Origin of the sequence: Microbacterium sp. NPDC077391 (assembly GCF_040686955.1) — a bacterium.
In the GTDB taxonomy this organism is placed as follows: Bacteria; Actinomycetota; Actinomycetes; order Actinomycetales; family Microbacteriaceae; genus Microbacterium; species Microbacterium commune.
In genome coordinates, this window is record NZ_JBFBMI010000004.1 from 1 (window position 1) to 53883 (window position 53883).

At 62.4% G+C, this 53883-nt stretch carries 64 protein-coding genes and 1 tRNA gene; 10 read left to right on the forward strand and 55 right to left on the reverse strand.

Features of this window, described 5'->3' with window-relative positions; genetic code table 11:
* Positions 1-91 precede the first annotated feature (91 nt).
* From AB0O65_RS10795 to AB0O65_RS10815, 5 genes are all read right to left on the reverse strand, one after another.
* Positions 92-1222 (reverse strand): hypothetical protein, encoded by a 1131-nt coding sequence (locus AB0O65_RS10795; protein ID WP_363384981.1) that lies wholly within the window; start codon positions 1220-1222, stop codon positions 92-94.
* A gap of 184 nt (positions 1223-1406) precedes the next feature.
* Complete coding sequence (locus AB0O65_RS10800) at positions 1407-1595, reverse strand: hypothetical protein (protein ID WP_363384984.1); 189 nt, start codon at positions 1593-1595, stop codon at positions 1407-1409.
* 690 nt (positions 1596-2285) lie between these two features.
* Positions 2286-3026 (reverse strand): hypothetical protein, encoded by a 741-nt coding sequence (locus tag AB0O65_RS10805; protein WP_363384986.1) that lies wholly within the window; start codon positions 3024-3026, stop codon positions 2286-2288.
* A gap of 99 nt (positions 3027-3125) precedes the next feature.
* Entirely contained in the window at positions 3126-3989 is an 864-nt protein-coding gene (locus AB0O65_RS10810; RefSeq protein ID WP_363384989.1) for a hypothetical protein, read from the reverse strand.
* A gap of 121 nt (positions 3990-4110) precedes the next feature.
* Entirely contained in the window at positions 4111-5721 is a 1611-nt protein-coding gene (locus tag AB0O65_RS10815) for a hypothetical protein (protein ID WP_363384992.1), read from the reverse strand.
* A 104-nt stretch (positions 5722-5825) separates the two neighbouring features.
* Here AB0O65_RS10815 and AB0O65_RS10820 point away from each other — a divergent pair, with 104 nt between their 5' ends.
* Positions 5826-6980, forward strand: coding sequence for an ArdC-like ssDNA-binding domain-containing protein (locus AB0O65_RS10820; RefSeq protein WP_363384994.1), 1155 nt, complete (start codon positions 5826-5828; stop codon positions 6978-6980).
* Here AB0O65_RS10820 and AB0O65_RS10825 read toward each other — a convergent pair.
* Positions 6974-7147 (reverse strand): hypothetical protein, encoded by a 174-nt coding sequence (locus AB0O65_RS10825; RefSeq protein WP_363384997.1) that lies wholly within the window; start codon positions 7145-7147, stop codon positions 6974-6976. The two genes, AB0O65_RS10820 and AB0O65_RS10825, sit on opposite strands and share 7 nt — an antisense overlap.
* 129 nt (positions 7148-7276) lie before the next feature.
* Between AB0O65_RS10825 and AB0O65_RS10830 the strand changes: the two genes are divergently transcribed.
* Positions 7277-7786, forward strand: coding sequence for a hypothetical protein (locus AB0O65_RS10830; RefSeq protein WP_363385000.1), 510 nt, complete (start codon positions 7277-7279; stop codon positions 7784-7786).
* 206 nt (positions 7787-7992) lie between these two features.
* On the opposite strand, the gene AB0O65_RS10835 is transcribed toward AB0O65_RS10830, so the two are convergent.
* A complete protein-coding gene (locus AB0O65_RS10835; RefSeq protein ID WP_363385003.1) occupies positions 7993-8280 on the reverse strand; it encodes a hypothetical protein in 288 nt (95 codons plus the stop codon).
* 104 nt (positions 8281-8384) lie between these two features.
* Here AB0O65_RS10835 and AB0O65_RS10840 point away from each other — a divergent pair, with 104 nt between their 5' ends.
* Entirely contained in the window at positions 8385-8750 is a 366-nt protein-coding gene (locus AB0O65_RS10840; protein WP_363385006.1) for a DUF3846 domain-containing protein, read from the forward strand.
* Between the two features lie 61 nt (positions 8751-8811).
* On the opposite strand, the gene AB0O65_RS10845 is transcribed toward AB0O65_RS10840, so the two are convergent.
* The 13 genes from AB0O65_RS10845 to AB0O65_RS10905 all read right to left on the reverse strand — a co-directional run bounded on the left by AB0O65_RS10845 (position 8812) and on the right by AB0O65_RS10905 (position 17928).
* Positions 8812-10044: a hypothetical protein gene (locus tag AB0O65_RS10845; protein WP_363385009.1), complete on the reverse strand. Its 1233-nt coding sequence runs from the start codon at positions 10042-10044 to the stop codon at positions 8812-8814.
* A 177-nt stretch (positions 10045-10221) separates the two neighbouring features.
* Complete coding sequence (locus AB0O65_RS10850; protein WP_363385012.1) at positions 10222-11043, reverse strand: M50 family metallopeptidase; 822 nt, start codon at positions 11041-11043, stop codon at positions 10222-10224.
* 51 nt (positions 11044-11094) lie between these two features.
* Complete coding sequence (locus tag AB0O65_RS10855; RefSeq protein WP_363385015.1) at positions 11095-11403, reverse strand: hypothetical protein; 309 nt, start codon at positions 11401-11403, stop codon at positions 11095-11097.
* Between the two features lie 416 nt (positions 11404-11819).
* The gene (locus tag AB0O65_RS10860) at positions 11820-12590 is read right to left on the reverse strand and encodes a hypothetical protein (RefSeq protein WP_363385017.1); all 771 of its coding nucleotides are present in this window, start codon (positions 12588-12590) and stop codon (positions 11820-11822) included.
* A 329-nt stretch (positions 12591-12919) separates the two neighbouring features.
* Entirely contained in the window at positions 12920-13129 is a 210-nt protein-coding gene (locus AB0O65_RS10865) for a hypothetical protein (RefSeq protein ID WP_363385020.1), read from the reverse strand.
* A 150-nt stretch (positions 13130-13279) separates the two neighbouring features.
* Positions 13280-13936 carry a hypothetical protein gene (locus AB0O65_RS10870; protein WP_363385023.1) on the reverse strand — a complete coding sequence of 219 codons (657 nt, stop codon included), beginning with the start codon at positions 13934-13936 and terminating at the stop codon, positions 13280-13282.
* A complete protein-coding gene (locus AB0O65_RS10875; RefSeq protein ID WP_363385026.1) occupies positions 13923-15032 on the reverse strand; it encodes a hypothetical protein in 1110 nt (369 codons plus the stop codon). The genes AB0O65_RS10870 and AB0O65_RS10875 overlap by 14 nt, the downstream gene beginning before the upstream one ends.
* Positions 15033-15092: 60 nt before the next feature.
* Entirely contained in the window at positions 15093-15335 is a 243-nt protein-coding gene (locus tag AB0O65_RS10880; protein WP_363385029.1) for a hypothetical protein, read from the reverse strand.
* Positions 15332-15943 (reverse strand): hypothetical protein, encoded by a 612-nt coding sequence (locus AB0O65_RS10885; protein ID WP_363385032.1) that lies wholly within the window; start codon positions 15941-15943, stop codon positions 15332-15334. The genes AB0O65_RS10880 and AB0O65_RS10885 overlap by 4 nt, the downstream gene beginning before the upstream one ends.
* Positions 15944-15959: 16 nt before the next feature.
* Positions 15960-16268 (reverse strand): hypothetical protein, encoded by a 309-nt coding sequence (locus tag AB0O65_RS10890; RefSeq protein ID WP_363385035.1) that lies wholly within the window; start codon positions 16266-16268, stop codon positions 15960-15962.
* Between the two features lie 196 nt (positions 16269-16464).
* A complete protein-coding gene (locus tag AB0O65_RS10895) occupies positions 16465-16785 on the reverse strand; it encodes a hypothetical protein (protein WP_363385038.1) in 321 nt (106 codons plus the stop codon).
* 201 nt (positions 16786-16986) lie between these two features.
* Positions 16987-17436 (reverse strand): TrmH family RNA methyltransferase, encoded by a 450-nt coding sequence (locus tag AB0O65_RS10900; RefSeq protein ID WP_363385041.1) that lies wholly within the window; start codon positions 17434-17436, stop codon positions 16987-16989.
* Positions 17437-17637: 201 nt separating this feature from the next.
* Complete coding sequence (locus tag AB0O65_RS10905) at positions 17638-17928, reverse strand: hypothetical protein (protein WP_363385044.1); 291 nt, start codon at positions 17926-17928, stop codon at positions 17638-17640.
* A 98-nt stretch (positions 17929-18026) separates the two neighbouring features.
* On the opposite strand from AB0O65_RS10905, the gene AB0O65_RS10910 reads away from it, so the two are divergent.
* Positions 18027-18284 (forward strand): hypothetical protein, encoded by a 258-nt coding sequence (locus AB0O65_RS10910; RefSeq protein WP_363385047.1) that lies wholly within the window; start codon positions 18027-18029, stop codon positions 18282-18284.
* 67 nt (positions 18285-18351) lie between these two features.
* Here AB0O65_RS10910 and AB0O65_RS10915 read toward each other — a convergent pair whose 3' ends face one another.
* The 15 genes from AB0O65_RS10915 to AB0O65_RS10985 form a co-directional block, all read right to left on the reverse strand.
* Entirely contained in the window at positions 18352-18933 is a 582-nt protein-coding gene (locus AB0O65_RS10915) for a hypothetical protein (RefSeq protein WP_363385050.1), read from the reverse strand.
* 237 nt (positions 18934-19170) lie between these two features.
* A complete protein-coding gene (locus tag AB0O65_RS10920) occupies positions 19171-19770 on the reverse strand; it encodes a hypothetical protein (protein WP_363385053.1) in 600 nt (199 codons plus the stop codon).
* A gap of 137 nt (positions 19771-19907) precedes the next feature.
* On the reverse strand, positions 19908-20606 hold the full coding sequence (locus AB0O65_RS10925) for a hypothetical protein (protein ID WP_363385056.1): 699 nt from the start codon (positions 20604-20606) through the stop codon (positions 19908-19910).
* 190 nt (positions 20607-20796) lie between these two features.
* Positions 20797-21546, reverse strand: coding sequence for a hypothetical protein (locus AB0O65_RS10930; RefSeq protein WP_363385059.1), 750 nt, complete (start codon positions 21544-21546; stop codon positions 20797-20799).
* A 156-nt stretch (positions 21547-21702) separates the two neighbouring features.
* Positions 21703-22938 (reverse strand): hypothetical protein, encoded by a 1236-nt coding sequence (locus AB0O65_RS10935; protein WP_363385062.1) that lies wholly within the window; start codon positions 22936-22938, stop codon positions 21703-21705.
* Between the two features lie 391 nt (positions 22939-23329).
* On the reverse strand, positions 23330-23932 hold the full coding sequence (locus tag AB0O65_RS10940) for a hypothetical protein (RefSeq protein WP_363385065.1): 603 nt from the start codon (positions 23930-23932) through the stop codon (positions 23330-23332).
* 24 nt (positions 23933-23956) lie between these two features.
* Positions 23957-24029, reverse strand: a tRNA-Leu gene (locus AB0O65_RS10945).
* 24 nt (positions 24030-24053) lie between these two features.
* Complete coding sequence (locus AB0O65_RS10950; RefSeq protein WP_363385068.1) at positions 24054-24392, reverse strand: hypothetical protein; 339 nt, start codon at positions 24390-24392, stop codon at positions 24054-24056.
* Between the two features lie 262 nt (positions 24393-24654).
* The gene (locus AB0O65_RS10955) at positions 24655-25353 is read right to left on the reverse strand and encodes a hypothetical protein (RefSeq protein ID WP_363385071.1); all 699 of its coding nucleotides are present in this window, start codon (positions 25351-25353) and stop codon (positions 24655-24657) included.
* 168 nt (positions 25354-25521) lie between these two features.
* A complete protein-coding gene (locus tag AB0O65_RS10960; protein ID WP_363385074.1) occupies positions 25522-25875 on the reverse strand; it encodes a hypothetical protein in 354 nt (117 codons plus the stop codon).
* A 116-nt stretch (positions 25876-25991) separates the two neighbouring features.
* Complete coding sequence (locus tag AB0O65_RS10965) at positions 25992-26243, reverse strand: hypothetical protein (protein ID WP_363385077.1); 252 nt, start codon at positions 26241-26243, stop codon at positions 25992-25994.
* Between the two features lie 916 nt (positions 26244-27159).
* Positions 27160-28029, reverse strand: a complete 870-nt coding sequence (locus AB0O65_RS10970) for a Dam family site-specific DNA-(adenine-N6)-methyltransferase (RefSeq protein WP_363385080.1) — start codon at positions 28027-28029, stop codon at positions 27160-27162.
* Positions 28030-28034: 5 nt separating this feature from the next.
* The gene (locus AB0O65_RS10975; RefSeq protein ID WP_363385083.1) at positions 28035-28646 is read right to left on the reverse strand and encodes a hypothetical protein; all 612 of its coding nucleotides are present in this window, start codon (positions 28644-28646) and stop codon (positions 28035-28037) included.
* Positions 28639-29319 carry a hypothetical protein gene (locus AB0O65_RS10980; RefSeq protein WP_363385086.1) on the reverse strand — a complete coding sequence of 227 codons (681 nt, stop codon included), beginning with the start codon at positions 29317-29319 and terminating at the stop codon, positions 28639-28641. The genes AB0O65_RS10975 and AB0O65_RS10980 overlap by 8 nt, the downstream gene beginning before the upstream one ends.
* Positions 29320-29361: 42 nt before the next feature.
* Complete coding sequence (locus AB0O65_RS10985; RefSeq protein ID WP_363385089.1) at positions 29362-29991, reverse strand: hypothetical protein; 630 nt, start codon at positions 29989-29991, stop codon at positions 29362-29364.
* Positions 29992-30096: 105 nt separating this feature from the next.
* Between AB0O65_RS10985 and AB0O65_RS10990 the strand changes: the two genes are divergently transcribed.
* The 4 genes from AB0O65_RS10990 to AB0O65_RS11005 are packed head-to-tail and all read left to right on the forward strand — an operon-like array spanning position 30097 to position 33220.
* Positions 30097-30648: a Pycsar system effector family protein gene (locus tag AB0O65_RS10990; protein ID WP_363385092.1), complete on the forward strand. Its 552-nt coding sequence runs from the start codon at positions 30097-30099 to the stop codon at positions 30646-30648.
* 6 nt (positions 30649-30654) lie between these two features.
* Positions 30655-31383, forward strand: a complete 729-nt coding sequence (locus tag AB0O65_RS10995; RefSeq protein ID WP_363385095.1) for an adenylate/guanylate cyclase domain-containing protein — start codon at positions 30655-30657, stop codon at positions 31381-31383.
* 54 nt (positions 31384-31437) lie between these two features.
* The gene (locus AB0O65_RS11000) at positions 31438-32160 is read left to right on the forward strand and encodes an adenylate/guanylate cyclase domain-containing protein (RefSeq protein ID WP_363385097.1); all 723 of its coding nucleotides are present in this window, start codon (positions 31438-31440) and stop codon (positions 32158-32160) included.
* 52 nt (positions 32161-32212) lie between these two features.
* The gene (locus AB0O65_RS11005) at positions 32213-33220 is read left to right on the forward strand and encodes a hypothetical protein (protein ID WP_363385100.1); all 1008 of its coding nucleotides are present in this window, start codon (positions 32213-32215) and stop codon (positions 33218-33220) included.
* A gap of 224 nt (positions 33221-33444) precedes the next feature.
* On the opposite strand, the gene AB0O65_RS11010 is transcribed toward AB0O65_RS11005, so the two are convergent.
* From AB0O65_RS11010 to AB0O65_RS11050, 9 genes are all read right to left on the reverse strand, one after another.
* Entirely contained in the window at positions 33445-33885 is a 441-nt protein-coding gene (locus AB0O65_RS11010; protein ID WP_143187139.1) for a hypothetical protein, read from the reverse strand.
* 95 nt (positions 33886-33980) lie between these two features.
* Complete coding sequence (locus tag AB0O65_RS11015) at positions 33981-34658, reverse strand: GntR family transcriptional regulator (RefSeq protein WP_071641674.1); 678 nt, start codon at positions 34656-34658, stop codon at positions 33981-33983.
* A gap of 117 nt (positions 34659-34775) precedes the next feature.
* Complete coding sequence (locus AB0O65_RS11020; RefSeq protein WP_071641672.1) at positions 34776-35681, reverse strand: dihydrodipicolinate synthase family protein; 906 nt, start codon at positions 35679-35681, stop codon at positions 34776-34778.
* 54 nt (positions 35682-35735) lie between these two features.
* Entirely contained in the window at positions 35736-37223 is a 1488-nt protein-coding gene (locus AB0O65_RS11025) for an aminopeptidase P family protein (RefSeq protein WP_313480024.1), read from the reverse strand.
* Between the two features lie 56 nt (positions 37224-37279).
* Positions 37280-38581 carry an alpha/beta fold hydrolase gene (locus AB0O65_RS11030; RefSeq protein WP_363385105.1) on the reverse strand — a complete coding sequence of 434 codons (1302 nt, stop codon included), beginning with the start codon at positions 38579-38581 and terminating at the stop codon, positions 37280-37282.
* A gap of 111 nt (positions 38582-38692) precedes the next feature.
* Complete coding sequence (locus AB0O65_RS11035; RefSeq protein WP_071641670.1) at positions 38693-39658, reverse strand: ABC transporter permease; 966 nt, start codon at positions 39656-39658, stop codon at positions 38693-38695.
* Entirely contained in the window at positions 39655-40614 is a 960-nt protein-coding gene (locus AB0O65_RS11040) for an ABC transporter permease (protein WP_363385108.1), read from the reverse strand. The genes AB0O65_RS11035 and AB0O65_RS11040 overlap by 4 nt, the downstream gene beginning before the upstream one ends.
* Complete coding sequence (locus tag AB0O65_RS11045) at positions 40611-42281, reverse strand: ABC transporter ATP-binding protein (RefSeq protein ID WP_191712724.1); 1671 nt, start codon at positions 42279-42281, stop codon at positions 40611-40613. The genes AB0O65_RS11040 and AB0O65_RS11045 overlap by 4 nt, the downstream gene beginning before the upstream one ends.
* 73 nt (positions 42282-42354) lie before the next feature.
* Positions 42355-44124 carry an ABC transporter substrate-binding protein gene (locus tag AB0O65_RS11050; RefSeq protein WP_363385112.1) on the reverse strand — a complete coding sequence of 590 codons (1770 nt, stop codon included), beginning with the start codon at positions 44122-44124 and terminating at the stop codon, positions 42355-42357.
* 513 nt (positions 44125-44637) lie between these two features.
* Between AB0O65_RS11050 and AB0O65_RS11055 the strand changes: the two genes are divergently transcribed.
* Both AB0O65_RS11055 and AB0O65_RS11060 read left to right on the forward strand, forming a co-directional pair.
* The gene (locus AB0O65_RS11055) at positions 44638-45183 is read left to right on the forward strand and encodes a YaeQ family protein (RefSeq protein ID WP_071641664.1); all 546 of its coding nucleotides are present in this window, start codon (positions 44638-44640) and stop codon (positions 45181-45183) included.
* Between the two features lie 37 nt (positions 45184-45220).
* On the forward strand, positions 45221-45925 hold the full coding sequence (locus AB0O65_RS11060) for a TetR/AcrR family transcriptional regulator C-terminal domain-containing protein (protein WP_363385115.1): 705 nt from the start codon (positions 45221-45223) through the stop codon (positions 45923-45925).
* A gap of 56 nt (positions 45926-45981) precedes the next feature.
* Here the strand turns inward: AB0O65_RS11060 and AB0O65_RS11065 are convergent, their stop codons facing one another.
* The 11 genes from AB0O65_RS11065 to AB0O65_RS11115 form a co-directional block, all read right to left on the reverse strand.
* Positions 45982-46557, reverse strand: a complete 576-nt coding sequence (locus AB0O65_RS11065) for a DUF3618 domain-containing protein (RefSeq protein WP_071641660.1) — start codon at positions 46555-46557, stop codon at positions 45982-45984.
* A complete protein-coding gene (locus AB0O65_RS11070; RefSeq protein ID WP_363385118.1) occupies positions 46554-46967 on the reverse strand; it encodes a phage holin family protein in 414 nt (137 codons plus the stop codon). The genes AB0O65_RS11065 and AB0O65_RS11070 overlap by 4 nt, the downstream gene beginning before the upstream one ends.
* Positions 46945-47772, reverse strand: coding sequence for a hypothetical protein (locus tag AB0O65_RS11075; RefSeq protein WP_313480036.1), 828 nt, complete (start codon positions 47770-47772; stop codon positions 46945-46947). Before AB0O65_RS11075 ends, AB0O65_RS11070 begins: the two co-directional genes overlap by 23 nt.
* Positions 47773-47875: 103 nt before the next feature.
* Positions 47876-49348: an NAD(P)/FAD-dependent oxidoreductase gene (locus AB0O65_RS11080; RefSeq protein ID WP_363385121.1), complete on the reverse strand. Its 1473-nt coding sequence runs from the start codon at positions 49346-49348 to the stop codon at positions 47876-47878.
* Complete coding sequence (locus AB0O65_RS11085; protein WP_363385124.1) at positions 49345-49869, reverse strand: SRPBCC family protein; 525 nt, start codon at positions 49867-49869, stop codon at positions 49345-49347. Before AB0O65_RS11085 ends, AB0O65_RS11080 begins: the two co-directional genes overlap by 4 nt.
* A 127-nt stretch (positions 49870-49996) precedes the next feature.
* Entirely contained in the window at positions 49997-50860 is an 864-nt protein-coding gene (locus AB0O65_RS11090; protein WP_363385127.1) for a transposase, read from the reverse strand.
* A gap of 25 nt (positions 50861-50885) precedes the next feature.
* Positions 50886-51137 carry a hypothetical protein gene (locus AB0O65_RS11095; RefSeq protein ID WP_071641650.1) on the reverse strand — a complete coding sequence of 84 codons (252 nt, stop codon included), beginning with the start codon at positions 51135-51137 and terminating at the stop codon, positions 50886-50888.
* A 66-nt stretch (positions 51138-51203) separates the two neighbouring features.
* Positions 51204-51827, reverse strand: a complete 624-nt coding sequence (locus AB0O65_RS11100) for a DUF2238 domain-containing protein (protein ID WP_363385130.1) — start codon at positions 51825-51827, stop codon at positions 51204-51206.
* A complete protein-coding gene (locus AB0O65_RS11105) occupies positions 51824-52606 on the reverse strand; it encodes an endonuclease/exonuclease/phosphatase family protein (protein ID WP_363385133.1) in 783 nt (260 codons plus the stop codon). Before AB0O65_RS11105 ends, AB0O65_RS11100 begins: the two co-directional genes overlap by 4 nt.
* Positions 52607-52680: 74 nt before the next feature.
* Complete coding sequence (locus AB0O65_RS11110; RefSeq protein ID WP_313480040.1) at positions 52681-53472, reverse strand: nitroreductase family protein; 792 nt, start codon at positions 53470-53472, stop codon at positions 52681-52683.
* A 7-nt stretch (positions 53473-53479) separates the two neighbouring features.
* On the reverse strand, positions 53480-53836 hold the full coding sequence (locus tag AB0O65_RS11115) for a hypothetical protein (RefSeq protein ID WP_363385136.1): 357 nt from the start codon (positions 53834-53836) through the stop codon (positions 53480-53482).
* Positions 53837-53883: the final 47 nt, after the last annotated feature.

The window sequence follows — 53883 nt, forward strand, 5'->3', positions numbered from 1 at the left end:
CCGCGTCACGACCGGCACGAACCTGCGCTAACCTGACCACGCGACCTGAGGAATTCCGATGAGCAACTCTGGGGAATTTCGATGAGCGCCATCACCCGCAGATCGCAGTGTTCGGTAGCTGAGCGACACCCCACAGATATGCGCGGTGACCAACTGACTTACCTCCACCGGGCACACCACCAAAGATGATGTTGGACTCCTCAAATCCGAACCCGACCTCGTTGAGTTCGGCGTCCGGGCCGAACGGTATGTAGTTATACGAGCTTGAAGCTGTGTCGAGCGGGTATGGGAAACCTCGGGGTGTGACAAGCGCGGAGGTTGGCTTGCCGGACGTGTTTACTCGGAAGCCGACAAAGCCCCCACGAGCGTCGTAGTCGAACTCATCAACGCTGTAGACGTTGAGTTGTGACCGGAGCACGGGTGCGAGCTTGACAAGTTCATCATCAGTTCCGCCGCTTCGTACTGCTAGCACGAGAGAGACAACACCCGGCTTTGCTTCATCGTCCTCAACGCTGACGATGTATCTACTTACGGCGACAAGGCGTTCTTGCCGTACTAAATCGTTCTGATCATCGACCGCAGCCTGCCAAGCCTGCTCATCTACGAACTGCGAGCGGAGCGGGGTGGGACGACGAAACTCACTCAGGGGGGCGTAGTAGTCCACTAGCACCTCGGGTAGACGTTGAGCGATGTCTTGAGCAGGAGTGAGGTCCTCCGCCTCCTCGTCAAGCGCAGCAGGATGACGGTTGCCGATCAGACGGACGGCGAGTGAGGTCACCGCCGCTGTCACGAGGCACAGCACAAGGCAGACCGCGATGAGCGACAGCCACACATCCTGACGGAGGACCGCAACGACGGCAGCAGGGATAGCTGTGAGAGCGAACACGCCCACGCCTGCGAAATGGGTAAGCAACCACGTCAGGTATGCGGTGAGGGTCACTGACACAGGCTTTGGTGCGATCACGAACGCAGCGAAGAGACCGGTGATGATGAACCCGCCGACGCTGAAGCTGAACGCGAACAGCAGGAGCAGAGCGAACAGCAAGCCGATGCCGCGAAGGACGACGAAGAAGCGTCTAGCTGCTTGCTCGTTCTTCAGTTCCTCTTGAGTTGGCTTCTTCGCAGGTTGTATCAGAGCGGGTGGGGTGACCGCAGGGCGGATGTAGGCGGTGTGGATGTCCTTGAACGGGAAGTCAGGACGGGTCAGTTCAACGAGCTTCATTGTGCTTCTCCTTCTGTTGGGGTGGTGTCCACAATCGGACACACCTAATATCGGCTGTTCCCGAAATCTTCTTTGAGCAAGAGGAAACCCCCGCCGATGGAGGATGAGAGAAGAGGCGGGGGTTTGAGGTCATCGCTGACCAACCTGACGAGGAAAACTTGAAACCCGTCAGGTGGGTGGAGGCTTACTTGTTGAGGATCTTGCGACCGAGATCACCGTCGAAGAAGTCATCAGAGTTGGAAGCAGCGTGGGCGTTGATTTCCTGAATGCCTGCTTGGTAGGCCAAGCCGAGAAAGGCGGCGGCAACGAGAGCCGCTGCGAGAATGATGAAGTAGCGTAACGGGAAAGCGCTGACGCTGTGGATGCTGTTCATGGTGACCTCCTGAGTCTGTTGGGGTATGTGGTATCTCTAACGAGTCGTTTTCAATATCGGCTCGTTTCGGGAACATCGAGGAACGGTAAAACGTGTCCCCCCTACGTATTGGGTGAGAAGTAGGGGGACCGCCCTCATCACTCAGGCAGATACCTGATGAGGAACTCGAACGGGAGCTGCCCACGGGTAACAGGCAGACCGGAGCGAAGAAGGTAGTCCTCAAGGGCATCAACACCCTCCGGGCGAGCGCACAACTGCGCGACCACGACGCAACGCAACGAGGTGCTCGTCAACAACCGGTCGACCAAGAGCGCAGGAGTAGGTGTGGAAGGGTTCAGCGCGGCGCTCTCAGCCACACTCGCGTAAACATCTGTACACAGGGCGCGGAGCCGAGCCGTTGAGGTCGAGCGGTTCTGCGCGGCCGCGTGACGTTGGCTCACCGACGCGGATACAGCCCCTCGGTCAAGCAACGGAGCGGGGCAAGCAGCGTTGAGCAGAACCAACGCGCGGACAGGATCACTCGTCAGGGGGTGACTGTAGATGCCCGACAGCACGGAGGCAGGGGTGTGCCCGTTCAGAGCGAAGCCTTCGAATAGGTGAAGTGCCCGAGAGCGACGTACTCGCTTCCACCACGCCGACAGTTGCTCGGACGAGACTTCTTCCCGGACGTGAGCAGCTGAGGGCAGAGGGTCAGTGGACCGGAAGAACTTGCGGGTCATATGGGGCACCCGTGTCCATCAGAGAACGGAAGAACCCCGCACGGAGACCACTCGCCGCTTGGATGTCGGCCTGAACGTCCTCAGGCAGTGAGGGGTTCAGGCTTGCCAAGAGCCGCACCGTGGTGTCTTCATCCTCCGCGAGCAGAGTGAGGATCTCGGGTGGTGTGAACGGGGAACGAGCGAGGAAGGCATTCAAGCCCACCTGACCCATCTCCGCGATTTGCCAACGGATGTCCTCAGGAGTGTGAGGGTGGAGGATGAGCAGCCCGAGCAGCTCGCTGTCACGGCAAACGCCAAACTCTCCCTCAAGCGCTCTCGTGAACAGGCGACTCAGCATTCGAGGCTCAAGCTCCTCGTTTCGCAGAAGGTGCCAAGCATCGTCGTAGTCGCCGTTAGCTACAGGATCGAACAGCGCCACGTTCGGGGTGGAGCAGGCGAGGACGTGTGCCCGCACCCGTTCGTCGTCCAACGCTAGAAGCGCTTGAGTCACGACACGGTAGGAGCGGAGGTTGTGCGCAACAGACACGACCACCTCAAACTCCTCATCAGCCACGAGCGACAGCAACGTGTCCTTCGGAGTGTGAGGGTGAAGCGCAGCCACCGCACGGACAGCGGGGAGCGGGGCGGATGCCGCAGCAACAAGCTCCTCCACGCTCAAGTCAGCGGCACGCAGTTTCATCAAATCGCGGGCCAAGTCATCTATTCCACTCATCAGGAGACCTCCTCAGGTTCTCCTTCGATATCGGTTCACGAACGACGAAACCCACCCGCGTTGGGGAACGGGTGGGTTGAGGGCCGAGCATCGTGGTGGTCAGTCTTCGTCTTCATCTCCGAAGAGTTCATCCCATGCTTCAAGGACGGTTCCCCCCGAGTAAGGGCCGCCTTGAGCGAGAGTCTCATTGAAAATCACGTTCTCGCGGATATGAGATGCGAGCGCCTCGTCGTCGCGTGCGACATTCTCTACGATGTTCCGGCTCACGCTGTTACGCCAACGCGCGCGGTGCTCAGCTTCGTCGTCGTCCCATGATTGCTGACCTACGTTAGCGAGGTAATCGGCATTCAGTTGCTTTGCGATCTCTTCTGCCTCCTCATGGGAAGGGCGGTAGTCGATAGGGATGAGAGGCGATAGGTGACCGTAGCTCTCGTTTTCAAGTGCCGCCAAGGTTCCTTCCTCGCTGAGGTTCCATTCCGCAGTGATGATGATGCGGTCGTTCTCAGCATCAACTTCGTAGGAGGCATCGACGTCGTAGTTCGAGTCTCTCTTCTCGGCTCGGTCAAGAGCAGATCCGATTAGGTCATCGTCGGTGTAGTCGTTGCCGATCCACTGACGTTTGAACGCAGACGGGACCTCAGCGTCGACTTGCGCCTCACTGATGAGTCGGGTCAGAGAGGACTGTGCCTTCCATGCCGCAATGGAGGAGGCGCGGCTTCGCTCGTTCACGTCGGCCAACTTCGTGTATTCAATCGCCGCATCGTAGTCTTTTCGGGCAATAGCGTCGGAGGCTTGCTCTCGTAGGTCCTTTATTCCTGCGGGTGATTGTTGGTACGCAAACTTAGCCTTTCGGTAGTCCTCCAACCTCTCTTCGGTAGGAGTCGCCTCGTAGGCAGACTTGGCGACACGAAGTATGTCGCGGGTGTGGGCCGAGCATCTCGGGCCGGGGAATGGGTAACACATTGTGGATCTCCTTCTGATCGGGTTCTACTTTCCATATCGGCAGTTCGTGTCCGAAACAGACAGAGAACGAGCAAGAAAGTTGGAACGGGTTTCTGTGTCCCGTTCCAACTCAGGCAATAGCTCACTTGCCTCGTTTGAACAGCCTTTGTAGACGGTGAACCACGTCATTCCCAATCACAGGCGGAGGGGCGACCGGAGCCTTTGCCTGTGGCCTCTCAGGCACCGGCGCATCAGCAACGGGCGTAGGAGCGACAGCCGGAGCAGCAGGACGCTCAAGAGACGCACCTGTAGCAAGGCGTTCCGGTAGAGCAGGCCCACGGTCGATCACAGGCGGTGAAGCGATGGGCGTGTGAGCCGAGCTGCTCAGAGGCGCAGTCGGCAGTGAAGGTGGCGTAGGGGAGGACGGCACCGCGACTGACCGGGCACTAGGAGCAGCGGTGGCGGCAGGAGCAGGGGTCGTCCGTGTAGTGACGCGAGTTTGAGCGGCAGTCGTCTTCTGATGCGTCTGTGTTCCCGTCGACGCCACAGCACCCTTAGGGCTTCCCTTGGTAGAGGACGCGCTTGATGACGCGACGGAGGCTGATGCGCTCTTCGTGACCGCCTTCGTCGCGCTCTTCGTGGTACTTGCGGCTTGAGTTGTAGGAACGATGGTGGCGAACGTCACCTCGTCTTGTCGTGCCCACTCACCACGGTGGATACGAGCAGTCCATTCCTCAACCCGCCTCTGACGCGCTGCCAAACGAGACGCTGACAGTTCCTTCGGGTCGTCAACACGGATGAGCTTCCTAGCTGCGTCCATCGCCTCACGGTCAGTGCTGTTCGCGTAGAGGCGAGGGTAGGCCTTCGCACGCTCCGCATAGAACGCGTAGACAGCCATGCGCTCGTCATGCTCAATCGCGAGAGTGATGGTGCGAGGTGTCAGCTTGCCGGAACGGTAAGCAACCGCGCACACCTTAGGCAGAGCAGCGACCACCTCTTCAGGCAAAGGCTTCCTCAGGATGACTGAGTCCACCACAAGCCGAAACGCCTTCTGTGTCTTCCGCAGGTTGTTGATGACGATGTGCGCGTTGCGGTGTTCAGGGTTCGCGAGAGCAGGGTTGAGCACCTCATACCTGCGGACGAGCTCGACACGCTCCTTGAACTTGTCCGCAGTCAGAGCAGACCGGCGACCGTTCCCGTCCGTGAGGTCATGACGACCGTTGAACCGTTCGGGGTTGGCAAGGTAGATGCGGTCAGCCGCTTCAATCTCACGACGCTTCAGAGGTGTGTCAGGGTTGTCCTTCACACGCTCAAGGAACTCCCTGATGGTGTGAGCGTCACGGTGCTTCTTAGCGTTCGGGTCCGAGCGAGCGAACTCGACCAACACGTCACCACGGATGAGAGACAACTCCTTGCGCTTGGATGCTCCGTCAACAACAGCAGTCGAGTTCAAAGAAGCCTCTAGCTCCTCGCGTTTCGCAAGGTTGTTCTCACGGTGGCGGATCTCCGTTGCTGTTAGAGCAGAGTTGTTCGTTCTGATGCGTTCAAGAACCGACAGACGGTTCTTCGCTTTCTGAGTGAGCGCTTCAGGATCCGTATCCGCGAGCGTCTTCCGCTCGGCTTCTTCCGCCTCAGTGAGCTTCTGCCCGTTGGCAAGTATTCGCTCGTCACGCTCAATACGTTTAGCGTTCTCTTGGAAATCTAACCAAGCGTGGTAGAAGCAACGGTCACCATCAGCTTTGGCTTTACACATAGGGCACTCCTTCTATTGGGGTCACTATTCATATCGGTCGCCCTGTCTCAAACGGACACGAGACAACCGATATCGAAGGTGAACCTCAACCAAGGAGACGCCGAATGTGCCTATCAATTGAAAGCGGAGGGCTACGCTGCCACTCACACGCCACCGCTCAACTCGCCAAGGCGAAAGAACGACAGGCTGACAGCCCTGACGATGCGGCTCTCCAAGAAGCAGTCGCTGAGGCTGAACACCAACTTGCTCTGACCGCCACCGAGCGGAAGAAGCTGCTTGCCGTGGTGGAGGACGCTTCGACACCCGCTGAGGTAGCGGTGGAAGCTCGACGCCGCTACGACCTTCTGACCGCCGAGCATAACGAACTCGCCGGAGTCACGCCGTTCACTGCCCGGTACGACTCATACGAGGAACAGGTCAACGCCTTCAAAGCGGAAATCGTGAGCACCTACGAGAGCATCAACACTCGTGAACGACTCACTGAGCTGCTCAACACAATGGCGAAGTTCCACAACTACTCGCCCATCAACCAACTGCTCATCCACGCACAGAACCCGAGCGTCAACCGTGTCGCGGGCTTCAAGAAGTGGCAGGCCGAGTTCGAGCGCACCGTGAAGAAGGGCGAGAAGGCAATCAGGATCTTCGCCCCATCTCAGCGAAAGGTGGAGCAGACGGACAAGGACGGCAACGTCATGACGGGCGCTGACGGGAAGCCACTCACGCGCATGCGAACAGTCGGGTTCCGTCTCGTGGCGGTCTTCGGAGACACACAGACAGAAGGGAAGGCTCTTCCCCAACCGCACTCGCTCTCCGAGACGCCCCCGGACGGCTTCATTGACGACCTCACCTCCGCGATAGAAGCGGAAGGTTACAAAGTCCGTTATGAGGACACAGGGTTCGCCGGAGGGTGGGCGTCTACCAACGGGGAAGTCGTCATCAACTCACACGCTTCGCCTGCTAGTCGTGCGAAGACCCTCGCCCACGAACTCGCACACATCAAAGCCGGTCACGTTCAACGCGACGACTACCACTCAGGGCCGGGAGGGTGCCGTGGGGAGATGGAGATGGAAGCGGAGAGCTTGGGCTACCTGCTGTGCCGTAGCAACGGAATGTCCACCGAGATCACCGAGTCCACAACCGCCTACATCAAAGGATGGGCGGCGCAATCCAACGGGAAGACAGCGGAGGACAGCATCAAAGCAGTCAGCGGCGTCTTCAAGGGAATGATGAGCAGCGGGCAGTGGCGTAACGCTCAGTGAGACGTTGCGATGAACAGCAGCTCGATGTGCCTGCCCTCACGGATGAGACGGTTGAGTCCGTCCCGCGTGCGGTAGTAGGTGTGCTCGGCTTCAGCACGTAGCTCACGGTCGCCTATCGCACGGGCGATCAGAACACGTTCATGCGGCGTGGGTTCAAGTGGGTTCATGGGTGTCTCCTTCAAAGTTGGGGCACCTAGTTCCTAACGAGCCGTTCCCGAAAGATGGACAGCGGCGCTTCCGGCCTTATAGTGTTCACGCTTGTTGGTTTCAAGAAGCAATCACGAAAGGAGGAACTGATGGCTAAGGAGAACGCTGTGGCAGAGACCACGGGTGAAGCTCTCACGCTTGCTGAGGCGGCTGACTACCTGAACCGAAGCATCGGTTGGTTCAACACGGAGCGCAAGGAAATCCTTGCTGCCAAGGGCGCAACGTTCGGTGGTCGTGGGGTTGGTTCCTCCATTCCCGTGAGCGTCCTTGAGGAACTCGCCGCAGACGGGTGGAAGGCTGACACCAAGCGCACCCGTAGCGCCTCCACGTTCACCGGACAGGGTGGCGCAGGTGTGGAAGCGGCTGAGAAGGAACTCGCAGACGCAGAGGAAGCCCTGAACGTCGCCAAGGCTGTCGTCGCTGAGAAGCGGAAGAACGTCACCGCCGCAAAGCGGGAAGCAGCGAAGGCTGAGAAGGCGCAGAACAGCGCCGCTGTTCGCAAGGCAGAGGAACTCGCGAAGGAAGCCGCGAAGGCAGCCAAGACCGCTGAGCGACTCGCCAAGCGCGCAGAAGAGGCACGAGCCAAGGCCGGTCTCTAACCCTTCAACACCAACGAACCCCCACAGCCTGTACTAAGGCTGTGGGGGTTCGTCGTTTCGTGACAAGCAGAGCGACCGATATCGAAGGTGAGTAAACGGTTGAGAAGCCAACTCGTTCGTAACCTCCTTCGGGCGAGTTCGTAACCTCCTTCGGGCGAGTTCGTAGCCTCCCTGCTGTGGTGGGTTCCGTCCGTCCACCACAGCACTCACCTCTCCGGGTGAAGGACGCCGACCACCGTGTCAAGGAGCGCAGCGAACCGCAGGAACGCCACAGCCGCAGCGTAACCATCCTCGTAGCGGGAAGTAGGTGGCATGAAGCGAGCGTTCCTCAGGAACTCCATCGCCTCTAAGCGGAACAGCACCGCCCCCGCAGGGGTCAATAGATAGTCCTGACGCATCCGCCACCATTCGGTAAACAGTGCTTCCTGCTCAGGATGGTTCTCGAAGGCCCGTCTAGCGCGGTTCAGCCGTTTCTCTTCAAGTGTCAATGCCATAGTCGTGCTCCTCAGTTGGGGTCACTTTCAATATCGGCAGCTGTGACAATTTCGGGAACGGAACGCATGATGAGGCTGTCTGCGCCACCCGGTAGTTTTCATCTATGACGCTCCTCAACGGTCTGCTCTTAAAGCCCGATGACTCCCAACTGTGGGACGTCGAGCTGCGTCAGGACAACGGCTCAACCCTGAAGTCGCTCTACCACTACCTCGACTGCCGAGCAGTGGATGTCATCCGACTTACCGACAGCATCGACCTTTGGGTCGATGACGAAGGAATGCTCGTCAGCGAACCTCAGGTGAACACCGTCCTCACGAATATCACCATCGCGTTCGGTCACTACTTTCAGCCCATCCACGGAGCAGGACTGTTCCTCAGTGGGAACGACAAGACGGGTGCCACGGAGACGCTCACTCCTGAACAGGTCAGCATCATCAGAAACGCCCACAAGCAAGCACTCTTGATGTGACGAAGACAGGAGAGAACCCCACCACAGTCCATCCGTGGTGGGGCTTTCTGTTCGAACGAGGTCAAGCGGCTACGCGGTGATGCGCGTCGAAGGGTAGTGCTTCGTCAGGCATCTCATCGAAGTAGCGAGCGAACACCGTTCCCGTGATGTCATGACCGAACTTCTCAGCGGTCCTCTCGTATGCGTCGCGTTGGGCTTGGAGGTCCACGTTCCTACGGAACTCAGCAAGGTCCTCGGCGCTGTCCACTGTGTAGCGACCTGTCTCGGGGTTCAGGTTCGGGATGAAGGCGCGATGCTCCTTCTTAGCGAACGCGGCCAAACGAGCCTGCCCCGCCGCGACACCAACGTGGCCGTCGTTCTCGTACAGGTCAAGACCGAGCGCACGGCGACGAGCGTATTGGTTCATGGAGAGACCGTATGAGTCAGCCATTTGAGCTTCGTAGTAGCGCAGGACCGCACGACCTTGAACGTCACCCTTGATGAAGACCTCAGCGTCACGCACGCGCTTGTCCACGGACGGTCTACGACCGGGCACCTCACGGTCTGTCCCTGCGTTCTTCAACTCAACCGAGCGTGCTGAGGATGTGTCGTGGCGGGTCTTCTTAGGACGTGACTCCAACAGTGCCGCGGCAGTAGCTGTGGGGAACACAGCAGGGGCGGTGATGGAACGGAGTAGCAGGAACTCAGACGCGCTCTCTTCGCCACGGTTCTTCTCAACCCACTCACGCTCGTCCGGTGTGAGCAGGAAATGGAAGTCACGAGGGATATCCGAGTCCTCGTTGTACATGCGCTTCAACGTGGCGCTGTTCAGTTCTTGGATCTTCTTGGCCTCAGACTCCGCAGCGACGGCAGCCTTCTCTTCCTCGTAGTCCGCTTTCGCTACCGCAGCTTCAGCGTTCAGTTCCTCCAACTCTTGCTTCTTCCGAGCGATGGTCGCTTCAAGACCTTTGATCTTGCGCCTGAACGCTTTGGAGTCGATGTACTTCAGGTCTTCCACTTCTTCCTCAAGGACACGGATGTCTTCCTCAACTCGTGTGGCTTCACTCTCGAAGGTGTTGCCGTCAGACAGTGAGACGACGCGGTTCTCCACTTGAGCGAGGTAGGAACGCTTGTGAGCGATGGTGGCTTCTAGCTCTCGGATGCGTCTGAGAACGTCCGCAGGTTTCATCTTCAAGCGGTACAGCGCCGCAAGCTCTTCCTCTTTCTTGTTCAGTGTTGCTTCTAAGCGGTTGAGTCGGGGTTGGTAGAGCGAGTAGAGGCAACGCTCTCCACCTTCGGCAATGGACTTACACATATTTGGTCTCCTTGGGGATCACCTTTTTCAGGTTCACCTTCTATATCGGCAGCCGAGACCCTATTGGGTGAGAAGTGAGGGGACACGTTTCGAGGTTCGGTTAAGTCCGTCCCCGACCCCAAGGAAGAAGCCCTCACCGTTGAGCGACGAGGGCTTCGAGTGAGATGAAGGGTGGGTTCAGGTGGTGATGCCGTTGAAGAAGAGGAGGAGCGTGACCACGACTGCGGCTGTCAGGAGGACAAGGAAGGTGATGAACCAACCGAGGGCGGCACCGCCGAAGCTCTCCGAGAGCAGATGGAAGTCACTCCCACCGCCCGTGACCGTAGAGCGGGAGATCCCGATTATGGAGAAGACCCCGCTGAAGAAGATGACAGCGCCGAACACTACGAGGAGCCACACGCCTGCCGTCTGACTAGCCGGGTTGGTGACAGGCAACGACAGCAACCAAGCGACGGTGAGCCACAGGGCGGCGGCGACGAGCGTGAACAGGGAGCGGATTGAGAGGGTGATGACCGCACCCACGTAGAACAGAAGCCACAGGACAAGCTCCGCGCCGGTCAGCTGCGTGGTGTTCACGGGGGCCGGAGCATTCGCTAGTGCGAGCACGACCCCCACCCAAGAACCGAGCAGCACGAGCACACCTGCCGAGGTGAGGTGGAGAGTGGTGAGCACGGCGGCAACCAACCACAGGACAGCAACCACCGGCCACCACCCCGAGATCACCACTGTCTCCTGCCAAGCGGTAAGCGCGATGAACAGCCCGAAGAGGACAGGCGCAGCGTAACCGGCGAACAGGTTCAAGATGCGAGCGGGAGCAGCGAACCATCCATCACCAAGCACACCTGTTGAGCCGTGCGTCACCCCGGTGCCGTCGGCACGCACACGGATGCTGAGGCTCGTCCCGAGAGGAAGCAACGCAACCGTGTGTCCTACCTCGTGGATGACAGTGTCAATCAGCATCAAGAGGTGGCGCGGTGCGCGAGTCAGGTAGGTCAGCATCAGTGTCTCCGGTTTGTGTTGGGGGTTACAAACACAATCGGTTAGTTCACGCTACTTCGAGCGACGCCCGAAGATCGGACGCTTCTGCTCACGCAACGCGAGCAGTTCAGCTTCAAGCTCACGGATACGAGCCTCAGCAACCTCCAACGCGGACGGAGCGGAGGGGAGTGCCTTCGGGGTCTTCACACCCAACCACCCGAGCTGCTCAAGAGTGGAGTGCGGGATGCGCCAACCTTCATCGGTGATGGTCGCTCCGTGAGCGAGCAGTGTGTCCTTTTGGTAGCGGAACTTGCCCGTTGAGAACCCGGTCAGGTCAGCTGCCTGACGAAGCGAGTAGGTGCGGTCCGTGATGGTAGTCATTTGCGTTTCCGTTCTTCGTGCTCTTGTAGCCGGGGGTACAACCCTCCCGGGGCCGTCTGACATTCAGCCGCGAACACACAAAACTGCTTCAGAAGCACAATCGGGACTCACCACGTTCCCGAAAAGCGTCTCAGAACGGCTCTGTGCGCCCCGTACACGCTCTCAAACCCCAAACGCGGGTCAGTGGAGGGGTGCGACATTCTCAAACGCTCACAGGGCCGTTTTTAAGAACACGCAAAACAGCAAATCGGGGACTCTCCGAGCACATCACGAGGTGTCTCGCATTTGGGACCGGGGGTACAACAGGGTTCAGCCTTTCGGGATGGAACGGTGAAACGTGTCCCTCCCTCTATTGGGTGAGAAGTGCGGGGACGAGAGAAGCCCTCATCGGATGAATGATGAGGGCTTCTGACTTGTTATGAGAGCGCTAGGCGAAAGGGGTTGAGACCGCACATCCGCTCAGCTTCTTCGAGCGTGAACTTAGAAACCACTCCGTTGTCGTAAACGAGGTAGTAGACGGGCAATCCGTTTCTGTCGCTCCACTCACGTTGGGCGCGGAAATTGTTGAGCTGATCTGCGCGATGACCGGGGTTGTGCGCGACGCACAGGAAGCGTGGTGTCTTCACCTGATATCCGGCAAGGGGGGATACAAGGTCGATGTGGTGTTTGGACTCGTCTTCGCCGCTACCTAACGAGCATGAGCCGTCAGTAGCTGTAACGTAATCCCGAGCGGCGACCTCACGAGTCCAACCTTCTTCGGTCTGTGTGAAGATGCGGACCCACAAGCTATTGAGGATGAAGTTCAAGTCAGCGGGCTTGTCGCTCAGACCAACTCCGCGAGCAGCACGACGGGCTAGATGGGTGAGTGAGGTGTAGGGCAGCACGGTTCGTGTGTATTCGGCTACCCACTGCTTATGCGATAGCTCTCGATGTGACCAACGGTTCTCCATCAGAGCGCCTACTGTCCTCGTGGATATGTAGTGTGCTTCCTTGAACGGTGCGTTCAGGTCTTTGAAACGTCGTTGTTCGCGGAGCTTAGCGTGATGCTCGGGGTAGAGCATCAGACCGTCTACGAGATGGTAGAAGCCAACTTGAAAACTGAGTGGCTCATCCTTCAGAAGCTCGACTGCTTCTACTTCCTTCTCGCGTTCAGGTGTTGCGGGTTGTGTTTGTAACTTGTACTCCATTCTGAGTCTCCTTGGTTGTTGGGGTGTCTTAAGAGATCGGCTCACCGGGTAGCCAACCGAGACCGCCGCTGTCAGGCACGTCACTCGGGTCAATAGGTGGAGTGGTGATGATGCCTGTGACTAGGACCGAGATGATGATGAACGCAGCAAGCAGTAGGACGGAAACCACTAGCGCGGGCGGGACGTGTAATGAGTTCATTTGTGTTCCTTCTTGGTAGGGCAACGTTGGGGCTGTTGCTTATGTATCTCTAACGACGGTCGTTCCCGATTGGGTCAGATGGGGGTTGAGCAGGACGAGCGGGGAACGGTGAAACGTGTCCCTCTGCTTCTCACCCAATAGCGTCAGTGCCGACACCAACCTCACCTGTGACGGTGACGATGGGTTCCGGTGTGCTACCAACACCTACGGCACCTTCCACAACGACGATGGGTGTTGGCTCTGAAACCGGCGCATCAGCAGAGCAACCGGTCACGGTTGCGAGCAGAGCAACAGCTACAGCAGCGGGAACGATTTTTGAGAGAGTGGATGAGATAGACATGTGAGCCTCCTTGTTGGGTCACTGTCTATATCGGGTGAAAACCGAAAGTGTGGACTAGCGGAAACAGAACTCGCCCTCTTGGATGACCACCAAGAGGGCGAGACCCTACCTTTCGGAATAACTAATGACTGAGGCTTGAAGTTCCTCACTCTAAATATCGGCAGGTTGAGCGACGACGACGAGATTTTTCGTGCTCGGTGTCAGATCCTTGTTTTGGAAGCATGTGATCACGGCAACGCCGTCCGTCTTCCACACCGAGTCGAACGGCAGTTTGTCCTTCGCCAAGGTGCGAACCTCCGTGACCGTGTAGCGCTTCCCATCCACCCACAGCGTCTGCCCTCTCTGTGCGAACACCTCTCCTGAGCGAAGGTTGAACAGCGCGTTCCCGAGGCACTGCTCGAAGCGGCAGGAATGAGTCACGTAAACCTCAGCGGCAACGTCAGTGACGCGGAAGGCGTGCTTGAAGTCAGGAGGGGTGACCACCCCATTCACGGTGCTTGTCTCGCTCAACGGCGCGGAGAACCCCGTAACAGGGAGGGAGATGACACCCGCAGTGCCCACCTCTTCTTCATCGTCGGTGGTCGATGGTGGGTTGTCCGTTTCGTCGTCCCCCACATCGTCAGGAACCGACTCATCAGGCGTGGACGAGGAGAGGTCGGGGAAAGGCATGGTGACAACCGGTGACGACTCCACCTCAACAGGAGGAATGGAAACAGCGGGTGGGGTGACAAGGAGAAGCCCCGTCACCACCATCCCCGCTGTCGCCATACCGAGCATCACGGTCGCGAGAGTCTTACTGCTCAGCACGTTCTCTCCTGCGAAGGGCGAAGAGGGTAGGGAACAGCCCCATCAGCACAGCAGCGGCGAGAGCGATAGGGAACCACACGCTCAGAGGTTGAGAGGTGTCCGCACCGGACTCCACACGAGGACCATCAGGGGTTGGTTCAGGCTCAGGAGTCACAGGTGGCTGAACAACAGGAGGTTCCACAACAGGTGGCTTTACGACAGGAGGTTCAACCACGGGAGGTTCCACAACCACAGGTGGAGAAGCGATGCCACGAACCTCGCCTGTGATTGGGTAACTGCCTCCTGCGACACCGACCTCTCCTTCGTTCAACGGAGCGTCCACGTAGAAGTTGCGGATGTCGTAAAGGAAGGAGGAGTAGAAGTTCAGACCGTTACGCACGACCTGAGTGACCGCTTCGCCGTTCGATGTCCCCTCGATCACGATGACGATTTGTCCTGACCATCCGTAACCGTTGAGAGTCCCGTCAGTGCTCCAAGACCAAGTAGGTGAATGGGCAGTAAGAGTCACGTCGTAGCTGCCGTCGCCAAGAGGGGTGACAGGTACCGGGACAGCGCGGCCGTCACTGACGAGCGTTGAGCGGGAACCGGAGGGCACGGAGGCGTAAGGGTCAGCGGAAGCAACGATGGTGCTGTCCGCCACGAAGTAGGCGCTGACGCCTGTGACCTCAGCTACCTCAGTGTTGTGTCCGAACACGGTGAGTGTGGAGGAGCCGATGAATGGTAGAGCGGCAGGGTCAGAAGGGGCAACGTAGAAGTTGTTGCTGTTCGTGCCGGGGGTGCCGCTCTGTGTGGAACCTTGGTTGGCGACAAAGCCGACCCAATCAAGAGCACTCAGTTGCGCGTTGGTGAGGAAGTCGGTGGTGGCTGTTGGGATCTCGACTGTTCCCCATGAGGTGGAGGGGATCGGTGAACAGGTGGAGGCGGAAGCGTCCTCTGTCGCAAGGTCGCCGTCGAAGTAGCAGATGGTGTCCGCACCGTAGGGTGCTGAACCGTCCGGGATGAACGGTGCCGCAAACGCGGCGGTGGGGGTAGCAAGCAGGAGAGCGACTGAAGCCGCTAGCCCTGCGAGAGCGATGTTTCGTTTCTTGATTTTCATGATGTTTCTCCTTGGTGGTTGTGGTGGTTGGTTCCCCTTTCTCTATGGGGCGGCGGTGGGTCAGCTCTCCGCGTAGACAGGAGCAGTGGTGAACTCGTTGTAGCCGTCGCGCAGCTGAACGTCGTAGCCGATCACGCCCGGTGCGCAGGCGGGGAACTGAATGGTGTCTGCCACGAAGCCCGCACCGTCAGCGGGGCAGTAGTAGCGGGTGGTCTCAGGCTCGTATGTGAAGAGCGCGACTGAGGCTAGAACCGCGATCACGAAGAGCAGGATTGAGCCGAGGACGCTGAGCGTGTCTTTCATGAGCGCACCTCCCTGCTGAGGGCGTCATATGTGCTGAGAAGACTTTCAGGAACTGAGCCGCTGTCGGAGACTGTGTAGCCATTCACAGTGGTGGAGTAAGTTCCGTCTCCGCTCGCAATGATGAGAACGCTGAACGAAATACCTTCAACGTCGTTCGTGACGATGCTCTCCGCCGCAAGCTGTTGCTGAGAACAGAGGTCGCTGTATGGGGCAAGCACAACCTCTGTTCCGTCGTGAACGAACACGCAGGTGTCGGGATACACGATGGTGGTGTCACCGCCAACCGCGACACCTTCTTCGTCGGTCGTGACGGAAGCTGTAGGTTCAGCGGTTTGCTCAGGAACAGCTAGCTGCTCAGTAGCAGGGTCAGTGTCATGAGTCACCACTTCAGGGGTGTGCTCTTCAGTAGATGCTCCGGTGCGCTCTGAGGCTGAGCTTTCAGCAGGTTGAGCGGTAGATGTCACGGTGGGAGTGTGCGCACCGGCAAGGCTCAGTGATACGAATGCGCCTGCGGAGTAAGCGCCTCCGGCAGCAGTAGCGCTCGCAATGATGAGCGCGAGAGCGTGAGTCAATTTCATGTAGGCCTCCTTCAGGTTGTTGGGGGTCACCTTCTATATCGGTCGGTCAGCGCGTTTCGAGAACGGCTAGCTCGGTGAGTAGCTGCCGGACTGTCGGAAGCAGATCCACGTCAATCAGGTCGTGCGTCAGCAACAGGGAAAGAGCAGCGGAGTGCTGTCCTTCCATGAGCCACCAAATGAGCGACGGGTGCGGTGCTGTTCCGGTGAGGCAGTAGGTGTCACGGAGCACACGCAGCATCGCCGCTGTGTAGAGGGCGTCTTCGTTCAGGTCCTCGTATGGGCTTGCGGCGTAGATGCTGTCCACAAGCGAGAACCCCGCTCCCGCGACAAGAGCAGGAGACGGGGTTCCGTTCATCTGACCACTTCCACGGTCAGGTCAAGAGATGCGTTGATGAACCGAGCGCAAGGACGGCAGACATAGGCGGTGTAGCCCTCAGCGTCTTGAACGAACGAGCCGTTGCCTGACAGTGGGTGTCCGCAGTCGTCACATTCGTCCGAGTGGAACGCGGCAGGGTTGAAGTCGTCGCTGTCGTAACGGTGTGAGCGGGCCATCACTCACCGCCTTGTAAGGAGGAACCGATGATTGCTTCGCTTTCGCCGTAGTAGGTGTAGCCGTCTTCAGACATCCACACAGCAGGAGCTTCAGTGGACACAGGGCCAAGAGCGATGTCTGTGAAACCGAGGACAGCGATTTCAGCGATAGCAAGGATGATGATGATCGCAAGCAGTGTGCCGTTGATGATGAGGCCTCCACGGGTGACCCTGAATTGGCTGCTCAGGTAGGCAACGAGGCGGTTCTCGTTCCGTGGGGCAGGGGAAGCGTTGTCACGGATTGCGTAAACGGCTTCGAGGGATGAGGTGTAGTTCGACATTTCTGTGTTTCCTTCTTGTTAGGAGCAACGTTGGGGATGTTGCTTGTTTTGTTCCTAACGAGACGTGTTCTCGAAACTGCGTAGTTGGGCCTGTTTCAGGAAAATAGGGAACGATAAAACGTGTCCCCTCTGCCTATTGGGTGAGAAGTGAGAGGACAAAGAAGAACCCCCACCCGAGAATGGATGGGGGTCCGAAGAGCCTCAGCGAGAGAACTTGGCAATACGGTCATAGAGAACGATGCCGCCGGTCTGTGCAACGTTCAGACTGAACGGGCGAAAGGTCTCGATCTGAACGACCGCATCACTGCCCTCCATCGCATCAGCGGGCAGCCCCTCCACCTCGCTTCCCAAGAGGTAAGCCGCTTGCTTGGGGTGGGTGAAGGTCGCGAGGCTCTGTCCGCCTTGCTCAACCGCTACGAAGTTGTATTGCCACAGGACGCGGCGAGCCTCTTCAAACGATGCGAACCGCAGGAACGGCATGTGACGTTTGGATTGAGTGGTGTCTGAGCCTAAGTAGGCTGACTCGCTACCTCCGATTGTGAAGACGAAGTCTGCGCCCATGATGAAGGCGCTTCGAGTCAGGGTGCCTAGGTTCACCTCCTTCTTCGGGTTGAAGATGCCGATGCCGAATGTGTTGCGCTTGTTCCTCATTTCTGTGTTCCTTCTTGTTAGGGCAACGTTGGGGATGTTGCTCAGTTGTTCCTAACGAGAGGCGTTCCTGAAATAGGCGGAACAAGGTTTGAGCGGGAACGGTAAAACGTGTCCCCCTACTTCTCACCCAATAGGCGCGGGACGCAAAGAAGAACCCCCACCGCGAAGGCAGGGGTATCAACTTGAGCAACCGAGCCGCGATCACCCTTCGACAGAGCGAGCGACAGCGATGCCGGGTATCACCAAGAGATGATGCTGAGCACCGTGCGGCTGCTTCAGCACAAGACCGCTCCAACGGTCCTCCAAGCCGCAACGCTTGAGGTAGGAAACCGTGGCGTCGGTAGCTGTTGCGATGTCCGATGTAACGACGCCGAGACAGGTTCTCTCGCCTAACAGCACGTCGTATAGAACGTAGTCAGACGCGTCGCCGGTTGTCTTCCTCACTTGGTTGACGAGTTGGTCTGCTTGTGTTTCTGAGATGGTTGTGAACATGAAATCCTCCTTCGAGTTGGGGTTGTAGTTTCAATATCGGCCCTCCACGGCAAACCGAGTATGAAAACTTGTCGGCTGCCCGGCCTACGTTTCGACGTATGCCAAACCTCCTGATCACAAACCCCCAACTGATTGAGTTCCTCTCCTCCGCTGAGAGCGTCAAGGTCTTCGAACGTCACCGAGCAGAATTGCGGTCACGCATCGTGACTGACGAGGGCATGACCCTTCAGGGCGCATTCGCTGTCGCGACGTTCATCCTCATCGAGAAAGACATCAACCCTGCTTCAGAGAACGTCCTTGCCGTCGCCGCCTCACTGCTCGACTACAGCCTGTTCATGGAGGTCAGTAGCCACTAAGCAGGCAGAAGCGAGAAGACCCACCCGAGAGCGTTCAGGGTGGGTCTTCTGCTTTGCGGTGCGGAAGTCAGGTTCCGACGTGGAGAGCGACTTGCGAACGGACACGAGCGTCAGCGTCCACGGCAAGCAACTGTTGGGTTTCACGACGGGTGGAAGGGTTCGCGGCCACGGAGCCACGCACGCTACTGTCCCTGTCCTGCGCGAGAGCATCAAGCGTTGACAGGAATGTGGAACGGTTGAGCGCCACAGTCCGACGAACCTTCACCGCAGGGTCCTGAGACAGACGGGCAAGAACGCTCGGAGTAGTACGGACGTGAGCTGCCACAGCGGCACGCACACCAACCTCCGCATCGGTCGCTAGGCGTGAGAGCACCGCAGGGGAGGTGTCGGGGTGCTTCGCTACACCCAAGCGCACGTAGAAGTTCGCATCAGCACAGAGGCTGTGAAGAGTCCTTGATGAGGTGTTGGCGTTGTTCGCCACCGCACCACGAACGAAGTCGTTGTCTGAGCGGGCGAGACGAGCGAGCGCAGGAGCGGGGGTGCTCAGGTGCTTGGCGACCTCGTATCGCACGTACTCGTTCGCATCATCGGCTAGCACGTCAAGGATGTCTGCGGGGCAGGCAGGGTTCTTCGCGAGGTTCTTCCTCACGTATGGGTTCTCGTCCTCACTGAGCAGACGGAACAGGCGAGCCTGTTGGGGTGTGAGGGGAGCTTGTAGAGCGTCAAGTGTCATCGTGCCTCCCGGTCCTTTCTGTTACCTCTGATATCGGCAGATCGGGAACGGTTGAACGGCTCTGTCCGTGATCCCCGGAAACGGAGTGTGGACACAGCGGAGACAGAAGAACCCCGCTCCGGTTCAGAGCGGGGGTCAGCAGGAGGAGGAGCGTCACGCAGCGAGTTGCGCCACATACTCACGAGGTAGACGATCCCTGCTAGCCACGGCGGACACGCGACGAGGCACGTCAGACCACTCAGCGAAGTGGCATCCTGCCGCAAGGTGACCGTTGTACAGCTGCGTAGGAACGAGAAGCTCACGCTGCCCGAACAGCTTCCCTATCTGTGAGGGAGCGTCATCAATGAAGAGGTCAGCGGTCTCGAACTCCTTCGCCTCAGTGTGAACCACCTTGGTGACGGGAACACCGTGGCGGCGTAGCCACTCTGCTGTGTCCTCAGCGAACACCTCCCTACGAGCGGTCACAGCCTTGAACGTGTGCCGGTGCTCGGAGGCGATCTCTCTCAGCACGGCAACCGCTCCTTCGTATGGAGACAGAGACGTGTACAGACCATCCTCTTCAGCCGCGTGGAAGTAGTGGATGAACTCTTCGTGGGAAGTGAACCAACCGGACTCCACAAGGTCGTACACGCTGTGATGCGGTAGTGGGCGGTTCTTGAATTCGGGTTGTTGTTTCAACCATTGAGCGAAACCGCCTGTGAAGTCAGCGACCGTGTTGTCAAGGTCAAGGGCGATGAGTAGTGAGATGGACATTGGGGAACTCCTGTTGTAGTCCCTCTATCCCTAACAACCGGCGTTCCCGAAACGCGCATCATGACAGTTGAGCAGGAACGGCAAAGCGTGTCCCCTCGCCTATTGGGTGAGAAGCGGAGGGATGACGCCGACGTAAGTCAGACGGAGGTAAGCCAACCGACGAGAAGATCCCGGGACCATTCCGAAAGGTATGTGAGATCAACGTCATCTGAGGACGCGTACCTTTCAGCCACTGCGCGCTCCAACTCCTCATCTGTGTACGTATGGACATCTATGCGTTCCAACAACTCCTGCTGAGCTACGTAGCTTGTGTAATCGGATACGTCGAGCACCGCTACAAGAGTGGAAAGTGAAGCGGAGGGATTGTTGATCACATCCATGCGAAAGTCATCGTCCTCAACCTTTACGAACTCAAGCAACACCTCTTGGGGTGTGTTCGGGTTCTTCGCCACGAGTCTGCGAATGGTTCTATCGCTGTGCGTGGACAGTGTCCTGAGCGTGCTAGGTGACGTACAACCGTTTTCCGCTACATCAACCCGCACTTCCGCGTCGCTGTCCCTACTAAGGAAATCAAGAACGTCAGGGGGAGTCGTAGTGTTCAGGGCAACAGCACGTCGAACGATGATGCTCCGGTGACGCGACAACAACCTCAGGGCAGATGCGGGAGTGGAAGGGTTGTGGGCTACGTTGATCAACACCTCCTCTACGTGGTCTCGGCTTAAGAACTCCAACACCTCACCGGGGGTGTCCTTGTGGTCGGCCACCTCCCATCGAGCAAAAGCGCTGTCGCTCCGCGTTTGGTTCCAAGCCCATTCATCTGTAGCTGCTGTGTTCATTGCCATTCCTTCGTTAGAGAGCGACGTTGGGGTATCGCTTAGTTATCTCTAACGACCACGTTCCCGAAACTCGCAACCTCAGCCATTCAGACGGGAAACAGGAACGTCGAAACGTGTCCCCCCGCCTATTGGGTGAGAAGTAGAGGGACAAGCGAACCCTCGCTCCTAGCGATTGAGCGAGGGTTCCACGTCAAGCGGCAAGGCGGCTAAGGAGACTCTCTACGAAGTCTTCAGTCACGTCCGAAACGGCATCATCGTCGTCGTCAGGCAGGGCGTCCAACAAGCTGCCTTCAAGTACAGGAGCGACAGTCTCGACCTTGGACTGCTCAGCCCACATCGCCTTCAACGCAGCCACAGCAGCCTTCACCTTCGTGCTGTTCCTGATGATGGAAGGAGTGTGTGAGTTCCGAGCTAGCCCGTACAGAACCCACCTGTCGGTCTCATCGGAAAGAAGCGTCAACGTCTCCACAGCAGTGTTTGGGTTCACTGCCACCTGATACATCGCATACGTGTCGCCGCTCAGCGCGACAGCATGAAGGGCGTCAGCGTCAGCTTCGGGGCGTTTAGCAACGTTGCGGCAGACGAACGGGTTCTCATCACTCGCTAGAAGTAGAAGCACGTCCTGAGGTGCGGCAGGGTGCGCAGCGACCGCCTGACGAACCCAAGAGTTCTCGTCCTCAGCGAGGAGACGGAGGATCGCTTCATCGCTCTTCTCATTGAGCGCTACAGCACGACGCACGTAGCTGTTACTGCTTGTGGCAAGCATTGCCAACACATCAACAGGGGCGTATTCGTTGGATGCCACAGCCTTCTGTGCGTAGCCGTTTCCCACCTCTGCGAGAGTGCGTAAGTCCTTGCGGTTGATTGTGGTGCGTGCGATCTCGGTTAAGGCATATGGGTTCTCTTCGCCTGTGATGGTGCCGGGAGTGTATTCAAACATGCTGTTCCTTCTTGTTAGAGAGCGACGTTGGGGTGTCGCTTAGTTATCCCTAACGAGCACGTTCCCGAAACGGGCATGTTGGGCAGTGACGCAGGAACTTGAGGAACCGCAGAACGTGTCCCTTACTTCTCACCCAATAGATGGATGGGTCAGGCTTCAGTAGAGGTACTGAAGGAGCACCTCGCGAGGAAAGCCTGAGAGGTCCACATCTAACGGAACGTCCTGAGACTCACGCACGAACGCTTCGATGTCTTCCGTCATCGCAGTCTCGATGGTGGACTGTGCGGCGGCACGTATCTGCGCGTCGTCATCATGAAGGAGAACCGACAAGCTCGGAAGATCAACCTTCCTTCTTGTCGCGACACTTGACCGCACGTTCCACGAAGTGTCTGTGGCAAGAGTCTGAAGAACTGAGGATGGTGTGCGATCCAATAGCGCAACTGCGGATCGGATATCTTGGCCTCTCCGGCGACCCTGATCAGTTGCGAGGGCAGGTAACGCCTCATCAGGAAGCGCACGGTTGTTCACGACATTCCACCGAACGTCTTCGTCCTCGTCATGACTCAAGAGAGTAAGCAGATCAGCAGGAGCCTTCACGTTCTTAGCTAGCCGGTAGCGAACTCCCTCCGCGTTCTCCTCATATAGACGCCACAAGACATCTACGGGCGCAGAACGGTGCTCCCCAACCCATGCCCGCACGTTCTCGGACACATCGTGACTCAGACGCTCAAGGACATCAGCGGGTGTGCGGCGATGCTGCGCAACCGCAATCCGGACCCAAGAGTGCCCGTCCGTGGCAAGAGCAACAAGAGTGGGAAGAGGCGTGTGCGCATGAAGAGCTACTTGATAGCGGACCTTCTCCTTGTTGTCTCGCGCTAACACATCAAGGACGCTTGGGTGAGTAGCACGGTTGCCCGCAACCGCAGCGCGAACATCGTCACATGGATCGTTGGAGAGCAAACGAAGGGTGTCTTGCGGAGCGAGCCGATGCTTGGCCACGAACTCCCGGATCGTGGTCGCCCACGCTGAATCGCGCTCAGTCGCGAGGACCGCTAGCGCGTCCTTCGGCAAAGCGCGGTTGCCAATGAGACGCCACCTAACGCCTTCGTCTTCGTCCCGGCTCAGCAACATGAGTAGCTCGGCAGGTGCTGTCACGTTGCGAGCGAGACGCCAACGAACGAACTCTGCGTTCTCCTCATACAGCCGCCACAGGATGTCCGCAGGAGTGGAGCGGTGCTCAGCAACCCACGCCTTCACCTCATCGGACTCATCGTGACTCAGACGCTCAAGGATTTCCGCAGGGGCGTGGTGGTTCTGCGCGGCCTTCTTGCGGTCTCTCACGTCAGCGCTTCGACTCAGGTCATCAAGCTCCGCATACTGCTTCTCGTCCATCAGGCAGCCCGATCCCCGTGAACAAGACCGCGAACCACACGCTCACCGTACGAAGGAACCTGCTCACCTTCACGAGCAGCGCGGAAGCAAACCAAGTGAGTGAGCGCAGACAGGCGCTTACGCACTTCCGCACCCTCCACCGTCCTCAGCGTGACGGTCGCAGCCTTCCCCTCCTTGACGCCTACGACGCGAGCGAACGTAAGTAGGTAGTGAGCGACAGGAGGAGTGAATTTCCCGCCGAACGTCGCAGCGTAGACGGGGACGAAGTAGGCAACGTCGTCTCCCGGTTCAAGGACCGCCTTCACCGGAAGCGGGTAGTACTCAAGAAGATCCCGAGGAGGGAATGCCACGGAGAACGGAACACCCGAGTAGCGGGTGAGCAGCTGCGACCTCAACACCCTGTACACCTTGGGTGGAGAGGGTGAAGAGGAGCACCGGAACCATCGAACGCCCACGGGTGGATACGGGCGAAACGACGATGCTCCCTTTGCTCTGAGTCCAAGAGAGCATCACGAGCAACAGCGTCTTCAACGGTGTCCCCATCTAGTTCCCAATGAGCATCCGCCCAACGAGTGAGCGTGAGGAACCAATCGTCACCGAACAGGGCCACCTCAGCGACCTCTTCAGCTACAGCCTCACCGGCAACAAACACTGTTCGGACGAACTCTCCGAACATACGGTTCGGGTCCCATAGGTCAAGCTGAACCTCACAATCAGGAAGAACCTCGCTCAACACGACTGCCGCAGTCTGCCCGTCACGGTTGGCATCATTGCCGAAGAGCAACTCGAAGATGAACTCTGACGGCTCAGTGGAAGAGCGTTGAACCACCTCGCAGGAAGGGAACGGCTGAAGGGTGGGGATGAACTCCACCTCAGGGAACACGGTACGCAGCGCGTTCTCTAGGGAGAATGTATTCGACGCCTCGAAGCCAAGGTCAAGCAGCTTGAGTGATCGTCCACTGATCCTGATTGTGTTTACTAGTCGTCCTTCCATAGTTGTCTCCTTCATCTTCAACTGTCCCTGTGGAGAGATTTGAACTCTCACTGTCTCGGCTCTGAACCGAGTGCCTCTACCGTTGGGCTACACAGGGGGAACCCCCGAAGGGGTAAGCGGGTCAGCTCAAGAGGTCAGTCAATCGAGCGATATTAGCCTTGAAGCCCGTAAGCGCATCAAGGTTGTTGATATCAGGAAGGGCAGCGAAGACTTCTGATGCGGCTTCAGAGTTCTCTTCAAACTTCGTAGCGCGAGCACGAACCTCAAGAACTAGGTTTGTCGCAATCTTCAGGCTCTCCAACGCTCGGATAGCGCTTCCGATGAGGATGACTTCCTCGACTCGTTGATTGGCGGCCTCAACCTGCTTGCGCAGCAATGTGTCTGCCAAGACCTCAGGTGAGGGAGTGCCGTTGGCGGCGGTAGCAGTTTGAGCGTTTGGGGTGGTTGTTGTTTTGGTCATTTCAGTTCCTTGGGTAGTGAACCTTCTCTCTCGGTTCTGATTTATTACTAACGAGCGCGTTCCCGAAACACGCAACTTCAGCCGCTCAAACGGGAACAGAGGAACGGTAAAACGTGTCCCCCTAGGTATTGGGTGAGAAGTGAGCGGACAAAGAGAAACCCACCCGCGTTGGGGAACGGGTGGGTTCGAAGTGATGAGCGGGGTTGGATGTCACTCTTCACTTGGATACTCAGACTCCACGAAGGGTCGGAGCCGGACTATCTCAAACAGCCGCAAGGAATTCGTCAATTTGGGCAACGAACTTCTCAAGAGCTTCAGTCATGGTCATAGAGGACACGCGAGTGGCATCACGTACATCGTCGTGGTCTTCAGTCCACGCAACCCTCCACATCAGAGGGAGAAGGTCATCAACCCGGCGTTGAGCATCATAATGTGCCTCACTAAACTCACTAAACTCACTAGGGTAGTTGAGACCGTACTTGTTCCACGCTTTATTCAGAGCTTCGCGAGCATCCAACAGTGACTGTATTGCCTCGCGAACCTCCACCAAGAATTCAGTTGGGTCAACTTGCTCAGGGGCTGAACCAACGTTGGAAGCGTCCCATGAAGCGATATCTACCCGAACGGAGTAGGCAGTGTGTGTCTCCCACCGAACTGTGAAACCGTATTGCGCGAAGGTGCGAGCAAGCGTGTAGCCGACTGATAGATCATCGGTGTCAACCCCTTCCCAATTCCAATAGGCAACTGAGCTAGAACGGTTACCGTTCCACTTCACTTCGTTCGCAGGAGTGAACGCATAGTTTGTTTGAGGATGCTCTCCCCATGAAGCAGGGGTCTTCCATCCTGAGCAACCACAAGAGCATCCGGCATGAGATAACCCTTGAGCAATCTTCACACCTTGTGAACGAATGTCTTTCACAGCAGCTTGGAACGCATCGCGTGGACTTGATGTATTAGTCATTATCGTTTTCCTTTTCTAAGTAGTGAACCTTCTCTCTCGGTTCTGATTCATTACTAACGAGGGCGTTCCCGAAACAGGGCACTTCAGCCCTTCAAACGGGAACAGGGGAACGGTGAAACGTGTCCCCCTACGTCTCACCCAATAGGCGGTAGGGACACGCGAAACCGGTCAAGCCGGATAGTTCAGCCGCATCAGCAGACCGAAGGCGTTCACCATCACCCACGAGGAACCGTCCTCGCCAAGGTCATCAACCCACTCCAACGCCTCCACGCCCACGTCAGAGAACAACGAGCAAGGCACGAAGAACGAGAACTCACCCACCACCGCAGACAGCAACAGCACGTCCTCAGGAGCAAGCAGCACCGTCTCGCACCAAGCCTCCACCCGAGCAGGAGAAGCACCAAGCTCCTCAAGCGCACGCTTACCCACAGCCACAAGCGTCGAAGCAAACACCGCCCGCACCGCAGCAGGCACAGCCTCAACATCAGCAAACGCCACCGGCGTCTCAACAAGAACAGTCATCTCAATCTCCAATCAGGAAGCAACCCACCCTGTGTGGGAAGCGATCAGAGAAAGAGGAAGAAGCCGGTGGACATTGTGGGGAGGAAGATGAACGGCCTCCTCCCCACTTCAACAGGTCAGTCCGCGAGCGGATGCGGCACAGCGCACGCAATCAGATAGAGGCGGTCGTCCTCCACCTCGGTCCAAACGCGGACAGTTCCCTCACGAACATCGACAAACATCATCTGAGACACGTCGGTGTCCCAACCTTCAGGAACAGCAATCGAGGCGAGGGTTCGCCTATCGCCTTCCTTAATGACATCGTTCAACACCACAGGGCGAACGAGCCGGAGAAGTTCAAACCCCATCCGAGTAACACGCTTGGACATTTCATTTCCTACTTTCTGTAATCAAGCAACACCCCGTCTTGGGTGATGCGATCAAGTAGGCAGGTCAAACAGGAACAACATCCCGGACCACATATGAAATTGAACTAGCCGGTCTCTCAACCAACAACATCAGACTAACAGCACCCTCCGACATTCACTCAGAACTCGGACGTCCCGAACATCAGAAGCCGTCTCAACCTGACCATCAAAGACTAACAGCGACCTCCGACATTGACGGTTCACACGAGCGCGCCCGTGTCCAAACCATCAAGTTTGCTGATGTGGACACAACGGGCACACCCGCAACAGTGATGTCCAAACCCGCAACTTTCAACATGTGGACACGCAAAGAAAACCGCATCGCCAACGAAATCGGGAACAGGGAAAGATAGGGATTGCGGCTACATGGCGCAACGACGACCGATCTTCGTGAAGTCACCCGCAATCACACACTCCATCATGTGCGGGCAAAGCGCAGCGTCACAGTCAGCTAGCCGCAGTCCTCACCGCAAATCGGGAACAACGAGACCCCGCAACCGCAACAACCCAAATCGGGAACGCACCTCCACCCGGAATCGGGAACAGTGACCCCCTCATTTTCGGGAACAAAGAAACACTTCCCTTTGTCGGAATGCCAACGTGAACGACACAGCGTCAAAAATAGGGTTGGTGTGGTTGGCGTTTTTGACGCTGTGTGAGTGAACGTTGGTGTGAAGATGAAGGGAAGTGTTTCTTTGTAAGAACCTCAGTAGGGGTTGTGGACACTGTGATGAGGGTTGTTCGTACTAGTTGAGTTGATGATTGTGTGTGTAGTTGTTCCGTATGTATAGGAACAAGGCTTGAGTGACCGCGACGGAACACTAGAACGTGTCCCCTCGTCTATTGGATGAGAAGTTGGGGGACACGATTTGGTGTTTCAGACGACGATGGTGTCTTCCCGGTCGGACAGCGCCTGTGTGAGTAGGTAGTTCCCGTAGAGACGTTCTGTCGCTACTCGGCTCTCTTGCGCGAGTGTCCAATAGATGCTCTTGCTGATGGTATTCCAACCGTCAAAAAGTTCTCGGGTGGTGGCAGTATCAGCGTTGGAGGCTAGAGCGAACGCGCCCTTCTGTGTCAGGCGGTTCATGTAACGCTTGACCGCTTGTTGGAAGGTGTCCGTCGCTTGGGTTGTCTGCTTCACATACCCGGTGAAGGTGTCTGTGCCGTCGTCGGCATCATCAGCGTAGGGCGGGTCAAGGTAGACGAGGTCTCCTGCGGTGACGTGATCCAATCCGCGTTCAAACGATTGGGCGTTGAGGATGACGTTTCGAGTGTTGAGAAGTTCGCTCACTGCCCGCAGGTTGTCTGTTTGGAGTGTGCGAACCATGCCGAACGATGAGCGGCAGTGCCCTTGCTCGTTCTCCGCATACATGCCTCCGAAAGCGTTGTTACAGAGAGTGATGAACCGTGCCGCTCGTTCCTCGGGGGAGAGCAGGTGAAGGGTGCCACGCCGGTCATGGTTGCGGAGGTAGAGGAAATACTGCTTGTCCATCCGCTCGCTGTGGATGGTGCTGATTTCGATCACGTCCTCAGGGGTGTCTCTGACGCATTCCCATGCGTTGATGAGTTCCTTGTTGAGGTCGGAAAGGTAGTAGGTGGGTTCGGGGTGTCTCGCCATGACGTGTAGTGCGACAGCGCCGCCGCCGAGGAAGGGTTCGTGGTAGTTGCCGAACTTAGCCGGGAGGCACTCCTCGATGAAGTCAAGGACGCGCCGTTTACCACCCACCCACGAGTAGAACGGCTTCACAGCCCTCATACGGCTTCCTGTGACGCTGCTGACAGCACGGCCGCATATTCAGCTAACCGAGCTTCGGCGACAGCCACCGCGTCGCGGAGCTTGCCCCGCACAACAGGTAGCATCTTCGGGTCTTCGACCACGTCAGGTGTGGGCAGGTGGAGACAGTGGATACGGAACGCTTGAGCGGAGGCTTCAGCTGCGTAACCGATGTTTTGAGCGGTAGTCGGCTGCGTGGAGGCGGTCTTGCCGGTTCTCACCTGCTGAAGGAGCGTGAGGAACTGTTCCTCATTGGACGCCGTGTCGGTGCCGAGGAGAGGATGTAGCGCGGTGAAGAAGTCATCCACACCATGTTTGATGATGATGCGGGTGGCGTAGTCACTGATGGTGAACCCGTCGGGGAAGACAGCGAGTTCCTTCAGCTTCTGCTCTAACAGCGTGATGTTGATGAGTTGGTAGCCACGGGAACGCGAGATCCCGATCTCTTCTTGAAGGTATGCGGTGAAGCTGTCATACCCGAGCGGGAGCCACGCCTTGCCGGTCCATGCTTCATAGATGAGGTGTGCGTAGTCCGTGGTGTTGCTCTTAATGCGGTCAGTGAGCGCCCGCGCAGCTTTCCTGTCAAGCACTTTGAACCTGCCCGTCAATGGCCGTATCGAACTCTTTCAAGCGAGTGCGAGCTAGTTGTATAGCTGCGTGAAGGTCATCGTGGAGTGTCTTCACGGTCGCCACCGGAAGGTCTTGCGGGGACGGGAGCGCTTCTGCTTGGTTCAGCAAGGCACCCACACTGCTTACTGCTGTGCGAGTGTTGAACTCGCCGCCGTGGACAGCGCGAGGTTGCTGATTACCACGGACGGGCAACTTCACGGGAGTGCCGGTCTCGGGCGCAAGGGACGCTTCCTGCTCTGCCTTCTTCAACTCACGCAGGATTGTGCTGATGAGTTTCACGTTCTCATTGGCGTCATCAGTCGACCGCGACTGAACGGTAGACAGGACTTCGTCTACACCAAAGTGAATGAGCTGCCGGGTTTGAATGTCGGTAAGACTGAAGTTCTCGGGGAGAGTAACAGCGGTGGCGTAGGTTTCAGTCACCGTTGCGATGTTGATGAGTTGGTATCCGCGCGTGTGAGAGTAATCAAATTCACCGTCAAGCCAATCAGCGAAACTGTCATACCCGAGCGGAAGCCATACCTTCCCGCGCCACGCTTCGCGCATGAGCGACGCAAGCTCCGCTACGTTACTTTGGATCTTCTCAGTGAGAGCGGCGGCTTCATCTTGCGTCAGTAGGGGGCTTGCGGGCATACCGGAAGTGTATCGACCGGAGTAAACATCAGTAGACGCGACTCAGTATTCGCCGCTGAGGTCGTGGAGTGTCGGACCGGCTGAGAGCGTGCCGTCCACGTAATCCTCCAACAAGCTCAACGTGTCGTAGTTCTCGCTGAGGAGCTTGTGAAGGCTTGGGAAGTCAGCGTGCTCTTGAACCTCAGGAAGTTGCCCCGCGTATCGGAAGGCCACTCCCGCCTTGTCGTCTTCGTGGAACGCCTGAATGACCTTGCGAACGGACGGAGGGAACGGGCCTGAGAGGTTCAGTGCCGTGTACTGCTTCTCAACCTCGTTAAGGAGCTTGTGGAGGTTGTGCCCGTAGGTGGCGCGCAGGTGTTCCGGGTCTTGCGCGAGCGTCAGTTCAGGGGTGACACCTTCAACGTATGTCTGACGGTATGAAGCGAGCGTTGCGATGAGGTGCTTCAGTCGGAGCTCGAACGCTTGGCGGTAGAGCGTCAGGTAGGGCAGGAGCAGGGAGTCATCTTCGGGATTGCCCTTGAAGGTGGAAGCGAGGGCATCAGCGGCGTATTGGAAGGAGTAGGAGACGCGCCCGCTGTCCTCATACGGGTACCGAACGATTTGCGTCCTGTAGGCGGCCGCAGGGGCAGAACTGAGGAGTTTCGTCGGCTTCGGCTGCTTCGGGGTGCTCATCCCGTTCTCCTTTGACTCAGGGGTTCATCGCTGCTCGTAGGTTACTGACCTCGGCGACGCCCACACGGTCAGGGGGTCTGTCTGTGGCGGACAGTAACGTGAGCTTTGAACGGGGAGGTCCAATTGGGGTGGTGGCGGCAGAAGTCCGACGAGTCAGATCGGGACGCGGAAGCGCGAGCTTGGACCGTCTATCACTCACATGGCGAATGGATCGCTCGCGTCGACGCGAAAGCCTCCATCCTCCTCGCGCTTCAAGGGGTCACTCTCGGAGCAGTCATCGCCCTCACGGACAAGCACCGTCCATATGCTGACCTGAAAGCGTGGTGGGAGTGGGCGCTGTTCCTGAGCGGCTTCGCTCTGCTGCTCCTCGGGATCGTCCTCGCGGTCATGGCGCTTGTCCCACGAGTGACGAGCGAGAAGCCAACGCGGAAGGAGATGCGCGACTACATCTACTTCGGGCACACGCGGCTGTGGGAGCCGAAAGCGTTGGAGCAGGAGCTTCAGAAGCCTGTCCTGCCTGTGCTGTCGCGTCAGTTGGTGGTGTTGGGCCGCATCGCGTGGAAGAAGCACTACCTCGTGAAGTGGTCTGTGTGGAGCTACATCGTGTCAGGGGCGCTGCTCACGACGACAGCGCTGATCGTCAACTTTTGGGGGTAGGTAGGGATGGAAGGCAAATACAAGGTTCATAACCATGTGGAGGGCGCGACACGAATCAGGACGATCCTGAATCAGTCCGACCTCGACTACAAGGAGGTGGACAGCCTCCCGCCACGGGACGACCTCACCTTCAACAACGGCTTCTACGCCAACTGCTCGGCGCTCTTCGTAGACATCCGGGATTCGTCCAAGCTGCCCGACAAGCACAAGCGTCCTGTGTTGGCTCGTCTCTACCGTTCGTTCGTGAGCGAGATGGTGGCGGTCTTCGCCGGGTTCGAGAAGGTGCGGGAGGTGAACATCGTCGGGGACTGTGTTTGGGCTGTGTACAACACTCCCTACAAGGCAGATATCAACTCGGTGTTCGCGAGGGCATTCATCGCCAACTCGATGGTCAACATCCTGAACAAGGAGTTGGAGAAGCGTGGCATCACCACCATCACCGTTGGGATTGGGATGTCCTACGGGCGAGCACTCATGATCAAAGCCGGGTATGAGGGCAGCGGGATGAACGATGTCGTCTACATGGGTGATGTCGTGAATGCCGCCGCGAAACTTGCCGCACAGGGCAACAAGACGTGGAGCGACAAGTCTCTGATGGTGAGCGATGTCTTCAAGGGGAACCTGAACGACGACAACCAAGCTCTCCTCTCGTGGAACAGCACACGAGGTTGTTGGCACGGCAACGTGGTCGCCACCACCGTCGAGCAGTGGATCACAGAGGAATACGGCTCGTGACCGGGCGCACGGTCTGTCCTGCCGCTAGATAACTCTGAACCATCAAGGGGAACCGTGGAAGCGAAGCACAACAACTACAACCACATCAGCGGTGCTCGGCGGATGAAGGAGATCCTGAACCAAGCTGACGTGGACTATCAGGAGCGGGATACGTTGCCGACCCGCGACGCGCTCACGTTCAACAACGGGTTCTACGCTTACTGCTCAGCGCTGTTCATCGACATCAGAGAGTCGTCCAAACTACCCGACAAGCACACTCGCCCTGTATTGGCTCGCATGTATCGGGCGTTCGTCAGCGAGATGGTCGCGGTCTTCGCAAGCTTCAGCCGCTGTCGGGAGGTCAATATCGTTGGCGACTGCGTTTGGGCTGTCTATAACACTCCCACCACAGACGACATCGATGAGGTCTTCTCTGTCGCAGCGTTGGCAAGCTCGATGGTCAACATCTTCAACAAGGAGTTGGAGAAGAAGGGCTTCACCACCATCAAGGTCGGAATCGGGATGTCCTACGGGCGGGCGTTGATGATCAAGGCGGGCTACGAAGGCAGCGGAATGAACGATGTTGTCTACATGGGTGATGTCGTGAACCACGCGGCGAAACTCGCAGCGAACGGAAGCAAGACGTACAACGACTCACGCTTCATGGTCAGCGACGTGTTCCGGCAGAACCTGAACGACCACAACAAGGGCTTGCTGACATGGAACAGCAACCGTCGTTGTTGGCACGGCTACGTCGTTCGGATGGACGTTGACGAGTGGACAGGCGAGAACTATTGACCGTCAAGGCGCGGCTCGCGCAGGCGCACGACCCCGCTTCTATCTTTGAGACATGAGCGACAACCTCTACGCCCCGCTACCGTCCGAACTGCGTCGACGGCGGCAACTCGCGGAGGAAGAAGCCGCTGTCGGCATCCGTTGGCGGGACGACTGCCCTGCTGATGTGGGACGCAAGGTTCACGCTCTCATCAACCACTTCGCACAGATACCGGGGAGAGTGTTCGACCGTGCTGACGCTCACCGCAGTATCGGCAGTAGCTCAGGTCTGTCCGAATACATCACCTCGGAAGTGCTCAGCGAAGGGCAGGAAGGTGACGGCAACGACGACGAGAGGTTGGATGCGCTTGCCGCTGTCGTCTACGCCTACGTGTGGCTGAGCGACAACGACCGAGCGTGGGTGACAACAGGGTGGGACGAAGAGGAGATGCCCACCTACCACCCTGAAGAGTTCATCGAAGCGGTGAACGACATCCTGCTTGCCGCTCGTGTTGAGTGGCACTTCGAGGATGGGCGGTTCACGCAGCGGGGGAACTCGGTGCTCCACGCTGATGTGGTGAAGCCCGCATCGGTGCTCCTCGACTCTGACACGCGCTTCACGAAGGCATCAGCGGCGTTCCAAACGGCGATCAACCGACTCTCCGAGAACCACCCTGATGCGGCGATCACTGATGCGGGGACCGCCGTACAAGAGTTCTTCCGAGCGCTCGGCGTGAACGGGAACAGCCTCTCTGACCAACTGAATGCCGCGCAGAAGACGGGCATCATCTCCGCCTACGACAGGACGCTCCTCAAGCCCTTCACTGATTGGTTGAACGCTGACCGCTCCACGAGAGGGAACGCGCATCACCACAACGAAGGGGACGTGACCAAGGGTGACGCATGGCTTGCGATCCACGTCGCGGGTGCGTTGATGGTGCGGCTCTCCAACGAGGAGCCACGAGAGATCCTGTTGGCTAGAGAGCAGGCTGATGCCGCTGCTCGGGAAGCCGCGATTGTGAAGGCTGAGACCGACACCGATGATGGACCTCAAGCAGGCATCCTCAGCAAGTATCGACCGTGAGTGGTGCGATTTCCTATCAACCCGCGGGCTGTCCGTCAGGTGTCAATATAGGTGTTAATGTGCCTCAGCGCGGACCCGTATCTCCCGTTTTCGCCTGTATTTCAGGGGTGGGAGCGTAAGGGTTCAAATCCCACCGTCACCGCCATGAAAACCCCCGAGAAATCGGGGGTTTTCCCGTATCCGACAGCGGCGTGCGACCAGACGGTGCGCGTTTCGCCGACCGGTCACTTCCCCCGCGCGTCCGCGCGCTCCGCGTCGGAGTTCGGCGTCCAGCCGAACCAGCCGTCCTCTGCGGGGATCACGCTCCAGTCGCCGCAGGCGAAGACCGTTTTCGCCGCGTAAGGGTCCGGTGCGTCGTCGAGAGTCCACACCGGTGCCGAGCGTCGCTCAACATCCGCGCAGTCGCCGGCGAGAGGGGATTCACCGGTGAGCAGGATGACCACGTCATCGGACTTCTCCGACGTCGAGGTGCGCACGGTGATGTCGGTGGCATCCGCGGGGAGCCACGGCGCGTCGACCTCGGCCTCCGCACGGAACGCGGCGAGGTCGTCGAAGGTGTGCGTGGACTGCTGGTGGACGAGCTCCTCGTACGCCGTGCATCCGGTCAGGGAGAACCCCGCTGCGGCAATCAGGACGGAAGCGGCGAGGGCTGTGCGTGCGTTCATGCTTCCAGCCTCGCCGCAGCGGATCCGCACCGCGTCGTGCATGCGAGGTATCCGTGTACCTCGCACGGATGATCCGCCACGCGGGCGAGCAGGCGTCAGCTGGCGGCTTCGGGCCGTCCCGCCCACCAGCCGATGACGTGGCCGATGTGCTGGTGCATGAGGCGCTCGGCGCGCTCACCCTCACCCGCCGCGAGCAGGTCCAGCAGCTCGTGGTGCTCCGCGGCCGAGCGTGACAGCTCCTCCGTGGCCAGCAGATCGGCCAGGCCAGGTAGGCGGGTCTCCTTGCGCAGCTGCGAGATGAGCGTGGCCAGGCGCGGGTTGCCGCTGTGCACGTTGATCGCCTCGTGGAAGGCGCGATCGGCTTCGAGGTACGTGGTGAGGTCGCCGCTGGAGGCGCCCTCGACGATGGCATCCGCCGTCGCGCGCAGCTTCTCGATGACATCCGCCGGGATCTTCCCCGCCAGCTCGCGCATCACCGGCGGCTCAAGCAGTCGCCGCACCGCGACGATGTTCGCCACCTCGTCATCGCGCACCTCGGTGACGCGGAACCCCTTGTTGCGCACCGCCTCGACGAAGCCGAGCTTCTCGAGGTTCAGCATCGCTTCGCGCACCGGCGTGGCCGAGACGTTGAATCGGGCGGCGAGCGCGGGCGCCGAGAAGAGCTCGCCGGGGGCCATCTCTCCGGCGCGGATCGCCGCCTCGAGCGCCACCTCCACGCGCTCACGCAGGTTCATCACCGGCTGCAGGGGGGTGACGACGGAGGGGAGTGTCATGAACGACCACCGATCAAGAAGCGTAGGCAGTGCCATGCGGCATGGCACTGCCTACGAAACTATCGGATGCCGTGGATGCGCGGCGACAGCACGCCGCCCGCGCATCCACGGCGTGGATCACTTGCCGTAGCCCTTGGCGGCGGCTTCTTCGGTGTCGGCGACGATGCGGTCGGCGACGTCCTTCGGAAGGGGCAGGCGCGGCGGGCGGCAGGGGCCGCCGTACAGGCCGAGCACGTCCATCGAGAGCTTGATGGACTCGACGAACTCCGTCTTGGTGTCCCAGCGCAGCAGCTTGTGCAGGTCGCGGTAGATCACCTTGGCGCGCTCGAGGTCGCGCACGTCTCCCGAGGTCGACAGGCGGAACAGCTCGACGGTGGCCTGCGGGATGGCGTTGGGGTAGCCGGCCACCCAGCCGACGGCTCCCGCGATGCCGACCTCGAGAACGCTGTCGTCGGTGCCGATCAGGATGTCGATGTCGGGAGCGAGCTCCTTGATCTCGTAGATGCGCCGGGGGTCGCCGGTGAACTCCTTCACGCCCACCATGTGGCCGGCCTCGTGGATCTCGGCGATCAGGTCGGGCACGAGGTCGACCTTGGTGTCGATGGGGTTGTTGTAGCCCACGATGGGCAGGCCGACCGCTGCGACGGTGGCGTAGTGGTGCTTCACCTGCTCACGGTTCGCCCGATACGTGTTCGGAGGCAGCAGCATGACGCAGTCCGCGCCGGCCTTCGCGGCCTGCTCGGCCCAGTGCGCCGACTGCAGCGCACCGTAGGCGCCGACGCCCGCCATCACCGAGAAGCCCTCGGGGGCGGCGTCAACGGCGACCTCGATCACCTTCGCGCGCTCCTGCTCGCTGAGGTTCTGGTATTCACCCAGCGAGCCGTTCGGCGCAATCCCGTCGCAACCGTTCTCGGCGAGGAAGCGCACGTGATCGGCGAAACGGTCGTAGTCGACCGAGAGGTCGTCCTTGAACGGCAGGGCGGATGCGACGATCACGCCATGCCAGGGAGCCTTCTGAGACATCTTTGTTCCTTTCCAGCTTTCGCGGCGCTGAAGCCGTTGGTCATATGTAACATATTACAGTACGGAGGCCATCCAGTGCTCCAACCCTGCGGAATCGATCGGCAGCGCGTCGCTGAGCACCTCGATCCCGCTGTCGGTCACGACGACGTCGTCCTCGATGCGCACGCCGATACCCCGCAGCTCCGGCGGCACGGTCTCATCCCACGCGTGGAAGTACAGACCCGGCTCGACCGTGAGCGCCATGCCCGGCTGCATGCTCGCCTCGAAGTACTGCGCGTACGATGACGCCCCGCAGTCGTGCACGTCGAGTCCGAGGTGGTGTCCGACGCCGCACACGATGTAGCGGCGGTGGTGCTGACCATCCGCCGCGAGCGCTTCGTCGACCGAGACCGGCAGCAGCCCCCAGTCGGAGAGACCCTGTGCGAGCACCTCCATGCACGCGATGTGGAAGTCCCGCCAGTCGCGACCGGGTGCCACCGCGGCGAGGCCGGCGCGGTGCGAGCGCTCGACCAGGTCGTGCACCTCGCGCTGCGCCGTGGTGAAGCGTCCGCTCGCCGGGAGCGTGCGCGTCACATCGGCGGTGTATCCACTGCGGTTCTCCACTCCCATGTCCAGCAGCAGCAGCGCTTCGGGATCGACCGGGCTGTCGGCGCGCACCCAGTGCAGGATGGGCGCATTCGCTCCCGAGCCGACGATGCTCGCGTACCCGGGTGCCTGGCCGACCGTGCGGGCGTGCCGGTCGAAGGTCCCCTGCAGCCAGCGCTCGCCGCCGTGCTGCACGGCGTGGGGGATCTCTCGGCGCACCTGGGCGAATCCCTCGACGGTGTGCTGCACGGCCGCGCGCAGCTCGGCGAGCTCCCACGCGTCCTTCTGCATTCGCAGCGCGGAGAGCGTCTGGGCGAGCTCGGCTGAGCGTGCCCGGGCGCCCAGCTGCCGACCGGGCACGGCGCCCACGACCGCACTGCCCGCGATGAGCGCGTCGTCGGGCACAGCGAGCTCGTCCAGTTCGCGTACGCGCACGTCCAGGGCGTCGGCCAGCTCAGCGGTGCCGGCGAGCGGACCGACCCAGAGCTCGCCGTGGGTGGGGTCGGCATGGAAGGCGGCGGCGCCGGGACGCGCGGGCGGGATGATGTACAGCGTCGCGTCATGTCCTCCGGCACGGGGGGTGAGCACGAGCACCCCGTCCTCCACACCGAAGCCCACCAGCCAGAGGAAGTCGCTGTGTGCGCGGAAGTCGAAGAAGAAGTCGTTCAGTCGCGCGTGTGCGCGCCCCGCGGCGACGACGAGGGTGCGACCCGGAAGGGCGGTCGAGAGGCGCTCGCGGTGACGGGCGGCCGCCTGCGCGGCGCCGGGCTCTACCCGCGGCGTGCGGTCGGCATCACCCCAACCGGTTCTCATCCAGTCGGTGAAACCCGAGGCGGCCGCGAGTGACGGCATCCGTGGATCCTGCGAGTCGGAGCGGGCGTTCGGGATGCCGCTCTCCCAGTCGACGACGTGCACCTCGGCGCCGTAGCCGGTGGGCTGGTGGTGGTGATTGCTCATGCTGTCTCCAGAGGGTCGTCGGGCGGGGAACAGGTGCGGATGGCGCACCCGCCGGGTCAGGATCGTTCGCCGCCGCGCCCGCCGAGGCGCCATTCGAGTGCGGTGAACAGCCGCTCGGCGACGCCGTCCATGACGATGCCGTCGTGCTCGTGCTCGTTGGTGACCCACGCGTGCAGCCCTCCCACGCGGGCCGCGGTGTCGAGCGAGAGCCCGGCGTCGACGTACATGTCGTCGAAGTACACCACCGCCTCGACCGGCACTTCGTTCGCGCCGAGCCGCGCGGTGTCGTACAGCTCGATCGGCCATTCCTGTGTGGCGAGCAGCTCGACCCCCGCGCGGAAGCCGCGCAGCGCACGGACCTCCTCGAACATCCAGGGGAACACCATCTCGCCGGTGAACAGCACCGGCCGCGCATCCTCGTCGAACTCCGGGTGCCGCTCCCGCTCGCGCTGCGCCGCCCAGCCCGTCGGCCCTGCGCCGTAGATGCTCTCCTGCAGGGCGATGAACAGCGGGTTGCCGGCGAACGCGGTGGCCGGGCCCACCGAGGCGAGGAAGGTGTCGCTCAGCCCGGTCTCGGCCGGGTCGCTGAAGGCCTCATCGAGCAGCCAGTGCACCCGGTCGAACCCGGGGCCCATGCCGAAGTCGAAGCCCAGGGTCTGCAGGCGGCGCACGGTGAGGCGGTCGCCGTCGGCGAGGCGGACGTCCTGCGCCTGCAGGGTGTCCGCGACCCGCGCGATGCGCTCGGCGAGGTGCGGGGCGCGCTCACGGAACTGCCGGTTCTTCTCCACCACGCGCGGGAACGTGCGCCGGTAGACCTCGGCGGGGTCCGGATCGAGCGAGGGGAGCCCGCCCGCGATCGCGGAGGCGACGATCGCCTCGGGGAAGGCGGAGAGGTAGTGCAGTGTGAGGAAGCCGCCGTAGCTCTGCCCGATCGTCCACCAGCGGCGCCCGCCGTAGTGTGCGGCGCGCAGCGCCTCGAAGTCGCGCACGATCGAGTCCGCCCGGTGCAGCGACAGCCGTCGCGCGGCCTCCTCGGCCGGCATCTCGGCGAACCGCGACCCCGACAGTGGCGTCGACCGGCCGGTGCCGCGCTGGTCGGGCACGATGAGCCGGAAGCGCGACAGCGCGGCGGCGACCCAGTCGCCCCGACCCACCGGTCGCACGCCCTTGCCGCCGGGACCGCCCTGCAGGTGCAGCAGCAGCGGCAGGTCGTCGTGGCGGCGCTCGGCGGCGACGAATTCACGGGCGAAGATCTCGATGGTCTCGCCGTCGGGGTCGTTCCAGTCCAGGGGCACGGTGGTCCACACGTCGCGGGCCACGATGTCCTTGCCGACGAAGTACGTGCTGTCAGAGGTCACGCAGGTCACCTCGCCTTCCGATGGGGATGCCCGCGGTTCGCAGGCTCCGATCCAGTCTGCCCGGGGCTGCCGGGTCCGGTGGCGCCGCGCCCGCCGTGACCGGTGCCGCGCTCACTGCGCCCGGGTGCGCACCCGGGAGTCGAGCAGCGCGTAGAAGAGGTCGACGATGAGGTTCGAGAGCACGACGAACAGTCCGCCGAGCAGCACGATGGCGATCACGACCGGCCGATCCTGCATGGCGACGCTGGTCACCGCGAGCGCCCCGACGCCCTGCAGGCCGAAGACCTGCTCGATCACGATGACACCACCCAGCAGCAGCCCGATGTCGATGCCGAGCTGGGTGACCAGCGGCGGCATGGCGCTGCGGAAGGCGTGCACGTAGATCACACGCCGCTCGGTCAATCCCTTCGCTCGTGCCGTGCGCACGTAGTCCTCGCCGAGCACGTCGAGCATCTGCCCGCGGGTGAGCCGCGCGTACACCGCCGCGGTGACCATCGCGAGGGTCAGCCATGGCAGCGCCAGATGCCACGCCCACTGCAGAGGGTCGGTCGCGAAGGGCACGTACCCCGACGGCGGGAACAGGTTCACCCCGAAGCGGGTGGGCAGGTAGTACAGCAGGTACAGGGCGAGCATGCCCAGCACGAAGGTGGGGAAGCTGATGCCGACCAGCGCGAACCCCTGACCCAGGCGGTCGCGGACGCTGCCCGGACGCTTGGCCGAGGCGATGCCGATCGGGATTCCGATCGCGAGCCACAGGACCACCGCGCCGAAGACCAGCGACATGGTCGCGGGGATCCGGGCCAGTACGAGATCGGCGACAGGCAGGCTCGAGCGGTACGAGAAGCCGAGGTCACCCTGCAGCAGGTTGCCGATGAAGATCAGGTACTGCTCCCAGATCGGCTTGTCGAGGCCGAGGTTCGCCCGAATCTGCGCCATGAGCGCCTCGGTCGCCTTGTCGCCGGCGATGATCCGCGCCGGGTCGGAGGGCGTCACGTAGAACAGCACGAAGATGAACACGCTGAGCAGGAACAGCACCAGCAGGCCGAACCCGATGCGCGACAGCAGGAAGCGGATCATGCCCGCGCTCCCTTCGCAGAGGACGGATCGAGCGCGTCGCGAAGACCGTCGCCGACGAGGTTGAACGTGATGGTCAGCGCCAGCAGGGCAAGGCCGGGCACGAGCACCATCCAAGGAGCGACGATGTACATCGATCCGTTGGAGGCGTCGGCGAGCATGTTGCCCCAGCTGGGGGTGGGCGGCACGGTGCCGAGGCCCAGGAACGACAGCGTGGCCTCGAACACGATGGCGGCGGGGATCATCAGCGTCGTGTACACCACGATCGGCACGACCAGGTTCGGCAGCACATCGCGGAACATCGTGGCGATGGGGGACTGACCGAGCGAGCGGGCCGTCTCGATGAACTCCCGCTCACGCAGGGCGAGCACCTGCCCGCGGATGACGCGGGCCAGGCCCGCCCAGCTGAAGAACACGATCACCGAGATCGACAGCTGCAGGCTGGGCCCGAGCACCGACACCGTGGCGATCGCGACGAGCAGGAACGGCACGCTCATCACCAGATCGATGACGCGGCTGAGCACCGTGTCGACCACCCCGCCGAAGAAGCCGGCGGTCATCCCGATCAGGATGCCGATCGCCGAGGCCGCCAGTGACGCGACCACGCCGACCAGCAGCGACACCTGGGCGCCGTAGGCGAGCCGCACCAGCAGGTCGCGGCCGAGCTGGTCGGTGCCGAGCAGGAACTCGCCGTTCGGTGGCACGGGCATGCCGGCGGGCGACAGCCCGGTTTCGCGGAACTGCTCGGTGGGACCGTGTCCGGTCCACTGCGCGATCAGGGGCGCGCCGAGGGCGAAGATGACGATGAGCACGATGACGACGGCCGAGCCCACGCTGGCCGGGTCACGGCGCAGCCGGCGGAGGGTGAGCTGCCACGAGCTCTTCACCCCGGATGCCGCGTCGGCGGCGCCCTTCGCCGGGATGAGCAGGGTCAGGGTCTCTTTCGAGAACGGGCTCATGCGTGCGCCTCCGACGGGGTGGGGTCACCGGCATCGCTGAGCGCGCCGAGGAACGCCGCGGCCAGCAGCTTCTTCGTGAACGGCTGCTGCGGCGCGTCGTAGATGGTCTCTGCCTCGCCGAGCTCGATGATGCGCCCGTGCTCCATCACGGCGATGCGGTCGCACATGTGACGGACGACGGCGAGGTCGTGCGAGATGAACAGATAGGTCAGCCCGAGCTCGCGCTGCAGGTCGTCGAGCAGCTGCAGCACCTGGGCCTGCACCGTGACATCGAGCGCCGAGACAGGCTCGTCGAGGATGATCAGATCGGGGTTGAGCGCGATGGCGCGCGCGATCCCGATCCGCTGACGCTGCCCGCCCGAGAACTGCGCGGGGAAGCGGTTGTAGTGGTCGGGGTCGAGGCCGACCTGCTCGAGCAGCTCGAGGACGCGGCGTTCGCGTTCGCGTGGGGTGCCCACGCCGTGGATGCGCAGCGGGTCGCCGATGATCGATCCGACGCGGCGCTTGGGGTTGAGCGATGAGAAGGGGTCCTGGAAGACCACCTGTACGCGCTGGCGCATCCGCCGCCACTGCGCACCGTTGAGGGTGCGCAGGTCGGTGCCGTCGAAGCGCACGGTGCCCTCCGACGGCGGTACGAGGCCGGCGATCGTGCGGGCGAGCGTGGTCTTGCCGCATCCGCTCTCGCCCACCAGGCCCAGCGTCTCGCCTCGGCGCACCTCGAGGCTGATGCCGTCGAGAACCTTGCGCTCGACGCCGCGCCGCGCCGAGAACGAGACGCTGACATCCGACACCTCGGCGATCGGTGCAGCCGTGACCGGACCGGCCGCGGCGGGGGCGGCATCGCCCGGGGCGGCCTCGGCGAGCTGACCGAGCGGAGCCCGACGCTCGCTCTGCGTGAAGGCGGACGACGCGATCAGGTCGCGCGTGTACGGCTCTCGTGGGCGGCGCAGCACCTCGTCGCTCGTGCCGACCTCGACCTGCTCGCCGCGGTACATGACCATGACGCGGTCGGCGACACTCGCCATCACGCTGAGGTCGTGGCTGATCATCAGCACCGTCGCCCCGAAGTCCTGCTTCATCTCACCGAGGAGCTGCAGGATCTGCGCCTGCACGGTGGAGTCGAGGGCGGTGGTCGGCTCATCCGCGATGATCAGCGCCGGGTCGAGCGAGAGGCTCATGGCGATCATCACGCGCTGACGCATGCCGCCGGAGAACTGGTGCGGGTATGCGTCGAACCGCGACGCCGCATCGCTGATGTGCACCTTGTCGAGCAGCTGGATCGCCCGCGCCTTCGCCGCTTGGCGGGAGACGTTCTCGTGTGCGCGGATCTGCTCGACGATCTGCCATCCGACGGTGTACTGCGGATGCAGGCTGGACAGCGGGTCCTGGAAGATCATGCTGATCTCGCGTCCGCGCTTGCGGCGCAGCCGCTCGGGATCGAGTGTCAGCAGGTCCTCGCCCTGGAAGCGCACCGCGCCGGAGGTGCGTGCCTGCGGGATGAGACCCATCACCGACTGCACGAGCACCGATTTGCCCGAGCCGGATTCGCCGACGATGCCGAAGAACTCGCCCTCGGCGACGTCGAACGAGACGTCCTTCACAGCGTGCACGTCGCCGCCCTCGGTGGGGATGTCGACCTTCAGATGGGACACCTCGAGAATGGGCATTCGTTCTCTTCTCTTCCGAGTGGGGCTGCTGCGGCGCGAGCGGGTCGCGCCGCAGCAGCAGGTCGAGCAGCGGCTACTTCGTCAGCCAGACGTTGGCCCAGTCGCCGTTCTGCGCGAGAGCGTAGATCGAGAAGTTCTGCACACGCGCCGAGTGGTAGTTGGCCTTCTTCTTCGCCGCGATGCTGACGATGGGCGAGTCCTTCATGACCGTCTGGTCGACCTGGTGCCACAGCTTGGCGGCCTCTTCGGGCGTGCTGGCCGCCAGAGCCTGGTCGGCCAGGGCGTTCGCCTCGTCGTTGTTGTAGTCGACGTAGTTGTACGCCTGCGGCGTCCCGTCGAAGGTGAACTGCGGCTGGTACACGCTGCGCGCGGCACCGCCGACCCAGTCCGGCGACCAGCCGACCAGCGCGATGTCCCACTCGCCGCCGGACGCGTTCTCGCGGTTGGTCATGAAGTTGGCGTAGTAGTCGGTGGGCGGGACGGGGAAGAGCTCGACGGTGATGCCCGCCTTCTCGAGGCTCGCCTGCACGGTCTGGGCGATGTCGGGCTGCGAGCCGAGGTTGCGGTAGGGGAACTTCAGAGTGAGGTTCTGCACGCCGGCCTTCGCGAGCAGCTCCTTCGCCTTCTCCGGGTCGGCCTTGCCGCTCTTGTCGCCGTACGGCGAGTACTCCTCGTACCCGTTGATCCCGGGTCCGAAGATGCCGTTCGTGACCGTGGCGATCTCGGTGCCGCCCATGACCTGCACGACGGCGCTCTTGTCGATCGCGTACTGCAGGGCCTGGCGCACCTCGAGCTTCTGCAGCGCGCCGCCGTTGTTGTCGGTCTTGGTGTTGATCCACATGAACTGGTCGACCCCGCCGTTCTCGAGGGTCGAGAACTTCTCGTCATTGGCGGCGGTGAGCTGCTGGATGTTCGCAGGTCCCGGCTGGATGTCGAACAGCATGTCGGCGGAACCGGCCTGCACCTGCTGCATCGCGGCATCCACCTCGACGCCCATGGTCATCTCGATGCTGTCGACGTACGCCTTGCGCAGCGGGTCGCTCTTCGCATCCCACGACGTGTTGCGCGTGAGGGTGAGCTTCACGTCGGGCTTGTGCTCGTCGATCGTGTACGGGCCCGACGAGATGAAGTTGTTGCGGTACTCCGGCGAGTCGGGCAGGTAGTCCAGCACCTCGACCGGGGCGGGGTTGGCGGTCGACAGGCTGAGCATGGACGTGAAGTCGGATGCGGGCTCGGTGAGGCGGAACACGACCGTCTTGTCGTCGGGCGTCTCGATTCCGGTGATGTCGTTGGCCTCGATGTACTCCTTCATCGCGCCGGCCTCGGGAGCGACATCGGCGAAGCCGTCGCAGAACTGCGCCATGCCGTCGATGAGCGTGATGAAGTAGCTGCCCAAGGCGGCGCCGATGTGCGGGTTGCAGATGCGCTTGATGCCGCGCTCGACGTCTTCCGAGACGATCGGACGGGCGCCGTCGGGCGCATCCCAGGTGGCGCCGTCGCGCAGGGTGATGGTGTAGGTCAGCCCGTCATCGGTCGGCTTTGGCACCTCGGTGGCGAGGTCGCCGACCAGCTTCGAGCGCGTCTCGGCGTCGTTGGATGCCTCGTAGCTGAGCAGCGAGCGGGAGATGACGCGCGTGATGCTGTTCGAGGGCACGTACGCGATCAGCTGCGGATCGATGCGATCGGTGTCGCCGTTGGAGAGCACCTTGAGGGTGCCGCCGGTCTGCGGTTCGCCGGCGTCGCCGCCGCCACCGCCGCCGGCGGACGAGCAGCCGCTGAGCACGAGCGCGAAGGATGAGGCGACGATAAGGGGAGCCAGGGGGGACAGCTTCTTGCGGGCCATAGAGTCGTCCTTGATTCTCGGTCGGATGCCCGCATCTTCGACGGGCGTGGCCACGGACGGGCCGTGGCTCGCCTGTAACATAGCACATGTCAGATTGCTACTCGATGGCCCATCTATCGTCAGCTGTCGGGGAAGGGATCCTGAAAGCAGGATGCGGGCCGAGCGCCATTAGACGTATGAACGATTCGGCATGAATCGTCGAACGGACGCCCGTGCGGCACTGCTCGTCGACTCATCACGGGCCGGGTCCGTCCGGAGCCGTGCGGGAACCCGGCTGACGCCCCCTTTCGCACGAGGTCGATGAGAAGGTGGTCTCAGGTCTCGCACCTGCTCAGCCGAGACCGAAGCGGGAGGAATGCGGCTCGCCACCCGAGGCGCCGCGACGGAGTTCGGGCTCATCGTCGCGATGGTCGATGTGGGGACAACGACCATCTGATCGCTCACCCCCCGGTCGGTCCGACTGCGACCGGAGGGCGCCTGCCGCCGTGGTGTTCGACGCGTAAGCTCGAACCCATGGCGGCAGGCGCAACGATCCACACGTTCGATGTGCAGCTCGCCGACGTCGACCGCGGCGTCTACGACGAGCTGAGCCTGCGACTCGCGCGGCATCCGTCCGAGACCGACGCGTACATGCTCACGCGGCTGCTGGCGTACTGCCTCGAGTATGCGGACGGCATCGCGTTCACCGAGGGCGTGGCTGCGACCGACGAGCCGGCGGTGCTCGTGCGTGACCGCACCGGCCGCGTCACGGCCTGGATCGAGGTCGGTGCACCAGACGCCACACGCCTGCACTACGGCAGCAAGCTAGCCGATCGCACGGTCGTGTACACCTACCGCGACCCGGCGAAGGTGATCGCCAACTGGGCGGGCAAGACGATCCACAAGGCCGACGCCATCGTGCTGCACAGCTTCGACGCGGGGTTCCTCGATGATGCCGCGGCGGCGCTCGCCCGTCGCAACACCATGACCGTCTCTGTGACCGAGCGTCAGATCTATCTCGAGCTCAACGGCGTGCACCTGAGCACCACCGTGCATGAGCGGCCGATCCGCGCGCTCTGACCAGCGGGCGCCGACTCGCCGAAGGTAGGATCGGGGCGTGGTCGAGCATCCGGAAGACCCATCGCGAAGCGGCTCGCGCGGGCGAGGCCTGACCCGCGATTCGATCGTCACCGCAGCGCTCGCGCAGATCGACGAGGCCGGCGTGAGCGCCCTCTCGATGCGCTCGCTCGCCGAGCGACTCGGCGTCGAGGCCATGTCGCTCTACCGGTACGTGCGTGGCCGGGAAGACCTGCTCGAGGGGGTCGTCGACGTGCTCACCGGCGACCTGATGGACTCCCTCGATGACGAGGTCGCCGAGCACTGGCAGGGGTTGCTGCAGGCGATGGCCCACGAGATGCGCAGGATCGCGATCGAGCATCCTCGCGCTTTCCCGCTCGTCGCATCGCAGAACCCCGCGGCTCCCTGGCTGCGTCCGCCCCTGCGCAGCGTCGAGGTGGTCGACGCTTTCCTCGCCGCACTTCTCGCCCGCGGCTTCAGCGACGCCCAGGCAGTCGCGACGTATCGCTCGTTCTCGAGCTTCCTGCTCGGCCAGCTGCTGCTCGAAGCCGCCGCGCACGAGACGGCCGATGAGCCCGCGACCGGCACTACCGCCGAGCACGACGGGCCGGATGTCGAGGCACGCGCCCCACAGGTCTTCCGCCTGCGCGAGAGGCTGAGCGAGGACCACAGCCGGGAGGAGTTCGAGGCCGCGCTGGAGTCGCTGCTCGACCGGCTGGAGAACAGCCTCGCGCTGCATCGCTGACAGCGAAGAGCGGGTGGGCTCCGCGTTCGGAACCCACCCGCTCGTGCGAGAACGCGTCAGCTGTTCGTGACGTTGTCGCGGGCATCCTGAGCGTCGTGCTTCACCTCGTTCGCGGCGTACTGCGCCTCGTCCTTGACGGCGGCGACGGAGTCCTGTGCGGACGCCTTGACCGAGTCGACCGACGCGGCCAGCGGCTCCTTCAGGTGCTCGCCGACCTCCTTGGCGACGTCGGAGGCCTCATCGATCAGGGGCTGCGCCTGATCCCTCACCGTCGAGGCGAGCTCCTTCTCCTTCGACGAGGCGGGGATCAGCGACGCGAGCACGAGCCCCGCGCCGAAGGCGATCAGCCCGACCGCGAGCGGGTTGCCCTCCGCTTTCGCCACGACGCGGTCTTTCACGTCGCCGGCGACGTCGCCCGCGTGGGCCCCGGCGTCGGACACCGACGAGCTCGCATCGTCGGCGGCGCCCATCACCCGGTCGCGCACCGACCCGAACGCACCCCGCACCTTGCCCATCTGGCGGTCGACGATCTTCGACGGCGTGACCTTGTCTGCCAGCGCGTCGACGTCCATACCGAGGTCCTGACGTGTCCGCTCGATGTCCGAGCGGATCTCATCGGCTGAATTGCTCATCGGTTCTCCTCATTTCTCTTCAGCGTGTCCGGGATCTCCTTGAGGGTCTCCACGGTCTGCGGTGCTCCTTCGACCTCCTGCAGCTGGCCACGTCCGACCAGGAAGAGGACCAGGGCGATCAGCGCCCAGATGATGGCGACGATGACGCCCGACCACCCGCCGCCGATGAGGGTGCCCAGCGCCCACCAGAGCGCCATCGACAGGAAGAACACGGCCATCAGCGCGCCGTATCCGGCGGCGCCCATCAGGCCTGCTCCCTTGGCGGACTTCGCCGCCGACTCCTTCAGCTCTGCCTTCGCGAGCGCGACCTCCTGGCGCATCAGGGTCGAGATGTCGCGCGACACCTCCCCGAGAAGCTCGCCGAGAGAGGCCGAGGCGGCTCTCTGCTCAGACGGTGTGGGGTCGGTCATAGCCGTCCTCCCCGCTGGCGTCCGCCCTGGTCGAGCGGGTCTGGCTGTACAGCGGCGTCTCCGCAGCCGAGGTCGAGCTGTCGCTCACAGTGGTGGGCACCGAGTGATCCGGATGCACCTGGGTGACCGGGGGCACCGGCGGGGCCGGCGGCACCGCCGGCGCCTGCGTGACCGCGTGCCCCTGGCCCGTCGCGCGCCCCTCGCCCGTCGCGTGCCCCTGGCCGGTGGCGTGCTTCTGGTCGGCCGCGTCGGATGCCAGTGCACGCGTCAGCCGTCCGATGATGACCCCGCCGATCGCCGCGGCGAGGATGAAGGTTCCGGGCTTGCGGCGTGCGTAACGCTTGACTTCGGACAGCACAGCGCCCGGATCCCGGTCGCCGAGCCAGTTCGCCGCTGCCGACACCCGCCCGGATGCCTGCTGAACCAGGTCGGCGGCGATCCCGCTCCCGTCTGAGTTGGCGGCCATGGATCCCAGTTCGTCACCGACCGAGCGAAGGCCCGTCGCCAGCCGCTGCTGCTGCGTGTTCGCCTGGTCGCGCAGCTCGCGCTGCGTCTGCGCGTACAGGTCCTTCGCCTGCATCTTGGCTTCGCCGACGACGCCTGAGGCTTCGTCCTTGGCGGCACCCAGCACATCCTTCGCATGGCCGGTGGCGCTGTCCTTGAGGTCGGATGCCTCGTGCTTGGCGGCATCGACCTTGCCCTGCGAGCCCGAAGGCTGCGAGGTCGAATCGTACGAATGTGCGCCAGCCCCGTACCCGGGCGTTCCCGAACCGCTCGGGCTGGTCGTCTCGAAATTGTCCGACATGAGTGCTCCTTTTCGCGGACCGATCCGAGGATCGGTGACCCATGTCTAAGCCCCGGGGAGCGCGGCGCCAGGCCCCTTGCACACGACGGGCTTACGGTGTAAGTCAGTCGGCCAGGTCGGGGAGCTCCCGGATGCCGAACTCGTGCCGCAGCGCACTCACCGCCGCCAGCCACCCCGGCATGCCGGTCACACCCGGCCCGGGCGCTGCAGAGGCGGAGGCGAGGTACACGCCGGGAATCGGAGTGCGCCAGGGATCTGGACTGAGCACCGGCCGTCGGAACAGCTGCCAGAGGTTCGGAGCGCCCGCCGCGATGTCGCCGCCCGGGTAGTTCGGGTTGTGCTGCTGCACCTCGTGGGCGCTGCGCGAGCTGATCGCCACGATGGTGTCGCGGAAGCCGGGGGCGAAGCGCTCGATCTGGCGGATCACCGCGTCCTGGCGGTCCGCCGTGCTGCCCGCCGGCACGTGCGTGTAGGCCCACAGCGTGTGCTGCCCCGCCGGAGCGCGACCGGGATCGAACAGCGTCGGCTGCGACACCAGCACGTAGGGATGCTCGGGCAGCCGACCACGGTGCACCTGATTCTCGGCATCCGCCATCTCCGCCCGCGTTCCGCCGACATGCAGGGTGCCGGCGCGGTGCAGCTCGGGGTTCGTCCACGGCACCGGCTCGCTCAGAGCGAAGTCGACCTTCGCGACGCCATCGCCGTATCGGAACCGCTGCAGCGTCCGCCGGTAGCCGGGCGGCACGACATCGGCCGTTAGGCGCAGGAGCGCCCTGGGGGTGACGTCGAGAAGTGTCGCCCACGCATCCGGCAGGGCGCTCAGCGACTCGACCTCGTGATCGAGCACCAGCTCGCCGCCGTGCCGGCGCAGGTCGTCGACCAGGGCATCCGCTATCGCCTGGCTGCCGCCGATCGGTATCGGCCAGCCCTGCGCGTGGGCGTAAGTGGTGAGGGCAAGACCAGCGCCGGCGCCGGCGATGCTGGGCTGCGCGAGGATCGTATGCGCGGCGACGCCGGTGAGCATGGCGGGGGCGACGTCGTCGCGGAAGCGCGCATTCCACGCCGGGGTGCCTTGCTCGAGCGAGCGCAGCCCGAACAGCACGGCGGTGAGCGGGTCGGGCGGGATGCGCAGCAGGGATGAGCCGGTGAAGTCGGCCACCCGGGTCGCACGCTCGACCAGCGGCCGCAGAAGTCGTGCATACGCCCGGCCGTCCGCACCGAGCGCGTCGGCGGCACGGTCGAGGTCCCGGTAGGCGATGCCCGCGCGGCCGCCGTCCAGGGGCTGGGCGAACGACACATCCGGGGTGACGAACTCGACGCGGTCGCGCAACCCGAAGTCGCGGAAGAAGCGCGACTCGAACGCCAGTGGATGCACGGCGGAGCAGACGTCGTGCTGGAAGCCGGGCAGCGTGAGCTCACGCGTGGCGGCCCCGCCCCCTGCCCGGCTGTCGCGCTCGTAGACGCGCACGCGCAGGCCGGCCCTGGCGAGCGTCACGGCGGCGGCGAGTCCGTTCGGCCCGGCGCCGACGACGACGACGTCGAGGTCATCCGCGCCGGGGCGACGCCGGTCGATCACGATCGCTGTGCCTCTGCATCCGAAGCCCGTCCCGGCGAAGCCGAAGGCGAGGGCGACGGCGACGGCGAGTCGCGCCGGGATCGAACGGCCGCCCTGCCTTCGGAGAGATAGGCCAGGCGGTGCAGAGTCTCGGCATTCCGCCAGCGCACCAGCGCGTTCATGATCGGGCGGGGCACGAACCGGCCGGGGCCTGCGATGGGCTCTTCCTGAATGCGCACGAAGCAGTCGTCTCCCCGCGGTCGCACCTCGATCGTCACCCGCGCCTCGCCCATCGGCCATCCTCGCGCTCGCATGACCATGCTGCGCGGCGGGTCGTGCTCTTCGACGATGGTCTCGTCGTTGATGAGCATCGGCCACACGCCGAACGAGTGGTGCAGCTGCGATCCGCGCATCGGCCAGGTCGGATCCACGGCCCGCATGCGCGACGCACCCACCACCCACGTCGGGTACAGCCAGCCGTCGCTCAGCACCTCGAACACGTCTTCCGGTGCGCAGTGCAGCACCCTCACATTCCGGGCCATCGCTCATTCCTCCCTGATCGGGCCGACGCCTCTCAGCCGCCCCTGTCGGTTTCTCCGACGCTAACCCGCTCCGCCGGATCGGCAGAGCGGGTTGCGCTCGGCGCCTGCGCATGGTCTGGTGCTCGCGTCACGTGCTCGCGTCACCTCGGAGCGCGTCTCGCGCACGCCGAGCATCCGCGAGCGTCTTCTCCGCGGTCGAGAGCTCATCGGCGGCCCGGCGCCGGCGACGGTCGGCGGCGTCGGCGTCCTCCCTGGCGTGGGCGGCATCCTCCCGGACGCGGGAGAGCTCCTGCTCGAGCTCCGCGATGCGCTCCGTGAGGCGTCCGGCACGCTGCACGGCATCCCTCGCCTCGTCCTCCGCTCGCCGCTCTGCTCGCAGAGCCCGCTCGTGTGCTTTCTCCGCTTCGCGCAGAGTGCGTTCGGCGGCCCGCTGCTGACGTCTGGCGCCCACCTCGTCGGTCGGCCGGCCCTGCGAGGCCGGCGGTCTCGGGCGCCCGCCCGCCACGATCGCCTGGAGGTCGACCGAGCCGGTCGGCTCGAGGTCGCGCACCAGGCGTCCGGATGCCACGGCCGCCGCCGCGTCCGGATCGAAGAACGCCGCAGAGATCGTGCGCCGCACCGCCTCCCGCGTGGCGTCGCTCACCCGCCCACCCCGCGCGGTGGCGAGCGTCGCGGCCTCCGCCGCGAGCTGGTCGGTCAGCGCTCGCCGCTGCCGCCCGAGGTGCGAGAGCGTCGCGGCATCCAGATCCTCCTGGGCGTCACGCAGCTCGGCGGCGAGCTGCAGCGCCTGCTCGAGCCGGGCGGTGCGCTCCCCGGCGAAGAGGTTCACCACCCAGGCGGCGACGTTGGGCTTGCGCAGCGCTCGGACCGCAGCCGAGAGCGCCGGGTCGTCGACGGCACCGGCGCGCGCATTCCGCGCGGCGATGAACGCGTCAGGCGACCCGGCGTACAGCTCGGCGGCGATCTTCTCGAGGTCGCCCGCTCCGCTCATGCGAGCGACCCTATCGCGCGGACGGTCAGTCGTTCGTCGTCGCCTCTTCGGCCGCGCGCATGGCGGCCTCGCCCTCCTCGGGCGATTCCGCACCGGCGCTCGCGGCGGAATCGTCGCCGGACGCCGGCTCGCCATCCGTGGTCGGCATGTTCTGACTGTCGAACTGTCCGTCGGGCTGCGCCTCGGCAGCGGTCGGCGGGTTTCCGCCCGCAGCGTCGGGGGAGTCCGCCGCGGCGTCGTCGTGCAGGTCGTCAGGGTTTCCGTCGTGGTGAGTCATGCCCCGAGTATCAGCCGACCGAGGGTGATCGGGGCAGGGCCGTGACGGCCGGCACCTCTAGGGGTATCATCCGCGCCGCCCCGACAGCTGCGGCTCCGCAGCAGGCTGCGTCGGACCGGGTGAGCGACGCACATCGATCAGCGCCAGCATGCCGCCGGCCACGAGTCCACCGACGCCGCCGAGCACCATGTCGCCGATCGTGTCCTGATAGCCGACGTGGATCTGGTCGCTGATGTACACCGACCCGAACCACTCGATCATCTCCCAGACCGCGCTCAGAGCGAGGGCGATCAGCGGCGCGAGAACCAGCGGGGTCCGCGCCCTCGGGCGCGCCGATGCGGTGATGCCGACGACGCCGGCTCGCGTCAGGATCTCCGCCGCGAGGATCGTCAGCACCGCGGTGCACGCGAAGTGCACCACGAGATCCCACCGGGAGATCACCGCATAGAGATCGAACACGTTGCTCCACGCTGCGGCGAGGACGGTGACTCCGGATGCGGTGTCGAACCAGGCGCGCATGCCCAGCATGCGCGGCAGCATCAGCGCGGGCAGAGCCAGGGCCGTGATCCCGGCATCCGTCGGCTTCAGCCAGATGGCGGCCGCGATCACACCCAGGATGCCGATGAGGCGCAGGGCATCTGCCGTCCACTCCGCGGCCGTGGCCGGCGGGCGAAGGAAGTCCTCTTTCATCTGGCATCCTCTCCGAATCGCAGCACGGCCTGCACGGGCAGGTGATCCGACGGCCGGCGCCCGCCGGGAGTGCGGGCGTTGGCGCCGACCGTGCGCACCCGTACGTCCGGCGTCGTCATGATCCAGTCGAGCTGGCGCCCGCCGGCACGAGGGCGTCGGTATCCAGGGTACGTGCCCCATCGCGGACCGGCCCTCTGCTCCGCGGCATCCCAGCTGTCGAGCACCGCACGGCCGGCCTGCAGCTCGCGCAGCGCAGGGGAGTCGGCGCCGGCGTTGAGGTCGCCCATGACGACCGCGGGCAGGGCGCGCTCGATGACGAGCCGGCGGATGCTGAGGGCGGAACGTCGCCGCGACGACGCGGAGAGGTGGTCGAGGTGGGTGTTGATCGCGAGGAATCGCGTGCCGGTGCCGCGCTCGACGAACTCGGCCCAGACCAGGATGCGGGGGATGAGGTTGCCCCATCCGATCGAGCCCGCCCGCTCCGGCCGGTCGGACAGAGCGCGCTGACCCCCGTCGTGCAGCACGAGACGCGTGCTGTCGTACACGATCGGGGTGCCCTCGCCGCGTCCCCCGGCTGCCCGTCCGGCGCCGATGGCACGGTGATCGGCCCCGAGCGCCTCGCGCACCAGGGGCATGACGCGCGGCAGGGCCTCCTGCAGGCCGATGAGCGTGGGGCGCTCCGAGGCCAGCAGCTGCTGCACGGCAGGTGCGCGCCACGACCAGCGGTCGGCCCGGCGGTGCAGCATGCCGTCTGCGGCGCGGCGGATGTTGAACGTCATGACGTGCACGTCGGGCGGTTCGGGTGGCGCGATCAGGGCATCCGCGGGCCCATCCGACTCGCGAGCCGCCACTGCTACCCGTCCCAGCGCTGCTCCGGCGTCTCGCACGTCTCGCGGAACACGAACTGCGACGGCAGCTTGCGCTGGGAGCTCGACCAGTCGATGGCCGGGCGGCGCTGCTCGGCAGGCAGGTAGCCGAGACGGTACACGGCCATCAGCTCGAGATCGTCCGGCACGTGCAGCAGCTCGATGATCTCGTCCCAGCGGCCCGGCGCCTCCATCGGGAACGAGATGAACTGGATGCCCATGCCGAGCTCCACCGTCGTCAGCCAGATGTTCTCCATCGCGGCGCCCATGCTGAACACCGAGTAGAACGACGACAGCTCGCCGGGGCGGTACTCGCTGCGGTCGAGCATCACGGCGAGCAGCAGCGGGGAGCCGGCGACGAGCTTCGCATTCTCGGCGCCGAGCGTCTTCGGCACGCCGAGGGAGTTCATCAGCTTCTGCCCGCGCGAGGTGAACACCTGACTCGTGAACGGGCGCAGCACCGCGGGCAGCTTGTCGAACAGCATCCCGCTGCGCTTCTGCTCCATCTCGGCCTGGCTGAAGCGGAAGTACGGCTTGTACCGCTCGAAGAACGTGCCGTTCGACATCACCTCGGTCATGCTCTCGCCCGAGATCTGGGCGATCCGCTCGATGGTCTCGCGCTGCTCGATCACGACGAAGCGCCACGGCTGGCTGTTCAGCTGCGAGGGCGCGCGACTGGCAGCTTCGATCAGCAGCCGCTGGTGCTCTTCGCTCACCGGATCGGGCAGGAACGGCCCGTTCGTGGTCTTGCGGCGACGAACGACGTCGAGGAATTCCATGCTGCTCCTATCGGCGGGAGGTGAAGACGCCGGCGGCGATGAACGGCGCGGCGGTGAGGGCGATGACGGGATGCCTGCGGGTGTGCGTTCCCGCATAGGGGATGACGGCGAGGGGGGCCAGCGCAGGAGCGAGGGCGAGCGCGGCCCTCCGGTCGCTGCGCACGCCGACGATCAGCGCGAGGATCGTCGTCGAGACCGTCGCGATGTACAGGGCGTGATGCACCCAGCGGAAGCGCCGGGTGTCGATCAGCCTGGTCGCGACGGCGGTGCCGAGGGCGCAGTTGGCGGCGTAGCAGATCCCGGATGCCAGGAACGCGGGCGACGCGGAGCCTCGGTGCCGTGGTGCGCGCCGCCTGCGTGTCATGGGATCAGCACATCATGCCGCGGGCATCCGGCGCGAGGGGTTGCGCT

Excerpts from the sequence above, each read along its gene's own strand:
- AB0O65_RS11055 (WP_071641664.1), top strand. The coding sequence starts at position 44,638 with ATGGCGGCAGGCGCAACGATCCACACGTTCGATGTGCAGCTCGCCGAC.
- AB0O65_RS11045 (WP_191712724.1), bottom strand. The coding sequence starts at position 42,281 with ATGCCCATTCTCGAGGTGTCCCATCTGAAGGTCGACATCCCCACCGAG.
- AB0O65_RS10855 (WP_363385015.1), bottom strand. The coding sequence starts at position 11,403 with ATGACTACCATCACGGACCGCACCTACTCGCTTCGTCAGGCAGCTGAC.
- AB0O65_RS10795 (WP_363384981.1), bottom strand. The coding sequence starts at position 1,222 with ATGAAGCTCGTTGAACTGACCCGTCCTGACTTCCCGTTCAAGGACATC.
- AB0O65_RS11090 (WP_363385127.1), bottom strand. The coding sequence starts at position 50,860 with ATGAGCGGAGCGGGCGACCTCGAGAAGATCGCCGCCGAGCTGTACGCC.
- AB0O65_RS10950 (WP_363385068.1), bottom strand. The coding sequence starts at position 24,392 with ATGACCAAAACAACAACCACCCCAAACGCTCAAACTGCTACCGCCGCC.
- AB0O65_RS10955 (WP_363385071.1), bottom strand. The coding sequence starts at position 25,353 with ATGACTAATACATCAAGTCCACGCGATGCGTTCCAAGCTGCTGTGAAA.
- AB0O65_RS10880 (WP_363385029.1), bottom strand. The coding sequence starts at position 15,335 with ATGAAAGACACGCTCAGCGTCCTCGGCTCAATCCTGCTCTTCGTGATC.
- AB0O65_RS11070 (WP_363385118.1), bottom strand. The coding sequence starts at position 46,967 with ATGACCGACCCCACACCGTCTGAGCAGAGAGCCGCCTCGGCCTCTCTC.
- AB0O65_RS10860 (WP_363385017.1), bottom strand. The coding sequence starts at position 12,590 with ATGGAGTACAAGTTACAAACACAACCCGCAACACCTGAACGCGAGAAG.
- AB0O65_RS10935 (WP_363385062.1), bottom strand. The coding sequence starts at position 22,938 with ATGGACGAGAAGCAGTATGCGGAGCTTGATGACCTGAGTCGAAGCGCT.
- AB0O65_RS11005 (WP_363385100.1), top strand. The coding sequence starts at position 32,213 with ATGAGCGACAACCTCTACGCCCCGCTACCGTCCGAACTGCGTCGACGG.
- AB0O65_RS11110 (WP_313480040.1), bottom strand. The coding sequence starts at position 53,472 with ATGGAATTCCTCGACGTCGTTCGTCGCCGCAAGACCACGAACGGGCCG.
- AB0O65_RS11115 (WP_363385136.1), bottom strand. The coding sequence starts at position 53,836 with ATGACACGCAGGCGGCGCGCACCACGGCACCGAGGCTCCGCGTCGCCC.
- AB0O65_RS10905 (WP_363385044.1), bottom strand. The coding sequence starts at position 17,928 with ATGTTCACAACCATCTCAGAAACACAAGCAGACCAACTCGTCAACCAA.
- AB0O65_RS10830 (WP_363385000.1), top strand. The coding sequence starts at position 7,277 with ATGGCTAAGGAGAACGCTGTGGCAGAGACCACGGGTGAAGCTCTCACG.
- AB0O65_RS11025 (WP_313480024.1), bottom strand. The coding sequence starts at position 37,223 with ATGAGCAATCACCACCACCAGCCCACCGGCTACGGCGCCGAGGTGCAC.
- AB0O65_RS11010 (WP_143187139.1), bottom strand. The coding sequence starts at position 33,885 with ATGAACGCACGCACAGCCCTCGCCGCTTCCGTCCTGATTGCCGCAGCG.
- AB0O65_RS11075 (WP_313480036.1), bottom strand. The coding sequence starts at position 47,772 with ATGTCGGACAATTTCGAGACGACCAGCCCGAGCGGTTCGGGAACGCCC.
- AB0O65_RS10900 (WP_363385041.1), bottom strand. The coding sequence starts at position 17,436 with ATGAGGAACAAGCGCAACACATTCGGCATCGGCATCTTCAACCCGAAG.
- AB0O65_RS10940 (WP_363385065.1), bottom strand. The coding sequence starts at position 23,932 with ATGGAAGGACGACTAGTAAACACAATCAGGATCAGTGGACGATCACTC.
- AB0O65_RS11035 (WP_071641670.1), bottom strand. The coding sequence starts at position 39,658 with ATGATCCGCTTCCTGCTGTCGCGCATCGGGTTCGGCCTGCTGGTGCTG.
- AB0O65_RS10980 (WP_363385086.1), bottom strand. The coding sequence starts at position 29,319 with ATGCCCGCAAGCCCCCTACTGACGCAAGATGAAGCCGCCGCTCTCACT.
- AB0O65_RS10895 (WP_363385038.1), bottom strand. The coding sequence starts at position 16,785 with ATGTCGAACTACACCTCATCCCTCGAAGCCGTTTACGCAATCCGTGAC.
- AB0O65_RS11040 (WP_363385108.1), bottom strand. The coding sequence starts at position 40,614 with ATGAGCCCGTTCTCGAAAGAGACCCTGACCCTGCTCATCCCGGCGAAG.
- AB0O65_RS10910 (WP_363385047.1), top strand. The coding sequence starts at position 18,027 with ATGCCAAACCTCCTGATCACAAACCCCCAACTGATTGAGTTCCTCTCC.
- AB0O65_RS10800 (WP_363384984.1), bottom strand. The coding sequence starts at position 1,595 with ATGAACAGCATCCACAGCGTCAGCGCTTTCCCGTTACGCTACTTCATC.
- AB0O65_RS10820 (WP_363384994.1), top strand. The coding sequence starts at position 5,826 with ATGTGCCTATCAATTGAAAGCGGAGGGCTACGCTGCCACTCACACGCC.
- AB0O65_RS10925 (WP_363385056.1), bottom strand. The coding sequence starts at position 20,606 with ATGAACACAGCAGCTACAGATGAATGGGCTTGGAACCAAACGCGGAGC.
- AB0O65_RS10995 (WP_363385095.1), top strand. The coding sequence starts at position 30,655 with ATGGAAGGCAAATACAAGGTTCATAACCATGTGGAGGGCGCGACACGA.
- AB0O65_RS11015 (WP_071641674.1), bottom strand. The coding sequence starts at position 34,658 with ATGACACTCCCCTCCGTCGTCACCCCCCTGCAGCCGGTGATGAACCTG.
- AB0O65_RS11065 (WP_071641660.1), bottom strand. The coding sequence starts at position 46,557 with ATGAGCAATTCAGCCGATGAGATCCGCTCGGACATCGAGCGGACACGT.
- AB0O65_RS11105 (WP_363385133.1), bottom strand. The coding sequence starts at position 52,606 with ATGACGTTCAACATCCGCCGCGCCGCAGACGGCATGCTGCACCGCCGG.
- AB0O65_RS10865 (WP_363385020.1), bottom strand. The coding sequence starts at position 13,129 with ATGTCTATCTCATCCACTCTCTCAAAAATCGTTCCCGCTGCTGTAGCT.
- AB0O65_RS10840 (WP_363385006.1), top strand. The coding sequence starts at position 8,385 with ATGACGCTCCTCAACGGTCTGCTCTTAAAGCCCGATGACTCCCAACTG.
- AB0O65_RS10845 (WP_363385009.1), bottom strand. The coding sequence starts at position 10,044 with ATGTGTAAGTCCATTGCCGAAGGTGGAGAGCGTTGCCTCTACTCGCTC.
- AB0O65_RS11085 (WP_363385124.1), bottom strand. The coding sequence starts at position 49,869 with ATGGCCCGGAATGTGAGGGTGCTGCACTGCGCACCGGAAGACGTGTTC.
- AB0O65_RS11020 (WP_071641672.1), bottom strand. The coding sequence starts at position 35,681 with ATGTCTCAGAAGGCTCCCTGGCATGGCGTGATCGTCGCATCCGCCCTG.
- AB0O65_RS10920 (WP_363385053.1), bottom strand. The coding sequence starts at position 19,770 with ATGTCCATCTCACTACTCATCGCCCTTGACCTTGACAACACGGTCGCT.
- AB0O65_RS10825 (WP_363384997.1), bottom strand. The coding sequence starts at position 7,147 with ATGAACCCACTTGAACCCACGCCGCATGAACGTGTTCTGATCGCCCGT.
- AB0O65_RS10890 (WP_363385035.1), bottom strand. The coding sequence starts at position 16,268 with ATGAACGGAACCCCGTCTCCTGCTCTTGTCGCGGGAGCGGGGTTCTCG.
- AB0O65_RS10805 (WP_363384986.1), bottom strand. The coding sequence starts at position 3,026 with ATGAGTGGAATAGATGACTTGGCCCGCGATTTGATGAAACTGCGTGCC.
- AB0O65_RS10850 (WP_363385012.1), bottom strand. The coding sequence starts at position 11,043 with ATGCTGACCTACCTGACTCGCGCACCGCGCCACCTCTTGATGCTGATT.
- AB0O65_RS10965 (WP_363385077.1), bottom strand. The coding sequence starts at position 26,243 with ATGTCCAAGCGTGTTACTCGGATGGGGTTTGAACTTCTCCGGCTCGTT.
- AB0O65_RS10875 (WP_363385026.1), bottom strand. The coding sequence starts at position 15,032 with ATGAAAATCAAGAAACGAAACATCGCTCTCGCAGGGCTAGCGGCTTCA.
- AB0O65_RS10810 (WP_363384989.1), bottom strand. The coding sequence starts at position 3,989 with ATGTGTTACCCATTCCCCGGCCCGAGATGCTCGGCCCACACCCGCGAC.
- AB0O65_RS10960 (WP_363385074.1), bottom strand. The coding sequence starts at position 25,875 with ATGACTGTTCTTGTTGAGACGCCGGTGGCGTTTGCTGATGTTGAGGCT.
- AB0O65_RS10930 (WP_363385059.1), bottom strand. The coding sequence starts at position 21,546 with ATGTTTGAATACACTCCCGGCACCATCACAGGCGAAGAGAACCCATAT.
- AB0O65_RS11050 (WP_363385112.1), bottom strand. The coding sequence starts at position 44,124 with ATGGCCCGCAAGAAGCTGTCCCCCCTGGCTCCCCTTATCGTCGCCTCA.
- AB0O65_RS10815 (WP_363384992.1), bottom strand. The coding sequence starts at position 5,721 with ATGTGTAAAGCCAAAGCTGATGGTGACCGTTGCTTCTACCACGCTTGG.
- AB0O65_RS10985 (WP_363385089.1), bottom strand. The coding sequence starts at position 29,991 with ATGAGCACCCCGAAGCAGCCGAAGCCGACGAAACTCCTCAGTTCTGCC.
- AB0O65_RS11100 (WP_363385130.1), bottom strand. The coding sequence starts at position 51,827 with ATGAAAGAGGACTTCCTTCGCCCGCCGGCCACGGCCGCGGAGTGGACG.
- AB0O65_RS11095 (WP_071641650.1), bottom strand. The coding sequence starts at position 51,137 with ATGACTCACCACGACGGAAACCCTGACGACCTGCACGACGACGCCGCG.
- AB0O65_RS10835 (WP_363385003.1), bottom strand. The coding sequence starts at position 8,280 with ATGGCATTGACACTTGAAGAGAAACGGCTGAACCGCGCTAGACGGGCC.